At 64.3% G+C, this 54,208-nt stretch carries 55 protein-coding genes and 3 pseudogenes (2 of these 58 only partly in view); 33 read left to right on the forward strand and 25 right to left on the reverse strand.

From position 1 onward, the window contains the following. The 6 genes and pseudogenes from ACRQ5J_RS14975 to ACRQ5J_RS15000 all read left to right on the forward strand — a co-directional run. A pseudogene (locus ACRQ5J_RS14975) lies at positions 1–594 on the forward strand (acetyl-CoA C-acyltransferase) (it extends 584 nt beyond the left edge of the window). Between the two features lie 2 nt (positions 595–596). Continuing rightward, the gene (locus tag ACRQ5J_RS14980; RefSeq protein WP_432377683.1) at positions 597–2,438 is read left to right on the forward strand and encodes an acyl-CoA dehydrogenase; all 1,842 of its coding nucleotides are present in this window, start codon (positions 597–599) and stop codon (positions 2,436–2,438) included. Between the two features lie 97 nt (positions 2,439–2,535). Next, positions 2,536–3,315 carry an SDR family oxidoreductase gene (locus tag ACRQ5J_RS14985; protein WP_432377684.1) on the forward strand — a complete coding sequence of 260 codons (780 nt, stop codon included), beginning with the start codon at positions 2,536–2,538 and terminating at the stop codon, positions 3,313–3,315. Then, complete coding sequence (locus tag ACRQ5J_RS14990) at positions 3,312–4,316, forward strand: NADP-dependent oxidoreductase (protein WP_432377685.1); 1,005 nt, start codon at positions 3,312–3,314, stop codon at positions 4,314–4,316. Before ACRQ5J_RS14985 ends, ACRQ5J_RS14990 begins: the two co-directional genes overlap by 4 nt. Further along, on the forward strand, positions 4,313–5,233 hold the full coding sequence (locus ACRQ5J_RS14995) for an SDR family oxidoreductase (protein ID WP_432377686.1): 921 nt from the start codon (positions 4,313–4,315) through the stop codon (positions 5,231–5,233). The genes ACRQ5J_RS14990 and ACRQ5J_RS14995 overlap by 4 nt, the downstream gene beginning before the upstream one ends. A gap of 36 nt (positions 5,234–5,269) precedes the next feature. After that, complete coding sequence (locus ACRQ5J_RS15000) at positions 5,270–5,695, forward strand: GNAT family N-acetyltransferase (RefSeq protein WP_432377687.1); 426 nt, start codon at positions 5,270–5,272, stop codon at positions 5,693–5,695. Positions 5,696–5,703: 8 nt separating this feature from the next. Here the strand turns inward: ACRQ5J_RS15000 and ACRQ5J_RS15005 are convergent, their stop codons facing one another. Continuing rightward, a complete protein-coding gene (locus ACRQ5J_RS15005; protein ID WP_432377688.1) occupies positions 5,704–6,354 on the reverse strand; it encodes a flagellar protein FlaG in 651 nt (216 codons plus the stop codon). Between the two features lie 100 nt (positions 6,355–6,454). On the opposite strand from ACRQ5J_RS15005, the gene ACRQ5J_RS15010 reads away from it, so the two are divergent. Then, positions 6,455–7,678, forward strand: coding sequence for an ATP-grasp domain-containing protein (locus ACRQ5J_RS15010; protein WP_432377689.1), 1,224 nt, complete (start codon positions 6,455–6,457; stop codon positions 7,676–7,678). Between the two features lie 60 nt (positions 7,679–7,738). On the opposite strand, the gene ACRQ5J_RS15015 is transcribed toward ACRQ5J_RS15010, so the two are convergent. The 3 genes and pseudogenes from ACRQ5J_RS15015 to ACRQ5J_RS15025 all read right to left on the reverse strand — a co-directional run bounded on the left by ACRQ5J_RS15015 (position 7,739) and on the right by ACRQ5J_RS15025 (position 9,777). Further along, positions 7,739–8,482, reverse strand: coding sequence for an NRDE family protein (locus tag ACRQ5J_RS15015; protein WP_432377690.1), 744 nt, complete (start codon positions 8,480–8,482; stop codon positions 7,739–7,741). Further along, positions 8,473–8,760: a DUF4936 family protein gene (locus ACRQ5J_RS15020; protein WP_432377691.1), complete on the reverse strand. Its 288-nt coding sequence runs from the start codon at positions 8,758–8,760 to the stop codon at positions 8,473–8,475. The genes ACRQ5J_RS15015 and ACRQ5J_RS15020 overlap by 10 nt, the downstream gene beginning before the upstream one ends. Before the next feature lies 1 nt (position 8,761). After that, positions 8,762–9,777: pseudogene (locus ACRQ5J_RS15025) on the reverse strand (YgfZ/GcvT domain-containing protein). A 156-nt stretch (positions 9,778–9,933) separates the two neighbouring features. Here ACRQ5J_RS15025 and mltG point away from each other — a divergent pair. From mltG to ACRQ5J_RS15050, 5 genes are read left to right on the forward strand one after another with little or no spacing between them, the layout of a single operon-like run. Then, entirely contained in the window at positions 9,934–10,923 is a 990-nt protein-coding gene (gene mltG, locus ACRQ5J_RS15030; protein ID WP_432377692.1) for an endolytic transglycosylase MltG, read from the forward strand. A gap of 6 nt (positions 10,924–10,929) precedes the next feature. Next, positions 10,930–11,535, forward strand: a complete 606-nt coding sequence (gene tmk / locus ACRQ5J_RS15035; protein ID WP_432377693.1) for a dTMP kinase — start codon at positions 10,930–10,932, stop codon at positions 11,533–11,535. Between the two features lie 16 nt (positions 11,536–11,551). Beyond that, the gene (locus tag ACRQ5J_RS15040) at positions 11,552–12,577 is read left to right on the forward strand and encodes a DNA polymerase III subunit delta' (protein WP_432377694.1); all 1,026 of its coding nucleotides are present in this window, start codon (positions 11,552–11,554) and stop codon (positions 12,575–12,577) included. Positions 12,578–12,588: 11 nt separating this feature from the next. Next, the gene (locus ACRQ5J_RS15045) at positions 12,589–12,972 is read left to right on the forward strand and encodes a PilZ domain-containing protein (protein ID WP_432377695.1); all 384 of its coding nucleotides are present in this window, start codon (positions 12,589–12,591) and stop codon (positions 12,970–12,972) included. Between the two features lie 2 nt (positions 12,973–12,974). After that, positions 12,975–13,112, forward strand: a complete 138-nt coding sequence (locus ACRQ5J_RS15050) for a hypothetical protein (protein ID WP_432377696.1) — start codon at positions 12,975–12,977, stop codon at positions 13,110–13,112. Between the two features lie 73 nt (positions 13,113–13,185). On the opposite strand, the gene ACRQ5J_RS15055 is transcribed toward ACRQ5J_RS15050, so the two are convergent. Continuing rightward, positions 13,186–13,752, reverse strand: coding sequence for a DNA-binding protein (locus ACRQ5J_RS15055; protein WP_432377697.1), 567 nt, complete (start codon positions 13,750–13,752; stop codon positions 13,186–13,188). Between the two features lie 21 nt (positions 13,753–13,773). Further along, positions 13,774–14,979 (reverse strand): cation:proton antiporter, encoded by a 1,206-nt coding sequence (locus ACRQ5J_RS15060; protein WP_432377698.1) that lies wholly within the window; start codon positions 14,977–14,979, stop codon positions 13,774–13,776. A gap of 142 nt (positions 14,980–15,121) precedes the next feature. On the opposite strand from ACRQ5J_RS15060, the gene ACRQ5J_RS15065 reads away from it, so the two are divergent. Both ACRQ5J_RS15065 and ACRQ5J_RS15070 read left to right on the forward strand, forming a co-directional pair. Beyond that, positions 15,122–15,901 carry a TatD family hydrolase gene (locus tag ACRQ5J_RS15065; RefSeq protein ID WP_432377699.1) on the forward strand — a complete coding sequence of 260 codons (780 nt, stop codon included), beginning with the start codon at positions 15,122–15,124 and terminating at the stop codon, positions 15,899–15,901. Beyond that, positions 15,898–16,557, forward strand: coding sequence for an ankyrin repeat domain-containing protein (locus ACRQ5J_RS15070; RefSeq protein WP_432377700.1), 660 nt, complete (start codon positions 15,898–15,900; stop codon positions 16,555–16,557). Before ACRQ5J_RS15065 ends, ACRQ5J_RS15070 begins: the two co-directional genes overlap by 4 nt. Here ACRQ5J_RS15070 and ACRQ5J_RS15075 read toward each other — a convergent pair. Next, positions 16,544–17,350 (reverse strand): alpha/beta fold hydrolase, encoded by an 807-nt coding sequence (locus ACRQ5J_RS15075; protein ID WP_432377701.1) that lies wholly within the window; start codon positions 17,348–17,350, stop codon positions 16,544–16,546. The genes ACRQ5J_RS15070 and ACRQ5J_RS15075 overlap by 14 nt on opposite strands. A 111-nt stretch (positions 17,351–17,461) precedes the next feature. Here ACRQ5J_RS15075 and ACRQ5J_RS15080 point away from each other — a divergent pair, with 111 nt between their 5' ends. Both ACRQ5J_RS15080 and ACRQ5J_RS15085 read left to right on the forward strand, forming a co-directional pair. Continuing rightward, positions 17,462–18,385 (forward strand): methyltransferase domain-containing protein, encoded by a 924-nt coding sequence (locus ACRQ5J_RS15080; protein ID WP_432377702.1) that lies wholly within the window; start codon positions 17,462–17,464, stop codon positions 18,383–18,385. Positions 18,386–18,441: 56 nt separating this feature from the next. Next, entirely contained in the window at positions 18,442–18,690 is a 249-nt protein-coding gene (locus ACRQ5J_RS15085) for a hypothetical protein (RefSeq protein ID WP_432377703.1), read from the forward strand. Here ACRQ5J_RS15085 and ACRQ5J_RS15090 read toward each other — a convergent pair whose 3' ends face one another. After that, positions 18,691–20,451 (reverse strand): tetratricopeptide repeat protein, encoded by a 1,761-nt coding sequence (locus ACRQ5J_RS15090; protein WP_432377704.1) that lies wholly within the window; start codon positions 20,449–20,451, stop codon positions 18,691–18,693. 133 nt (positions 20,452–20,584) lie between these two features. Between ACRQ5J_RS15090 and ACRQ5J_RS15095 the strand changes: the two genes are divergently transcribed. Further along, on the forward strand, positions 20,585–20,782 hold the full coding sequence (locus ACRQ5J_RS15095) for a hypothetical protein (protein WP_432377705.1): 198 nt from the start codon (positions 20,585–20,587) through the stop codon (positions 20,780–20,782). On the opposite strand, the gene ACRQ5J_RS15100 is transcribed toward ACRQ5J_RS15095, so the two are convergent. Further along, entirely contained in the window at positions 20,779–21,840 is a 1,062-nt protein-coding gene (locus ACRQ5J_RS15100) for a phospholipase A (RefSeq protein WP_432377706.1), read from the reverse strand. The genes ACRQ5J_RS15095 and ACRQ5J_RS15100 overlap by 4 nt on opposite strands. A gap of 208 nt (positions 21,841–22,048) precedes the next feature. On the opposite strand from ACRQ5J_RS15100, the gene fusA reads away from it, so the two are divergent. Beyond that, complete coding sequence (gene fusA / locus ACRQ5J_RS15105; protein WP_432377707.1) at positions 22,049–24,160, forward strand: elongation factor G; 2,112 nt, start codon at positions 22,049–22,051, stop codon at positions 24,158–24,160. On the opposite strand, the gene ACRQ5J_RS15110 is transcribed toward fusA, so the two are convergent. Further along, complete coding sequence (locus ACRQ5J_RS15110; protein WP_432377708.1) at positions 24,157–24,645, reverse strand: hypothetical protein; 489 nt, start codon at positions 24,643–24,645, stop codon at positions 24,157–24,159. The two genes, fusA and ACRQ5J_RS15110, sit on opposite strands and share 4 nt — an antisense overlap. Positions 24,646–24,696: 51 nt before the next feature. Continuing rightward, on the reverse strand, positions 24,697–25,749 hold the full coding sequence (locus ACRQ5J_RS15115) for an acyltransferase family protein (RefSeq protein WP_432377709.1): 1,053 nt from the start codon (positions 25,747–25,749) through the stop codon (positions 24,697–24,699). A 217-nt stretch (positions 25,750–25,966) separates the two neighbouring features. Here ACRQ5J_RS15115 and ACRQ5J_RS15120 point away from each other — a divergent pair, with 217 nt between their 5' ends. From ACRQ5J_RS15120 to ACRQ5J_RS15160, 9 genes are all read left to right on the forward strand, one after another. Beyond that, complete coding sequence (locus ACRQ5J_RS15120; protein WP_432377710.1) at positions 25,967–26,371, forward strand: MCP four helix bundle domain-containing protein; 405 nt, start codon at positions 25,967–25,969, stop codon at positions 26,369–26,371. Further along, positions 26,362–27,627, forward strand: coding sequence for a methyl-accepting chemotaxis protein (locus ACRQ5J_RS15125; RefSeq protein ID WP_432377711.1), 1,266 nt, complete (start codon positions 26,362–26,364; stop codon positions 27,625–27,627). Before ACRQ5J_RS15120 ends, ACRQ5J_RS15125 begins: the two co-directional genes overlap by 10 nt. 70 nt (positions 27,628–27,697) lie before the next feature. Continuing rightward, positions 27,698–29,068: a DUF2799 domain-containing protein gene (locus ACRQ5J_RS15130; RefSeq protein WP_432377712.1), complete on the forward strand. Its 1,371-nt coding sequence runs from the start codon at positions 27,698–27,700 to the stop codon at positions 29,066–29,068. 70 nt (positions 29,069–29,138) lie between these two features. Then, on the forward strand, positions 29,139–30,320 hold the full coding sequence (locus tag ACRQ5J_RS15135) for a PepSY-associated TM helix domain-containing protein (RefSeq protein ID WP_432377713.1): 1,182 nt from the start codon (positions 29,139–29,141) through the stop codon (positions 30,318–30,320). Beyond that, a complete protein-coding gene (locus ACRQ5J_RS15140) occupies positions 30,317–30,493 on the forward strand; it encodes a hypothetical protein (protein WP_432377714.1) in 177 nt (58 codons plus the stop codon). Before ACRQ5J_RS15135 ends, ACRQ5J_RS15140 begins: the two co-directional genes overlap by 4 nt. 84 nt (positions 30,494–30,577) lie before the next feature. Then, positions 30,578–31,534 carry a phosphate acetyltransferase gene (locus ACRQ5J_RS15145; RefSeq protein ID WP_432377715.1) on the forward strand — a complete coding sequence of 319 codons (957 nt, stop codon included), beginning with the start codon at positions 30,578–30,580 and terminating at the stop codon, positions 31,532–31,534. Next, positions 31,524–32,717, forward strand: a complete 1,194-nt coding sequence (locus ACRQ5J_RS15150) for an acetate/propionate family kinase (protein ID WP_432377716.1) — start codon at positions 31,524–31,526, stop codon at positions 32,715–32,717. Before ACRQ5J_RS15145 ends, ACRQ5J_RS15150 begins: the two co-directional genes overlap by 11 nt. Further along, entirely contained in the window at positions 32,714–33,490 is a 777-nt protein-coding gene (gene fabI / locus ACRQ5J_RS15155; RefSeq protein WP_432377717.1) for an enoyl-ACP reductase FabI, read from the forward strand. The genes ACRQ5J_RS15150 and fabI overlap by 4 nt, the downstream gene beginning before the upstream one ends. A gap of 13 nt (positions 33,491–33,503) precedes the next feature. After that, positions 33,504–33,791, forward strand: coding sequence for an RNA-binding protein (locus tag ACRQ5J_RS15160; protein WP_432377718.1), 288 nt, complete (start codon positions 33,504–33,506; stop codon positions 33,789–33,791). Between the two features lie 3 nt (positions 33,792–33,794). Here the strand turns inward: ACRQ5J_RS15160 and ACRQ5J_RS15165 are convergent, their stop codons facing one another. The 3 genes and pseudogenes from ACRQ5J_RS15165 to ACRQ5J_RS15175 form a co-directional block, all read right to left on the reverse strand. Next, complete coding sequence (locus tag ACRQ5J_RS15165) at positions 33,795–35,453, reverse strand: FAD-dependent oxidoreductase (RefSeq protein WP_432383658.1); 1,659 nt, start codon at positions 35,451–35,453, stop codon at positions 33,795–33,797. A 174-nt stretch (positions 35,454–35,627) separates the two neighbouring features. Next, a pseudogene (gene rhaS / locus ACRQ5J_RS15170) lies at positions 35,628–36,634 on the reverse strand (rhamnose ABC transporter substrate-binding protein). Then, the gene (locus ACRQ5J_RS15175) at positions 36,631–37,500 is read right to left on the reverse strand and encodes a DeoR/GlpR family DNA-binding transcription regulator (protein ID WP_432377719.1); all 870 of its coding nucleotides are present in this window, start codon (positions 37,498–37,500) and stop codon (positions 36,631–36,633) included. Before ACRQ5J_RS15175 ends, rhaS begins: the two are co-directional and overlap by 4 nt. 381 nt (positions 37,501–37,881) lie before the next feature. On the opposite strand from ACRQ5J_RS15175, the gene rhaI reads away from it, so the two are divergent. Together rhaI and ACRQ5J_RS15185 are read left to right on the forward strand one after the other, a co-directional pair. After that, complete coding sequence (rhaI, locus tag ACRQ5J_RS15180; RefSeq protein ID WP_432377720.1) at positions 37,882–39,177, forward strand: L-rhamnose catabolism isomerase; 1,296 nt, start codon at positions 37,882–37,884, stop codon at positions 39,175–39,177. Continuing rightward, the gene (locus tag ACRQ5J_RS15185) at positions 39,174–39,494 is read left to right on the forward strand and encodes an L-rhamnose mutarotase (protein ID WP_432377721.1); all 321 of its coding nucleotides are present in this window, start codon (positions 39,174–39,176) and stop codon (positions 39,492–39,494) included. The genes rhaI and ACRQ5J_RS15185 overlap by 4 nt, the downstream gene beginning before the upstream one ends. Here the strand turns inward: ACRQ5J_RS15185 and ACRQ5J_RS15190 are convergent. Next, a complete protein-coding gene (locus ACRQ5J_RS15190; RefSeq protein ID WP_432377722.1) occupies positions 39,482–40,396 on the reverse strand; it encodes an alpha/beta hydrolase in 915 nt (304 codons plus the stop codon). The two genes, ACRQ5J_RS15185 and ACRQ5J_RS15190, sit on opposite strands and share 13 nt — an antisense overlap. A 12-nt stretch (positions 40,397–40,408) precedes the next feature. Between ACRQ5J_RS15190 and ACRQ5J_RS15195 the strand changes: the two genes are divergently transcribed. Further along, positions 40,409–41,038, forward strand: a complete 630-nt coding sequence (locus tag ACRQ5J_RS15195; protein WP_432377723.1) for a 3-keto-disaccharide hydrolase — start codon at positions 40,409–40,411, stop codon at positions 41,036–41,038. 107 nt (positions 41,039–41,145) lie between these two features. On the opposite strand, the gene ACRQ5J_RS15200 is transcribed toward ACRQ5J_RS15195, so the two are convergent. Further along, positions 41,146–41,298, reverse strand: a complete 153-nt coding sequence (locus tag ACRQ5J_RS15200; protein ID WP_432377724.1) for a hypothetical protein — start codon at positions 41,296–41,298, stop codon at positions 41,146–41,148. Positions 41,299–41,356: 58 nt separating this feature from the next. On the opposite strand from ACRQ5J_RS15200, the gene ACRQ5J_RS15205 reads away from it, so the two are divergent. Continuing rightward, entirely contained in the window at positions 41,357–41,611 is a 255-nt protein-coding gene (locus ACRQ5J_RS15205) for a hypothetical protein (protein ID WP_432377725.1), read from the forward strand. Here ACRQ5J_RS15205 and ACRQ5J_RS15210 read toward each other — a convergent pair. The 5 genes from ACRQ5J_RS15210 to ACRQ5J_RS15230 form a co-directional block, all read right to left on the reverse strand. Beyond that, positions 41,585–44,791, reverse strand: a complete 3,207-nt coding sequence (locus ACRQ5J_RS15210; RefSeq protein WP_432377726.1) for a di-heme oxidoredictase family protein — start codon at positions 44,789–44,791, stop codon at positions 41,585–41,587. The genes ACRQ5J_RS15205 and ACRQ5J_RS15210 overlap by 27 nt on opposite strands. Positions 44,792–45,087: 296 nt before the next feature. Then, on the reverse strand, positions 45,088–45,690 hold the full coding sequence (locus tag ACRQ5J_RS15215) for a hypothetical protein (RefSeq protein WP_432377727.1): 603 nt from the start codon (positions 45,688–45,690) through the stop codon (positions 45,088–45,090). A gap of 19 nt (positions 45,691–45,709) precedes the next feature. Next, complete coding sequence (locus ACRQ5J_RS15220; RefSeq protein WP_432377728.1) at positions 45,710–46,204, reverse strand: response regulator transcription factor; 495 nt, start codon at positions 46,202–46,204, stop codon at positions 45,710–45,712. Further along, the gene (locus ACRQ5J_RS15225; protein ID WP_432377729.1) at positions 46,192–46,341 is read right to left on the reverse strand and encodes a hypothetical protein; all 150 of its coding nucleotides are present in this window, start codon (positions 46,339–46,341) and stop codon (positions 46,192–46,194) included. Before ACRQ5J_RS15225 ends, ACRQ5J_RS15220 begins: the two co-directional genes overlap by 13 nt. A gap of 62 nt (positions 46,342–46,403) precedes the next feature. Continuing rightward, positions 46,404–48,374 (reverse strand): peptidase U32 family protein, encoded by a 1,971-nt coding sequence (locus ACRQ5J_RS15230; protein WP_432377730.1) that lies wholly within the window; start codon positions 48,372–48,374, stop codon positions 46,404–46,406. 200 nt (positions 48,375–48,574) lie between these two features. Here ACRQ5J_RS15230 and ACRQ5J_RS15235 point away from each other — a divergent pair, with 200 nt between their 5' ends. Next, the gene (locus ACRQ5J_RS15235) at positions 48,575–49,744 is read left to right on the forward strand and encodes a tyrosine-type recombinase/integrase (RefSeq protein ID WP_432377731.1); all 1,170 of its coding nucleotides are present in this window, start codon (positions 48,575–48,577) and stop codon (positions 49,742–49,744) included. Between the two features lie 120 nt (positions 49,745–49,864). Next, complete coding sequence (locus ACRQ5J_RS15240) at positions 49,865–50,443, forward strand: DUF2726 domain-containing protein (protein ID WP_432377732.1); 579 nt, start codon at positions 49,865–49,867, stop codon at positions 50,441–50,443. A gap of 129 nt (positions 50,444–50,572) precedes the next feature. On the opposite strand, the gene ACRQ5J_RS15245 is transcribed toward ACRQ5J_RS15240, so the two are convergent. The 4 genes from ACRQ5J_RS15245 to ACRQ5J_RS15260 all read right to left on the reverse strand — a co-directional run. Then, positions 50,573–51,181, reverse strand: a complete 609-nt coding sequence (locus tag ACRQ5J_RS15245) for a chemotaxis protein CheB (RefSeq protein WP_432377733.1) — start codon at positions 51,179–51,181, stop codon at positions 50,573–50,575. A gap of 147 nt (positions 51,182–51,328) precedes the next feature. Then, on the reverse strand, positions 51,329–52,330 hold the full coding sequence (locus ACRQ5J_RS15250; protein ID WP_432377734.1) for a polysaccharide deacetylase family protein: 1,002 nt from the start codon (positions 52,328–52,330) through the stop codon (positions 51,329–51,331). Then, complete coding sequence (locus ACRQ5J_RS15255) at positions 52,327–53,616, reverse strand: putative O-glycosylation ligase, exosortase A system-associated (protein WP_432377735.1); 1,290 nt, start codon at positions 53,614–53,616, stop codon at positions 52,327–52,329. The genes ACRQ5J_RS15250 and ACRQ5J_RS15255 overlap by 4 nt, the downstream gene beginning before the upstream one ends. Then, positions 53,613–54,208, reverse strand: partial view of a phenylacetate--CoA ligase family protein gene (locus ACRQ5J_RS15260; RefSeq protein ID WP_432377736.1) — the 3' portion only. 94 nt of this gene lie beyond the right edge of the window; 596 of the gene's 690 nt are visible here — the last part of the coding sequence; the start codon falls outside the window, past its right edge — the gene reads right to left on this strand; its stop codon occupies positions 53,613–53,615. The genes ACRQ5J_RS15255 and ACRQ5J_RS15260 overlap by 4 nt, the downstream gene beginning before the upstream one ends.

Here is a 54,208-nt window from a genome sequence, read left to right on the forward strand (position 1 = left end):
CGTGATGGGCGTGGCCGATAAGGCGTCCGGCCAGCTGCTGTCGCGCTTGGTGACGATCGCCGCCGACGAGGGCATCCGCGCCGATACCACCTATGAGGCCGTGGCCAAGATCCGTACCGCGCTGCCGGGCGGCGTGATCAGCGCCGGCAACGCCAGCCAGTTCTCCGACGGCGCCTCGATGGCCGTGGTGATGAACGCGCAGACTGCCGCCGCCAAGGGCTTGCAGCCGCTGGGCGTGTTCCGCGGCTTCGCGGTCGCCGGCTGCGAACCGGATGAGATGGGCATCGGCCCGGTATTCGCCGTGCCCAAGCTGCTGAAAAAGCCGGCCTCAAGGTCGAGGACATCGGCCTGTGGGAGCTGAACGAAGCGTTTGCCGTGCAGGTGCTGTACTGCGCAGACAAGCTGGGCATTCCGATGGACCGCCTCAACGTCAACGGCGGCGCCATCGCGGTCGGCCATCCTTACGGCGTGTCGGGCGCGCGCCTGGTTGGCCATGCGCTGATCGAGGGCAAGCGCCGTGGCGTCAAGTATGTGGTGGTCACCATGTGTATCGGTGGCGGCCAGGGAGCGGCAGGCCTGTTCGAAGTGGTGTAAGCATGCGCTCGACCATTCTGTCGCGCCGCGACCTGTCGTTCATGTTGTACGAATGGCTGGACGCGGAGGCGTTGACGCGCCGCGCCCGCTTCGAGGAACACAACCGCGAGACCTTCGACGCCGCGCTCGATACCGCCGAACGGCTCGCCACCGACCTGTTCGCCACCCACAACAAGAAGGCGGACGGCAACGAGCCGCATGTGGTCGACGGCAAGGTGCAGATCATTCCCGAGGTGAAAGCCGCGCTGGACGCGTTCTCGCTGGCCGGCCTGATGGCTGCCGGCCAGGACTATGAACGCGGCGGCATGCAGCTGCCGGTCGTGGTCGAGAAAGCGCTGGCCGCCTACTTTACCGCCGCCAACGTCAGCACTTCGGCCTATACCTTCCTGACGATGAGCAATGCCAACACCTTGCTCAAGTGCGCGACGCCGCAGCAGATCGAGACTTATGTGAAGCCGATGCTGGCCGGCCGCTTCTTCGGCACCATGTGCCTGTCCGAGCCGCAGGCCGGTTCCAGCCTGTCGGACATCACCACCCGCGCGGTGCCGGACGGCGAGGGCCGCTATCGCCTGAGCGGCAACAAGATGTGGATATCCGGCGGCGAGCACGAACTGGCCGAAAACATCATCCACCTGGTGCTGGCCAAGATACCCGGCGAAGATGGCAAGCTGATCGCCGGCGTCAAAGGCATTTCGCTGTTCATCGTGCCGAAGTACCTGGTCAACGCTGACGGCAGCCTCGGCGCGCGCAACGATATCGCGCTCGCCGGGCTGAACCACAAGATGGGCAATCGCGGCACCACCAACTGCCTGCTCAACTTTGGCGAAAACGGCGGCGCCATCGGCTACCTGGTCGGCAAGCCGCACCACGGCCTGGCCAATATGTTCCACATGATGAACGAGGCGCGCATCGGCGTCGGCCTTGGCGCGGCGGTGCTGGGCTATACCGGCTATCTGCATGCGCTGGAATATGCGCGCAACCGTCCGCAAGGCCGTCATCCGGCGCAGAAAGACCCGTCGCAGCCGCAGTTGCCGATCATTCAGCACACCGATGTCAAGCGCATGCTGCTGGCGCAGAAGGCGTATGTGGAAGGCGGCCTCGGCCTGGTGCTGTATAGCGCCCGCCTGGTCGACGAGCAGAACACCGCGGAAACGCCGGAAGCGCGCGAACACGCGGCGCGCCTGCTCGATTTCCTGACGCCGGTGACCAAATCCTGGCCATCGCAATGGTGCGTCGAGGCCAACAGCCTGGCGATCCAGGTGCACGGCGGCTACGGCTACACGCGCGAGTACAACGTCGAGCAGTTCTACCGCGATAACCGCCTGAACGCCATCCACGAGGGCACGCACGGCATCCACGGCCTCGATCTGCTGGGCCGCAAGGTGACGTTGCAGGACGGCGCCTTGTTCCGCGCCTTTGGCGCCGAGCTGCGCAAGACGGTGCGCAAGGTACGCGGTAGTGTCGGCGCGCCGGACGCCGTCGGTCCGGGCCTGGCCACCATCAGCGTCGAATTGCTGGCGCATGCGGACGCGCTGGAACAGGCCTGGCGGAACGTGGAAGAAGTGACGCAGAAGCTGTATGCTGTCGGCGATTTGAACAAGACGCTGGCTAACGCGAGCTTGTATCTGGAAGCCGTCGGGCATGTGGTGGTGGCGTGGATCTGGTTGCAGCAGGCCTTGCTGGCGGCGGCCTCGCTGGCCAGCGGCGATACGGATTTCTATCGCGGCAAGTTGCAGGCTTGCCTGTATTTCTTCCAGTGGGAGTTGCCGAAGGTCGGGCCGCAGCTGGCGTTGCTGGCCAGTGTAGATACCACCACGCTGGATATGAAGGATGCGTGGTTTTGACCGTCACTCCCGCGCAGGCGGGAGTCGATGGATCGCTTGCCCGGCATGGGTCCCCGCCTTCGCGGGGACGACGGCGGGCGTACAAGGAGACAATATAATGCGTACTACCCAAGAACTGTTTTCATTGGCCGGCAAAACCGCCCTGGTCACCGGCGGCTCGCGCGGCCTCGGCCTGCAGATGGCGCTGGCACTGGGCGAGCAGGGCGCCAAGGTCGTCATCTCGGCGCGCAAGCAGGCCGAACTCGATGAGGCCGTCGCCTTCCTGACCCAGCGCGGCATCAGCGCCCACGCGGTCGCCGCCGACCTGTCGCAAGAGCCGCAGGCCGAAGCGTTGGTCGAGGCCGCCATCGGCCACCTCGGCCACATCGACATCCTGATCAACAACGCCGGCGCCAGCTGGGGCGCGCCGGCCGAAGACCACCCGCTGGAAGCCTGGGACAAGGTGATGGACCTGAACATCCGCAGCATCTTCGTGGTGTCGCAGCTGGTCGGCAAGCGCTCGATGATACCGCGCCAGTCCGGCCGCATCATCAATATCGCCTCGATCGCCGGCCTGGCCGGCAACCCGCCGGGCACCATGCAGACTATCGCCTACAACACCTCGAAAGGCGCGCTGGTCAACTTCACCCGCACGCTGGCCGGGGAGTGGGGCCGCCACGGCATCACCGTCAACGCGCTGGCGCCGGGCTTCTTCCCGTCCAAGATGACCAAGGGCCTGCTGTCGGCGATGGGCGACCAGCTGACCGGCCATGCGCCGCTGAACCGGCTTGGCGACGATGAAGACCTGAAAGGCGCCACCGTCCTGTTCGCTTCTGACGCGGGCAAGCACATCACCGGCCAGATTCTGGCGGTGGACGGAGGCGTGTCGGCGGTATGAGCATTCCCCAGACTTACCAGCGCATCGTGCTGGCGGCGCGGCCGCGTGGCGCGGTTGCGCCGGAAAACTTCCGGCTGGAGACTGTGCCCGTGCCCGAGCTGGCCGATGGCCAGGTGCTGATCCGCAATCACTATCTGTCGCTGGACCCGTATATGCGCGGCCGCATGAGCAAGGCCGCCAGCTACGCCGCCTCGCAGGCGCTGGACGAAACCATGATCGGCGGCACGGTCGGCCAGGTGCTCGCCTCGCGCAACGCATTCTTTCAGGCCGGCGACTACGTCAGCGGCATGCTCGGCTGGGCCGAAATGGGGGTGTCGGACGGCGTGCTGCTGCGCAAGCTCGACACCACGCGCATTCCATTGTCCGCCTACCTTGGCGTGGTCGGCATGCCCGGCATGGCGGCGTGGTACGGCTTTAACCAGATCATGGAGGCGGCCGCCGGCGAAACGGTGGTGGTGTCGGCCGCCAGCGGCGCGGTCGGCAGCGTGGTCGGCCAGCTGGCGCGGCTGCGCGGCTGCCGCGTGGTCGGCATCGCCGGTGGGCCGGAGAAGTGCGAGTACGTGGTGAATGAACTGGGCTTCGACGCCTGCGTCGACTACAAGGCCGGCAATCTGGAGGCCGGGCTGGCCGCCGCCACGCCGGACGGCGTTGACGCCATTTTCGAAAACGTCGGCGGCGCCTGCCTGGACGCCTCGCTGGCGCGCACCAACGCCTTTGCCCGCGTCGCGCTGTGCGGGCTGATCGCCGGCTACAACGGCGCCGACATGCCGATCAAGAATGCGCGCGTGCTGCTGATTAACCGCCTGACGCTGCGCGGTTTCATCATCACCGAGCACATGGAGTTTTGGCAGCAGGGCTTGCAGGAGCTGGCCGTGCTGGTCGCCAATCGTCAGATCAAGTACCGCGAGACGGTGGCCGATGGCCTGGCCGCCGCGCCGCAAGCGTTCATGGGCCTGCTTCAAGGGCATAACTTTGGCAAACAACTGGTGAAGCTCATATGAAAACATTCCGAGACAAAGTCGTGGTGATTACCGGCGGTGCAAGCGGTCTGGGCCGTCAATTTGCGCAGGTCGCCGCGCGCGAAGGCATGAAGCTGGTGCTGGCCGATGTGCAGGCCGACGCGCTGGAACAGGCCACAGAAGAGCTGCGCGCGCAGGGCGCCAGTGTCATTTCACGCCTGTGCGATGTGCGCAAGGGCGAGCAGGTGCAGGCGCTGGCCGACGCTGCCGTGGCCGAGTTCGGCGTCGTGCATCTGGTGTTCAACAACGCCGGCGTCGGCTCGGCCGGGCTGATCTGGGAAAACACCGAGGCGGACTGGGAATGGGTGATGGGCGTCAACGTCTGGGGCGTGATCCATGGCGTGCGCATCTTCACCAGGCTGATGCTCGACGCCGCCGCGTGCGACAGCGCCTTTGAAGGCCACATCGTCAACACGGCCTCGATGGCCGGCCTGCTGAACGCACCGGCGATGGGCGTCTACAACGTTTCCAAGCACGCGGTGGTGTCGCTGTCGGAAACGCTGTACCACGACCTGCAACTGGTCGGCGCGCCGATAGGCGCCTCGGTGCTATGCCCGTACTTTGTGCCGACCGGCATCAGCCAGTCGCACCGCAACCGCCCGGACGACGTGCGGATGACGGCCGGCCCGACCGCCAGCCAGGTGGCGGCCCAGTTCATGACCGACAAGGCGGTGTCGTCTGGCAAGGTGTCGGCCGGGGAAGTGGCGGAACTCACCTTCAAGGCTATCGCCGACGGCAAGTTTTATATTTATTCGCATCCGGACGCGCTGGTCGGCGTGCGCGTCAACCTGGAGAGCGTGGTGGCGGGCGACAATCCGCCCGATCCCTATGCCGCCACGCCGCACATCCGCGACCTGTTGCGCGCCAAAATCCAGGGGGCTTCCAAGCCGGCGGGTTGACGTGCGACAATCGTATTTTCGTCGAAAGGAAATGCGATGAGCACGTACCAAATCACCCTGGGAGACTGGGGTACGCTGAGCGCCGACGCCAAGGCCATCCGCACCGAAGTCTTTGTCGAGGAGCAGGGCGTTCCTGCCGAGCTGGAAATGGACAGCATGGACGCGCTGTGCCTGCATGCGGTCGCCTATGATGCCGAAGGCACGCCGGTCGGCACTGGCCGCCTGCTGCCGGACGGTCATATCGGCCGCATGGCGGTGCGCCAGGTTGCGCGCGGCAGCGGCGTCGGCGGCGCCTTGTTGCAGGCGCTGATGCAGCAGGCCAAGGTGCGCGGCGACCACCATGTGGCGCTGAGCGCGCAGACGCATGCGGCGCCGTTCTACCAGCGCCACGGCTTTGCCATCGAAGGGGAAGAGTTTTACGAGGCGGGCATCGCCCACATCAATATGCAGCGCAACTTCTAAAACACGAATCAGGCCTCGCTGTCGATCAGCAGGCCTTTCGTCGTCAGATTCTTGCCGATTTCCAGCGATTGTTCGGAAGGGAATTGGCGCAAGACCTCCTTGGTTTCAGTATCGATGACCTTGATGACGGACACGCCGCTGTCGTCGTCGATGCTGAAATGCACCTCACTATTGTTCTCAAGAAAACGGTTGATCGCCTCAACCGAGTTTTTTAACTCAGTTTTACTCAGCGGGCGGGACGCGGGCGCTTCATTCGCGGCGACAATAGCCTTTGCGGATTCGGCGCCGGCGGTTCTCGCGGAGGCCGGCGCGGACGTTGCCACCGACGTGGCGGCGGTAGCGGGCAGCACGGCGAAACCGTAGATGTTGCTCGTGTCCATGATGGGTCGTTTTCCTTCCTGAAAGTGGGGCAGTTCATTGGTTGGGATTGCCCCGCTACAGGAGGTAACGGCAGGTCTGAGAAAAAGTTGAGTCAAATAGTGAAGAAAACGCAAGAAAATTTTGCCGGTCCATTGGACCCGGCGGATTGCCAGCAATTCCTCGAACTGGTGGGCTATGCGTCCGCAGGTGCGCACGGCCGCAGCCACTGGCGCCTTCAACGCCGGGCTGATCGCCGCGTCGCAGGTGTCCGGGATTGCCGCTCCCTCCGCAACAGCCATCGGGGGAGCTGGTGATCGTCAACCACCGCATCGGGCAGCAGGAGATCGACGCGCTGCTGCAAGCGGTGCTGACACTGGGTAACGCGCTTATGGAGTCCGGATGACATTTGATGCAAGCATTATCGGGCGCCACAACGCGCCGCTGATCGGCGTGGCGCCGCTGATGCGCCGCGCGTTTGCCGGCGAAGACCTGTCGCCGGTCGGGCAAACGCTGCTGGAGCGCGCCCAGGCCTATCCGAACGACGCCCATGCCTACATGGATTTCTCGACCGTGCTGCAACTGACCGGCGACCGCGACGACGCGCTGGCGGTACAGGCCGAGGCGATCATGTTGCAGCCGCATTACACCATCGCCGCGCGGCGCGCGCCGGCGCTGACCTTGCTCGTGTTGATGGGACCGGGCGATCTGATGGCTAATACGCCGGTTGAATTCCTGGTCGAAAACAGCGATGTCACGCTGGAGTTGCTGTACCTGCGCGGGGACGAGGATTTTCCCGATGAGGTGCCGGAACATGATGTGATGCTGGTGGCGGTGGCCGAATCGGAAGCCAACCAGCTGCTATTGCAGCGGCTGGTTGAATACACCAGCGACTGGCCACGGCCGGTCATCAACCGGCCGGAAAAGATCCGCGTGCTGTCGCGCGATGGCGTCTGCGCGGCGCTGCGCAATATGCCGGGCGTGGAAGTACCGGTGACGGTGCGCACCGGCTTGGGCGCGCTGAATTCGGTTGCCTCCGGCGCGCTGCCGATCGAAGCGCTGTTGCTGGATGGCGCTTTCCCGATCATTGTCCGGCCGCTGGCCTCGCATGCGGGCACGAATATGCAGAAGCTCGACACGCCTGCGGCGCTGGGCAGGTATTTGAAGGATGTGCATGGGCCGCAGTTTTACGTGTCGCGCTTTGTCGATTACCGTAGCGCGGACGGGCTGTTCCGCAAATACCGTATCGTGCTGATTGAAGGTCAGCCCTTCATCTGCGACTACGCCGTTTCGACGAACTGGAATCTCAACGCTGGCATGACCGATAGTGCGCAGAAACGCAACGAGGAGGCGGCCGCGATGGCCGCGTTCGACACCAGCTTCGCACAGCGCCACAGGGCGGCGCTGCAGGCCATCGATCAGCGCATGGGCTTGCCGTATCTGGGCATCGATTGCGCTGAGATGCCGAACGGCGAGTTGCTGATTTTCGAGCTCGACAACGCAATGATCGTCCATGCCATGGACCCGGAGCCGATCTTCCCCTACAAAATTCCGGCGCTGCAGAAGGTGTTTGCGGCCTTCCGGGCACTGTTGCAGCGTTCGAAGAAAGCCGGTTTGCTGGCGTAGCGTGGGCTGCGCCGGTTGTTAGCCGTGTTGAGCCGGGTAGGTTTATTGCGGCTAAGCGCGTCAGTGGATCAGCATTTCTTCCAGCGTGGCCGGAGCGTTGGCGTAGAGTTTGACAACGGTGGAGGTGCGGGTGCCGTAGCCAGGGCTTTCGATGCAGACGGCCGACAGCGCGCGCTCCAGGTCCAGCGGCACGCCGGTTTCCGGCAGGCGCAGGTCGGGGGCCTGGGCCGTGTCGGACAGCATCTCGAAGAAGGCTTCGTCCGGGGCGCCCAGGCAGAGCAGGCTGGCGAACTGGGCCTTGGTCTTCACCACTTTCGGCCATGGGGCATCCAGCAGCGCGTTCGACAGGCCGTAGACGCCGGGCGCGAGCGGCTTGCCGTTGCGCGGATCGTTGTCGCCCTTATTGGAGTACCAGATCAGCGTATCGCGGTCGCCCAGCACGAGGTTGAAGCCGTTGTATTGGTCGGCGCCCGGGCGAATCGCTTCGACGTAGGCTTCCGGCGTCATGCCGCCGGCCAGGTAGTCGGCCACCAGCTGGCCGCGCGACGGTGCATTGTCCTTGTGTTGGGCAGGCGCGCGAATGTTGGTAATGGCGGCAAAGCGCGACGGCCCGCCATCATCGCCGGGCCTGGTGATGCCCATCCAGCTGCCGCCGGCCTGCAAGTCGCGGCCGGCGTAGATGTGCGGATGCTCGGGCCATGGCGCGGCCGGGGCGGTGGCGCGCTGGTAGAACTCGTCGCGGTTGGCTGCGGCGATCAGCGGCACCGCCGGCACCACCTGCCAGGCAAAAACAATCAGGCACATGGGACGACATCCATAAACGCTTCAGTGTGGCGCAGGCCGGTGGTGTACTGGTCCACGCCAGCTTCGGCCACGGCTTGCTGCAAGGCTGCCGCGAATCCGTCCGGCGTGGCGGCGTACACTTCCATCCATGTCTGCAAGCCTTCCTTGGCGCCGGGACGGCGCTTGAGCTGGCAAGCGACGCCGTGGCGCTGCGCCAGTGCGGCCTGCATGCCGGCAACCGCCGCCAGCAAGCGGGCCACGTCGGCCTCCTTGACCTTGTAGTAGATATACAGGTCCATGTCAGAGGTCGAGCGGTTCAAGCACGTAAGGCATGTCGAGGAAGGTCAGCGCCGGTCCTTGCGCCGAACCCAGGCGCACCGAGCCGCCCTCGATGGCCGCCAGCTTCATTTCCACCAGCGCATCGACGCCGCCATGGCCGTTCGGCGCGGCGTTGACGATCATGCCGCACGGCTGCTCGGGATCGGCCGTGGCGAATACTTCTTGGCCGGCCGCTGCCGTGAGGTCGGGAATGCTGACCAGCGTGGTGCGCCGTTTGAGCTTGCCCAGATACTGGCTGCGCGCAACGATTTCCTGGCCCGGATAGCAGCCTTTCTTGAAATTGACTCCGCCCAGCAGCTCGAAATTGACCATCTGTGGCACGAACTGTTCCTGCGTGGCCTTGGCGATCACCGGAATGCCGGCGTGAATTTCCGACAGTTGCCAGGCCTCGTTGGTGCCGACGTTGAGCTTATCGGCCAGCTCTGCAACCACGTTCTGCGCCGTTTCGGCCGACAGCAGCCATTGATAGCGCGGCGCGCCGAACGCATCGGCAACGCGGATCAGCGTGCCCAGCGGGTGATCCAGCTTGGCGAACGGCGTGGCGGGCAGGGCGTCGAACCAGGTTTGCAGCGCGGCCTCGGCCAAGCCGCCGCCCAGGCCGAGCACCACGGCGTTGGCCGGCAGCGCGGTGGCGTCGCTCAGCTTGGTCTTGGCGCGCAGCACGAACATCGACAGGCGCTTTTGCACCGCCGCCTGGATGTCGCGTGGCAGTTGCAGGAAGATAGTGGTATCGCTGCGCCACATCAGGAAAGACGCCAGCAGGCGGCCCTTCGGCGAACAGTAACCGGCCAGCGCGCTTCGCGCTGGCCCAGGTGTTCAACGTCATTGGTCAGCTGGTTATGCAGGAAGCTGGCCGATTCTTCGCCGTCGAGCGCGATCAGGCCCAGGTCGGTAATCGGGGCAACAAAGCCTGCTGCCAGTTGCGTGGCGCCCAGGGGAGCGGCTTGCTGCGCTAAAAGTTCATTCCAAGAAGACATAATTTTCAATTATTTGACGGTGAAAGCATTATCATTACGGGCTCATTATAGTGATGTCGCGAAGATCGCGTCAGATGCCGCACAAAACGCGGCACTGGCGGACCCAGCCAAGAACTGGCAAGCTGTGCGACTTGATCCAACAATACGGCTTTCACAATGGCTTTTATCAAAAAAATAATAGGACTGTGTTTCGTGCTGGCGCTCGCCGGCGGTGCTTACTTTGCGTACTGGTCGCAAGCCCCGATCATTCCCGATGAAGCCGAGGCCATCGACTTCACCATTACCCCCGGCAGCGGCGCCCATGCCGCCGGCCAGCAGATCGCCGAGGCTGGCGTACCGATCCAGCCATTGCTGTTCAACCTGCTGGCGCGCGTGACCAACAAGAGCGCCAGGCTGAAAGCCGGTTCCTACGAACTGAAGCCCGGCTCGACGCCGCTGCGCCTGATCGACCAGCTGGCGCGCGGCGAATTCGCGCAGGAACAGCTGACCATCATCGAGGGCTGGACCTTCCGCCAGATGCGGGCGGCCATCGCCGCGCACAAGGGCCTCAAGCACGACACGGTGGCGATGTCGGACCAGGAAGTGTTGAGCGCCATCGCCTCCGACTACAAGCAGGCCGAAGGCTTGTTCTTCCCCGATACCTATCTGTTCGCCAAAGGCGCGAGCGATCTGCAAATCTACAAGCAGGCGCATGTGATGATGCTGACGCGGCTGAACGACGCCTGGGCCAAGCGCGACGCCGCGCTGCCCTACAAGTCGCCGTACGAGGCGCTGACGATGGCGTCCATCGTTGAAAAGGAAACCGGCCAGAAGTCCGAACGGGCGATGATCGCCGGCGTGTTCGTCAACCGCCTGCGCCTGGGCATGCTGCTGCAAACCGATCCGACCGTCATCTACGGCATGGGCCTGAAGTACGACGGCAAGATCCGCAAGAAGGACCTGGAAACCGACACCCCGTACAATACCTACACGCGCACCGGCCTGCCGCCGACGCCGATCGCCTTGCCGGGCGTGCAATCGCTGACGGCGGCGATGTCGCCGGCCAGGACGGCAGCGCTGTATTTCGTCTCGCGCGGCAATGGCACCAGCCAGTTCTCGGACAATCTGAACGACCATAACCGCGCAGTCAACCAGTATCAACGATAAGAAGCAATGAGCAAATTTATCACCTTTGAAGGCATCGATGGCGCCGGCAAGTCCACCCACATCGCCTTCGTCGCCGATTACATCAGGCAGCGCGGCATCGAGCTGGTCAGCTCGCGCGAGCCGGGCGGCACGCCGCTCGGCGAAAAACTGCGCGACCTCGTGCTGCACGAAAAAATGCATATTGAAACCGAGGCGCTGCTGGTGTTCGCCAGCCGCCGCGAGCACATCGCGCAGGTGATCGAGCCGGCGCTGCAGCGCGGCGCCTGCGTCATTTCCGACCGCTTCACCGATTCCAGCTTCGCCTACCAGGGCGGCGGCCGCGGCATGAGCCTGGCCAGGCTGGAGGCGCTGGAACAATGGGTGCATCCGGCGCTGCAACCGGATCTGACGCTGCTGTTCGACGTGCCGCTGGAAGTGGCGCGCGCCCGGCTCGACGCCACCCGCGAACTGGACAAGTTCGAGCAGGAACAGGCCGATTTCTTCGCCGCCACCCGCAACGAGTATCTGCGCCGCGCGGCCGAGTTCCCGCAGCGCTTCCGCGTGATCGATTCGACGCAGAGCATCGCCGCCATCCAGCAGCAGATCGCCGCCATCCTTGACGCGTTCTTTTGAAATAGAATACTGAATAATGAGTAATTCCATCTACCCGTGGCAGGAATCGTCGTGGCAGCAGCTGCAAACGCTGCGCCAGCGCATGCCGCACGCCATCTTGTTCCATGGCGCCGCCGGGATAGGCAAGTCCGATTTCATTGAAACCTTCGCGCAAGGCCTGCTGTGCGAGGCGGTGCTGGCGGACGGCCATGCCTGTGGCCAGTGCGCTTCCTGCGGCTGGTTCTCGCAGCAGAATCACCCGGACTACCGGCGCGTGCGGCCGGAGTCGATGGAAGACGAGCCGGTCGACGAAGAGGGCGACGGCGAAACCAGGAAGGCCGCCAAGTCCAAGACGCCATCCAAGGAAATCAAGATCGAGCAGATCCGCTCGCTGGCCGATTTCATGAATATTTCGACCCACCGCCAGGGCTTGCGCGTGGTGGTGCTGTACCCGGCCGAAGCGCTCAACAACGCCGCCTCCAACGCCTTGCTGAAGACGCTGGAAGAGCCGCCGCCGGGCACCGTATTCCTGCTGGCTTCCAACAGCCTGGACCGCTTGCTGCCGACCATCCTGTCGCGCTGCCGCAAGTTCGCGCTGCCGATGCCGGGTCACGACGAGGCGCTGGCCTGGCTCAAGGCGCAGGGCGTGGCCGACGCCGACAGCTGGCTGCGCGAGCAGGGCGGCGCGCCACTGGCGGCATTGCAGCAGGCCGAGGCCGGCAGCCGTGACGATCTGGAAACCTTGCTGCAACTGCTGGCCCATCCGAGCGTCGAAGCGGCCTTGAAAGTGGCCGACAAATTGCAGAAGGTGCCGCTGTCGGGCCCGGTTTCATGGTTGCAGCGCTGGCTTTACGATGTGTTTTCGTACAAACTGGCGGGCAACATCCGGTATTATCCGCGTTACCAGAAAGAGCTGGCCAGCCTGGCCGACAAGATCCACGTCAGCCGCCTGCTGGCCGCGATCAAGAGCGCGAACGAGCGGCGCGCAACCTCGGACCATCCGCTGTCGCCCAAGCTGTTCCTGGAGGATATGCTGCTAGACTATGCCAACTGCTGTGCCTGAAAGGTAAGCTCATGTCCGCTGCCAGCCCGCTCCCTCCGAACACCGCGTCGATGGCGCCGCGGCCGACGGTGTTGTCGCTGGCAATCAAGGAAAAGGCGGCGCTGTACGCCGCCTACATGCCTTTCCTCAGGAACGGCGGCATGTTCGTGCCAACGCAAAAGCCCTACAAGCTGGGCGACGAGGTTTATCTGATCCTGGCGCTGATGGACGATCCCAACAAATACCCGATCGCCGGCAAGGTGGCCTGGATCACGCCGCCCGGCGCGCACCACAACAAGGCGCAAGGCATCGGCGTGCATTTCCCTGACGACGAGAGCGGCCGCCGCGCCCGCCTGCGCATCGAAGAAATCCTCGGCGCAGCCTTGCGCTCATCGCGCGCTACCCACACGCTTTAATGATGATGTTGTTGTCTGAGCATAGCCGCTACCGTGGCGCGCTGGCTGGCTGGCCTGGCTTGGGCGACGCGGTCGGCGCCGTCGAATTCAAACCGCGCGGCAGCTTCGCACAGATGACCGGCTTCCGGCCGACTGGATGAGCAAGTTGGCGATGCGCGACGATATTCTCGCGCTGGCGGACCGCCTGCTGGCCGAGCGAGCGGGCAGGCCTGGCTAACCGTGCAGCGTGCGCGGCGCCAGCTGGATCGGACCGGCCGGCAGCGGCGTATCGACATCGAACACCGAGCTGCGGCCGCCGGACAGCACCATGCTGAACGGCGTGCTGTCATTGGTGCCGCAGCGGGTGCCGGCTTGCAGCTGGCTGAAGTCGCCGAAGCCGTGCTCGTGCGGCAGGCTGGCGTAAGCGTCGATTTCCAGTTCATCGATGCGCGCCGAGAGCTGCGCGACGGTCGCGCGCAACGCTGCAAGCTCGCGATCCTTGGCTTGCAGCGCCAGTTCCTGCCCGGCGCACAATTCGCGGAAGCGCCGCTCGGCGTCGTCGTGCAGGCGGGCGGCCAGCTGTTCGACCAGCGCGTTGAGGCTGCGTTCGGTGTCGTCGCGCTTGATGCCGCCGGCGTGGCTGTCTTCCTCGTGCAGCTCTTTCAGATGCTTGTGGATGGTGGACTTGGACCCGGTGCCCAGGTCCAGGCGGACCGCGTCAACGGAAGGGTAGCGCCCTCCGGCCAGCAGCCGGTCGCGGCTGGCCTTGACTTCTGCCTTGGTTAATCCGGTACGCGCCATGTCTCCATCCTTTGTTGTTTGCTAGCTGGCTTGTCCCACTAGCCCGCGATTCTGTGCACGATTGAGTTTAGGGTGCACCATTGGAATCGTCAACATGGTGCTGCCGACCGCCATCAGCAGCAGCGCGGTGAAGGTCTCGCTGGTGATGATCTGCTTGTCCAGCAGAATATTGGCAAACACGATTTCGATCAGGCCTTTCGATTGCAGCAGCCAGCCGATGATCGACGCCTCGCCATCCTTCCACTTCAGGATTTTGCCGGCCATGTGCGCCGCCGCCACCTTGCCCCCGACCGAGGCCAGCATCAGCAGGCCGGCGACGAAGAACACCGAATAGCCGCCCACATCCCACTTGGTGCGCAGGCCGGTGCTGAGGAAGAACACCGGCATCATGATCAGCAGCACGTTCTTGAACAGCGCGTCCAGCGCTTCCTGGCCGAACCATTCGGCGTCCATCACCACGCCGGCGAGGAAGGCGCCGACCATGTAATGCAGGCCGGCCCAGTCGGCGCCGAACGCGCACAGGATCAGCCAGATCAGGGCGATCGCCCAGCGGTCGTTCTGTTGCAGGCGCGCCATCAGGCGACGGAACAGGAAGGTCAGCACGCCGAACGCGACCAGGAAGCCGACCTGGCGGCCGACGCGTTCCCAGTCCAGCATCAGCAGCGCCAGCACGCCCCAGATGGCGACGTCGTCCAGGCTGGCGTAGCGCAGCAGGCGCTGGCCCATCGGCTGGCGCAGAATCTCCAGTTTTTCCAGCAGCATCACCAGCACCGGCAGCGCGGTGACGGCGCAGGCCATGCCGGTGCCAACCATGAATTGCCAGTCGGCCGCCTTGGCGCCTTTCCAGCCTTCGTAGTTCAGCAACAGCAGCGCGGCGGCGCAGCCGCAGATCAGCGGCACCGTCAGCGACAGGCCGGCGGTGGTGAAGCTTTCGCGGCGGTGCAGCCAGGTCTTGCGCAGGTCCAGTTCAACGCCGGCCAGCATGACAAACAGCATCACGCCCCATAGCGCGATGCCGTTGATGGTTTTCACCACGTCCGGCGTGAACACGAAGCGATGGTAGTCGGGGAAGGCGCTGCCCATGATGCCGGGCCCCATGATCAGGCCCATGACGATCTGCACCACCACCAGCGGCGCGAAGTAATCGGTCCTGCCGAGGCGCCAGACCAGATAAGGCACGGCGAAGATCAGCAGCATCGCCAGCAGGAAAATTTCGGTAGTGCTCATAAGTCTCCTTTTTTATGTAACGTAATTACATACCGTGCGCCGATACTAAAATGAAATTATTAAATTGCAAAGCGATTTCTTGATGTCAGTGGTATCGCTCCCACAAAATCGGGTGTATGGCGGTATCGGGTACAATCGCGGCATGTATATCGACTCCCATTGCCACATCAATTTCCCTGAGCTGGCCGCTCGCATGCCCGAAGTGCTCGCCAAGATGGCGGACAACAAGGTGACCCACGCGCTGTGCGTGTCGGTCGACTTGCCGGACTTCCCGCAGGTGCTGGCGCTGGCGCACCAGTATCCGCACATCTACGCCTCGGTCGGCGTGCATCCGGACTATGAAGACACGCCGGAACCGTCGGTCGAGCAGCTGGTGCAGCTGGCCGATGACCCGAAAATCCTCGCCATCGGCGAGACCGGGCTGGATTACTACCGGCTGGAAGGCGATCTGGAATGGCAGCGCGAGCGTTTCCGCACCCATATCAAGGCCTCGCGGATTACCCGCAAGCCGCTGATTATCCATACCCGCAGCGCCAGCGAAGACACCATCCGCATCATGCGCGAAGAGGGCGCCGGCACGGACGCCGGCGGCGTGGCCGGCGTGATGCACTGCTTTACCGAGTCGCTGGAGGTGGCGCAGGCGGCCATCGAGATGGGTTTCTACATTTCGTTTTCCGGCATCGTTACCTTCAAGAGCGCCAAGGAATTGCAGGCGGTGGCGCTGGCCCTGCCGCTGGAGCGCATCCTGATCGAAACCGATTCGCCCTACCTGGCGCCGGTGCCGTATCGCGGCAAGATGAACGAGCCGGGCTATGTCGCCCATGTGGCCGAATACATCGCCCAGCTCAAGGGCGTGCCGGTCGAGGAAGTGGCGGCGCAGACAAGCGCCAACTTCCGCAAACTGTTCAGCGTGCCGGCATGATGACGCGCCGCCGGGTGCTGCTGGGACTGGCCGCCGCGCTGGCGCTGCCATCGTTCGCTGCCGGGCAGAGCGACGCCGAGGTCGACTTCATCCGCGCGGCGCAGCTGGACGCGGTCAGCCGCGTGAAGACGGCGCTGGCGCGCGGCGTCAATCCGAACACGCGCGATGCCAACGGCGAAACCGGCCTGATTATCGCCATGCGCTACGAGGCGATGAAGGTTGCCCGGCTGCTGATGGCCACCCCCGGCATCGACCTCGAAGCCAAGGCGCCCAACGGCAACACGGCGCTGATGATGGCGGCTTTCCGCAAGAACCGGGAGGCGGTGGTGGAATTGCTGGAACGCGGCGCCCAGGTCAACCAGAAAGGCTGGACCGCGCTGCACTACGCGGCCGCTGCCGGCAGCATCGAGATCACCTCGCTGCTGCTGGAAAAACACGCCTATATCGACGCTGAAACGCCCACCGGCATGACGCCGCTGATGATCGCCGCCCGTGAAGGCCAGGAAGAGGTGGTCGGGCTGCTGCTGGTCGAAGGCGCCGACGCCACGCTGAAAGACGGCGGCTTCCACCTGAACGCGGCCGGATTCGCAACCAAGGCCGACAAACCCTGGATCGCCAGGCAGATCAACGCCTTCCTCGCCGCTAGGCAGCGCTGAGCGCGGCCAGATAGTCGTTGATGACGTCGGAGCTGGCCGACGGCGCGCTCAGGTGCGGACAGTGGCCGATGTTGTCGATCACGGCCAGCTGGCTGTTGGCCAGGTGCGCGTGCAGGTAGTCGCCGACTTCGCGCGGGGCGATCAGGTCGTCGCTGCATTGCAGGATCAGCGCCGGCACCGTGGACTGTTCGACGTCCGCGCGGTGGTCCGAGGTGAAGGTGACGCGCGCGAAGTGGCGCGCGATGTCCGGGTCGTTACGCTCGAAACGCGTCAGCAGCTCTTGCGATAGCGCCGGCTGCTTGGGCGCGCCCATGATGACCGGCGCCATGCGCTTGATCCAGCTGTCATAGTCGATTTCCATCAGTTTCAGCAGGCCGTCGATGTCCTCCGGGTTGTAGCCGCCGACATAATCGCCGTCGTTGATATAGCTGGCCGACGGCCCGACCATGATTTGCGCCTTGAATTTTTCCGGCGCGATGATGGACGCCAGCATGCCGATCATGGCGCTGACCGAGTGCCCGACAAACACCACCGGCGCTTTCGCATACAGGTCGATCACATCCAGCACATCCTCCGCGTGGCCGTGCAGCGTGCCGTACTTGTCGCGGTCGTAGGCGCTCAGGTCCGAGCCGCCGCTGCCGACCAGATCGAGCAGCACTACCCGGTAGCGGCCGAGGAACGAGGGATAGATGAAGCGCCACATTTGCTGGTCGCAGCCGTAGCCGTGCACGAACATGATGGTGGCCGGGCCGTCGCCGTGGCAGCGGACGTTGTTGCGAAACTGGACAGACATGCTGACTCCGTTGAGACATTGAGAATTGGAGGGTATTTTCTCCCTAGTTCCCGGGATGGCGCTTCAACAATCTTAACGATAATGGCCGAAGTGCATCAACCAAGGACCGTCATGCTGAACGAACGCGAAATCGAGAGCTGCTATCTGGGGCAGTTCATTCCTCTTCACTACCACCACAATATGCTGATGGATCAGAACCGCATGCACGGGTTCAAGTCCGCCATCGATTATGCCGTGAAACCGGGCGCCAAGGTGCTGGAGTTGGGCGGCGGCACCGGCGTGCTGTCGTGGTTCGCCGCCGCCAGGGCGTCCAAGGTGTATTGCGTCGAGTTCAATCCGGACATGGTGAAGGAGGCGCGCAAGTTCCTGTCGATGAATCCGAACGGCGAGAAGGTCGAGGTGGTGCACGCCGACGCCTTCGAATACCTGCCGCCGGAGCCGGTCGATGTCGTCATCTGCGAGATGATCCACGTCGCCATGCTGCGCGAAAAACAGGTGGAGGTGATCGAATCGTTCAAGCGCCGCTACCTGGAGCGTTTCGGCGGGCCGCTGCCGGTGTTCCTGCCGGAGGCGGTCATCATGGCGGTGCAGCCCTTGCAGCAGGAGTACGATTTTGAAGGCTTTTACGCGCCGATCGTGCAGTTCCAGGAAACCACGGTCATCTATCCGGGCACGGTGGAGATGGCGCAGCCGGCCGTGTACAGCATCATCGACTTCAATCAGCCGAACGAGTTGCTGTATGCGTGGCAGGGTAAGTTCGTGGTCGAGCGCAACGGCGAAATCAACGCGATGCGCTTCGTGACCAAGAATATTCTGGCCGTGGTGCAGGAGCGCTCGTCCACCATCGACTGGCTCAACCACTACATGACGCTGCCGCTGGCCACCCCGGTCAAGGCGCGCGAGGGGGATGTGCTGCAGGTGAGCTTCCAGTACCGCGCCGGCGGCGCCATTGCCTCGCTGCAAGCGACGCTGAAGGCCGAAGTGCTGTACGAAGCGGTGTTGCAAGCTGCGCAAGCGGTGCCTGCCTTCGCATAAAAGTCCCCACGGCGGTCGTTCTGGCGCGTATATTTCGTCTTTTACGAAAGATTTATATGAGCCAGACCGACCAACGCTACCTTATTCAGCAAAACAAGATCGCCGACGGCGAGACCAAGCCGCCCGTGTTCGCCAAAGTCATGCGCAGCAAGGACGGCGTGTTCGAGGGCGTGTCCTTCATCAAGTCGAAGGACAAGGCCTCGGTGCTGACCATCGAGCAGGCCAACGAGGCGGTCGCCTGGGCCACGCGCAAAAAGCCCAACGCCAAGGAATACGTCACCAAGATCATCTGCGTCGGCCAGTAGTCAGCGGACGCTTTCAAAGGTTGACTGCAAGGCCTGGTCCGGGGCGGCCGGGTTCACGCTTCTTTGGTAGAGATAGCTGCGCGCATCGTCCAGACCGGCCTTGCGCTCGATATCCTGCATCACCAGCGCGGTGGCAATCGTCCATTCCCTGAAGGCCGTGCCGGCCGCCGGCTGCACGCGCATCTCCGCCGCCAGCGCCTCCTTGCTGACGCCGGCAGACAGTTTCTCCAGCCATGTCCTGGCCCATGCCGATAGCGCCGGCTCGCGGATGTTATGCGACATCAGCTTCAGCGCATTGCGGGCGCGGGCGTTGTCGCCCGCATAGGCATACGCCAGCGCGGCCGAGCGGGCCAGCGTGTTGACTTCGTGCGCATTATTGAAAGCGACGATGGCGGCCGCCAGCGTCGTGTCGTCCGGCGGGCCGCCCGATTGCAGCCCCAGTTGGTATAGCGCGTTGGCCGCTTCGGCCGATTTCGGGTCCTGGTTCAGCGCGGTGGTCAGATGGCGGCGCGCCGGCTCGGGCTGCGACAGCTTCAAGTGCACCTGGCCCAGCAGGTAGAACACCTCGGCGCTGGCGTCCGGCTTCCGCGCGGCGGCGTTCAGGTAAGCCAGCGCGTCCTGTGGCTGGCCCCAGTCCACCTGCGCGCGGCTCAGCACCAGTTGCGCGTAGTCGTTGCCCGGGTAGCGGGCCGCCGCGCTGGCGGTCTGGCGCAGCAAGGCTTCGCCGGCGCGGCGGGTCGGGCAGGACTTCAGCGCCGCCTCGGCCAGCACGAATTCGCCCGACGACTGCGGCAGCGTTTTGAAATCCATCACCGCCGCCGGCAGTTCCGGCACATCGACTTGCAGCACCTTGACCGAGGTATTGCGGTAACGCCACAGGATGGCGCCGAGGTCGGCCGCTTTCACGCCATAGGCGGCCTCGAACGCCTGTGGAATCGGCGTGTCGCGGTAGACCGCCGCCAGATAGCCGGTCAGCTTGCCGCGCTGCTCGTCGCTCGACAACATGTAATGCGTGAGCAGCCAGGAGCGTGCGGCGAATTCCATCTTGACGCCGGCCTTGGACGCGTGATTGGCGCCGCGCGTGTCGTTCTGTTCCAGCACGTCCTGGTACTCCAGGTTGTAGCGGCGGCCCTGGTCGAGGAAATGCAGCAGGCGGTTGATGTTGACCGGCGCCCGGCCGACCAGCATTTGCGTGTCCGAAAAGCGCGCGCTGGCGAAATACAGGGCGAGGCCGTCGATGAACGAGATCGGCGCGCGGATATCCGTGTAGCGATAGAGAAAATGGCGGGTGTAGGCCTCGAACAGGTAGTTCAGGCCTTCGTCCGGGCGCGACTTGGGCAAGTCCTTGTTGTCCAGCCGCTCCAGATCGGACAGCTGCACGCCGTAACCCTGCACGCCCGCGCTGCAGCTGCTGTACAGGCCGATGGCGTTGGCCGGCTGCTGCTCGGCCAGCCGTCCGAGGTCGTCGGCGCGGCCGTGATAATAGAAGGTGAGCTTGGCTTCGCGGCCGCTGGTCTTGAGGAAGGGACGGGTGTAAATCCGCAGCACGTGGTCCAGCTTTTCCAGCTGGTTCAGCAGCACCGCGACGTCGTCATTGCTGGTGTCAGAATAGACAATGAAGTGCTGGCTTTCCACCCTGAACCAGGCCGACGCATCGCGCTGTCCGGCCACCACCACGCTCGACGCCGCCGGCTGCTGGGCGTAGGCACTCAACAGGCTTGCGCTGCCCAGCAGCGCGGCCATCAACCATGATGTTCGCATGTCCCCTCCGTTTGTCCCCTGAAACCGGCGTTTGATCGCCGGATTTTGCAGTTGGTCGCACGTCGATTGCCCGGGGCCAGCCACTCTATTAGAGTGACATTATAGACAACACATTAAGGAATGGGGGCTTGTTATGCTGAGTTTCGCGCTGTGGCTGGTGTTGCTGTTCCTGTGCTGGCCGCTGGCGCTGCTGGCGCTGGTGCTCTATCCGCTGGTCTGGCTGATTACCTTGCCGTTCCGCCTGATCGGCATCGGCGTCGAAGGCGTCTTCGCCTTGCTGCGCGCCGTGGTCATGCTGCCGGCGCGCATCCTCGGTGGCAATCCCCGTTAGAAATCGACCAGGAAACCGGCGCCGATGGATTTCTGCGCGTAGTTGTAGTCGATCAGGCTCTGGCCGTAGCCGCTGAAGCCCTGCACATAGCCTTTCAGGTTGGCCGCCACCGGGAAGGCCCAGCCCACTTGCAGCGCGCCGTGGTTGGTCGAGAAATTGCGCCGGCCCATCAGCGAAATCTCGTGGCCGTCCCAGCGATACGTGGCGCGCACGTCGCCGTGGCCCATGTAGTCGGTGATGTCGATGTTGTCGTTGTCAGAACGGGCGTTGTCGAGCCGCTTCCACAGGCGGAACGAGACGCCGAACTTGCCTTTTTCCGCCCCCACTTCCGCATACAGCCGGTTCCAGCTGCGCGACAGCGTCGACGTCTGGCCGTTCGACTGGTGGTTCAGGCCCAGGGTCACGCGGCGCACGTCGAGGATGCCCAGGTCCAGCGCCAGCGGCGTGGTCAGCATCAGCTCCGGCTGGTAGTTGGTTTCACGGAACGGGCTTGACGCCGCCCGGTTGTAGGCTTGCCAGAAGCTGTTCTGGGTGTAGCCGAACCACAGGTCCACCGGCGTGCTGAGCAGGTGTTCGATCATTTTCATCTTGAAGCTGATCTGGTAGGTCAGCTCGACGTGCTTGGATTTGATGCCGCCCGGCGTAAATTCCTCAAAAGGCGCATCATTGGAATTGGTGCTGTAATTGGCCAGCAATAAGTAGCTGGCATTATGGGGGCGGAAGTTGAACACGCCGCGCTTGGACGAGCGGTCCAGTTCCCATTCCTGCACCATGCGGGAGACCGCCTGCTCGGGCGGGATGGTGGTCAGTTCGGCGACCTTCGGCGGCACGTTTGGCTCCGGCGGCGGCGGCGCCGGCTGGGTGGCCAGCGGCGCGTCGGTGGCTTGCGCAACCTTGGCGTTGATGTCGGCCGCCGGCGCGACGATGGCGTTTTCGCCGGCTGCCTGGACCGTCGGCGCCACCTTGGCCAGGCCGTCGTAGCAGGCCAGGCGGGCGGAGGCGTCGCCAAGCACCGAGCAGCGCTCCAGCCGCAGTTCGAGTTCGGAAGGCTGGGCCAAAGCCAGAGCCGGGGCCATGCCTAAGGAGAGGAAAAGGGTAGTTTTTGGTCGCACACGCATGCAGTTTTTCCGTTTGAGAGGTAAGCTAAAGAATTAGGCGTAACACTACATTAATTGCCACTAGTCACGTCGCACGCTAACGGACTCTTGAATTCGGTGGCGAACGCCGCACTTGAGACTTCCGCAGCAGATCCCTAAGGAGATTGTAATGACCCGCAAGACCCCCATCGAGCGCTATCGCAATATCGGCATCAGCGCCCACATCGACGCCGGCAAGACGACGACCACGGAGCGCATCCTGTTTTATACCGGAGTCAACCATAAAATTGGTGAGGTACATAACGGTGCGGCCACGATGGACTGGATGGAGCAGGAGCAGGAGCGCGGCATCACCATCACCTCGGCCGCCACCACCGCCTTCTGGAAGGGCATGGCCGGCAATTTCCCCGAACACCGCATCAACATCATCGACACGCCGGGCCACGTCGACTTCACCATCGAGGTCGAGCGCTCGATGCGCGTGCTGGACGGCGCCGTCATGGTGTACGACGCCGTCGGCGGCGTGCAGCCGCAGTCGGAAACCGTGTGGCGCCAGGCGAATAAATACCATGTGCCGCGGATCGCCTTCATCAACAAGATGGACCGGGTCGGCGCCGACTTCTTCCGCGTGCGCGAGCAGATCGCCAACCGCCTGAAGGGCGCGGCCGTGCCGATCCAGGTGCCGCTGGGCGCCGAGGACAACTTCCATGGCGTGATCGACCTGGTCAAGATGCGCGCGATCAACTGGGATGACGAGACGCTGGGCGTCAAGTTCACCTACGAGGACATTCCGGCCGAGCTGCAGGCGGTGGCCGCCGAATGGCGCGAGAAAATGGTCGAAGCGGCCGCCGAGGCCACGCCCGAGCTGCTGGAAAAATACCTGGACGGCGGCGAGCTGAGCGAGGAGGAAATCAAGACCGGCCTGCGCCTGCGCACGATCCGCAACGAGATCGTGCCGATGCTGGCCGGCAGCGCCTTCAAGAACCGCGGCGTGCAGGCCATGCTGGACGCGGTGATCGAGTATCTGCCGTCGCCGGTCGATGTGCCCGCCATTGCCGGCACCGACGAACAGGACCAGCCGATCGAGCGCCATCCGACCGACACCGATCCGTTCTCGGCGCTGGCGTTCAAGATCATGACCGATCCGTTTGTCGGCCAGCTGACCTTCTTCCGCGTGTATTCGGGCGTGGTGAATTCCGGCGACACCGTCTATAACCCGACCAAGGCGCAGAAGGAGCGCCTGGGCCGCATCCTGCAGATGCACGCCAACGAGCGCAAGGAGATCAAGGAGGTGTACGCGGGCGACATCGCCGCCGCCGTCGGCCTGAAAGGCGTGACCACCGGCGACACGCTCAGCGCGCCCGATAACGTGATCGTGCTGGAAAAGATGATCTTCCCCGAGCCGGTGATTTCGCAGGCGGTGGAGCCGAAAACCAAGGCCGACCAGGAGAAGATGGGCATCGCGCTGAACCGCCTGGCGCAGGAAGACCCGTCGTTCCGCGTGCATACCGACGAGGAATCGGGCCAGACCATCATGTCCGGCATGGGCGAGCTGCACCTGGAAATCCTGGTGGACCGCATGCGGCGCGAATTCGGCGTCGAGGCGACCGTCGGCAAGCCGCAGGTGGCGTACCGCGAAACCATCACCCGCAACGCGGTCGATGTCGAAGGCAAGTTCGTCAAGCAGTCCGGCGGCCGCGGCCAGTACGGCCACGTGGTGCTGACGCTGGAGCCGCTGGAACCGGGCGGCAAGGGCTACGAGTTTGTCGACGCCATCAAGGGCGGCGTGGTGCCGCGCGAGTTCATCCCGGCGGTCGACAAGGGCATCCAGGAGACGCTGAAGCAGGGCGTGCTGGCCGGTTATCCGGTGGTGGACGTGCGCGCCACGCTGACCTTCGGCTCCTACCACGACGTCGACTCGAACGAAAATGCGTTCCGCATGGCTGGTTCGATGGCGTTCAAGGAAGGCATGAAGCGCGCCGGTCCGGTGCTGCTGGAGCCGGTGATGCAGGTGGAGGTGGAAACGCCGGAGGAGTTCATGGGCAACGCCATGGGCGACCTGACGTCACGGCGCGGCATGGTGCAGGGCATGGACGAGATTCCGGGCGGCGGCGGCAAGATCATCCGCGCCTCGGTGCCGCTGGCCGAGATGTTCGGCTACTCGACCACGCTGCGCTCGCTGACGCAGGGACGGGCGACCTACACGATGGAGTTCAAGAACTACGCGGAAGTGCCGAAGCACATCCTGGACCAGATCGCCGTGACCAAAGCGCGGGCTTAAAAGGCCCGCACTTTCAGCTGTACGGTGATGCCGCCGTACAGCCGGTCCTTATACGAAGGGATGATGCCGACGTTGACGCCCACCCGCTTGTACTCATAGCTCAGCGTCGGGATGGCGGCGGGAAACCAGCCGCCATTGCGCATTTTCGGATAGCCGTCGAACGCCCCGACCACCGCACCAATGCGCACCGGGCCGACTTTCCACGGCTGGTAGTAGACGCCCACGTAGTTGGAATAGGCGCGGTCGCTGTTATAGAAGCGGCCGGCCGTCGCCGACGCCACCGTCGAGAAACGCCACTCGGCGCCCAGGCCGCCGTTGGCGCCGTTCAGGTCTTTATCGCTCTGGAAGTGCCAGGTGTGGAAGCCGCCGTTGAGCCAGACTTCGTTCAGCGGCGCCGATTCGATGGTCTCGAAGGTGTCGGCCATGGCCGCGCCAGACATGCAGGCCAGCAGCGCCAGGCCGGCAATACGCAAAGGTTTGATCATCCGAAGCTTTCTTCGTCAGGGTTGAGGACGCTGGATTATAGCGAATGCCGGTCAGATCGTAACCCGCCAGCCGCGTTTATACGCATAGGCCATCGCCAGCCAGAACACGGCCGTGAAGGCGGCGGCGAACGCCGCTGACGCGAATTCCGGCCCGAACACCGGCGCCAGCGGCGCGCGGAAGCCATTTTCATACAACGGTCCCATCACCCCGCTGGCGGCCAGCGCGCACGACGCCAGCCACGAGCCCGCATAGGCGGCAATGGCGTTGACGCCCATCGCCCGGCCCAGCGGCGGCCAGCCGCGCACATCGAGCAGCTGGTAGGCGAGGGCGATGGCCAGCATGCCGAAGCCGCCCGTCCACAGCACGAACGACGAGGTCCACAGCTGTTTGTTCAGCGGCAGCGCCAGCGACCACAGGCCGCCGATCAGCATCGCCGCCGCGCCGGCCGCCGCCAGTGCGCCGATGCGGCCATGGCGCAGTAGCTCGGCGGCGCGCATGCCGAGGATGACCGTGGCCAGCGACGGCAGTGTGCTGAGGATGCCCTCGGGCTCATGCGCCAGCCCGGTGGCGGCGTCATATTGATACGACAGTGGGCCGAGCAAGGCCGTGTCGATGCGGTCGGCCAGGTTGAGGTTGGGTTCCACGTTGCCGTGCAACAGCGCCCAGTAGCCCAGCAGGGTCGCGGCCAGCACCGCCCACTGCGCCCGCGCGCCCGGCAGGTAAATGGCGATCAGGCCGGCGGCGGCAAAGCAGATGCCGGTGCGCTGCAACACACCCAGCAGCCGGAAGTGCGCGTCCATTGCCCACATCGACACCAGATTCAAGGCCACGCCCAGCAGCACGATGCGGGCGCCGCGCAGCAGCACCGCCCGCGCCAGCGGCGCGGATCGCGCGCCGGCGTCCAGCTGCCGTCCCAGCGCCAGCTGGAGCGAGACGCCGACAATCAGCATGAACACCGGGAAAATGAAATCGGCCGGCGTGCAGCCATGCCAGTGCGCGTGTTCCAGCCACGGATAGATATGGGACCAGTCGCCGGCGTCGTTCACCAGCAGCATGGCGGCCACGGTCAGGCCGCGTACAGCATCGACAGAGTTTATGCGCATATTGTTCTGATTGTTTTGACCAGCGCAGACATTACCACGTCATCCCTCGTCGGAGAGGCGTTCCGGACTGGCTGAGGTAGTAAAGTTTCAACCAAATTGCCAGTGCGCCATTGTTAATAGGAAATATCTATTGATTTAATCAAATTAATGAATTTAACTTAATTGCTGGGGCGCAATATGATGGCGATGTCTCGTATGCAGTCTAAGGAAGCTAGCAATGGAAACCAATAAAAACGAAATCACGGTCGCCGCCCGCCTGGGCATCGGCTTCGGCATCATTCTGGCAATGATGCTGGCGCTGTCGGTATTAAGCGTGTTCAAGGTGAACGCCATCGACAACAGCCTGCAGCACATCAGCGAGGTGAACAACGTCAAGCAGCGCTACGCCATCAACTTCCGGGGCAGCGTGCACGACCGGGCGATCGCGCTGCGCGATGTCACGCTGGTCAGCGATGCCGAACTGGCTGGCGTGGTGGCCGCGATCGACAGGCTGGACCGCGATTACCAGCAGTCGGCCAGGCCGCTGGAAGCTTTTTCAGCGACGCCAAGACCGGCATCACGCCGGAGGAACGCGCGTGGCTGGACAAGATCAAGCAGAGCGAGGCCCGGACCATGCCGCTGATCCGCAAGATCATCGAGGCACGCAGCGCCGGCAGTCTGGACGCGGCCCGCAGGATGATGCTGGACGAGGCCAAGCCGGCCTTCGTCGACTGGCTGGGCAATATCAACGGTTTCATCGATCAGGAAGAGAAGCTGACCGAGGCGCAATCGGCGCTGGCCCGCCATGGCGCGCATAACTTCCAGTCGCTGGCGTTGCTAGCCGTGGCGGTGGCCATCGCCATCGGCGTGGTGGTGGCGTGGCGCGTTACGCATTACCTGCTGCACGCGCTTGGCGCCGAACCGGCCGAGGTGAAGGCGCTGGCCAACGCGGTCGACCGCGGCGAACTGTATCACGACGTGACGTTGCGCGGCCGGGACAGCAACAGCATCATGGCGGTGCTGCTGAAAATGAGCCGCAACCTGCGCACCACGGTGACCGAGGTGCAGGAAGCGGCCGTCGCCGTGGGCAGCATCAGCGAACAGATCTCCGAGCAGAACCAGCACCTGTCCGGCCGCACCGAAGACCAGGCCAGCTCGCTGGAGGAAACCGCGTCGGCGATGGAGCAGCTGACCGCCACCGTCAGGCAGAACGCCGACAGCGCGCGCGATGCCAACCGGCTGGCGCGGAATGCCTCCGACATCGCCAGCAAGGGCGGCGACATCGTCGGCGAGGTGGTGCAGACCATGAACGCGATTGACGCGTCGTCGCGCAAGATCGAAGAGATCATCAGCGTTATCGACGGCATCGCTTTCCAGACCAATATCCTGGCGCTGAACGCCGCAGTGGAAGCGGCGCGCGCCGGTGAGCAGGGGCGCGGCTTTGCCGTGGTGGCAACCGAGGTGCGCAACCTGGCGCAGCGCAGCTCCAACGCCGCGCGCGAAGTGAAAACGCTGATCGATGAATCGGTGTCCAGGATCCATGCCGGCACCGCGCTGGTGGAGAACGCCGGCAGCACCATGCGCGATATCGTTCACAGCGTCAAGCAGGTGAGCGACATGGTTGGCGCCATCACGCTGGCCAGCAATGAGCAAAGCGCGGGCATCGAGGAAGTCAACCGCGCCATCGCGCAGATGGACCAGGTGACGCAGCAGAACGCGGCGCTGGTCGAGCATGCGGCCGGCGAGGTGGAAGTGCTGCAGGAGCAGGCCGCGCATCTGAATCATGCCGTCAGCGTGTTCAAGCTGCGGCGCGAGGGCGGGCAGCCGCAATCCGGTGGCGCTGCCGCAGGCGTGGGGCCGGCCGTCCGTGCCGCCGGCGGCCTGCTGGCGGCCTGCTAGCGGCGCCGACGGCAGGTGGGCGCCGCATAAAACCGGCCCGGATTGCCAATCTGGCACTATAATCCGGGCCATGAAAATCTCACTGCGCCTGATACCCCTTATTCTGCTGCTGGCCGGTTGCCAGTCCCACATGCAGCGCGTGGCCGACTGCAAGGTCGGCGACTGGCATGCCATCGGCCACAAGGATGGCGTCATGGGCGAACCAGCCAGCTACGCGCAGCGCAAGGACTTCTGCGACGACCACGCCGACAAGCCCGCCGCCGGCGATGCCGCCGCCCGTTACAACGCCGGCTGGGCGCAGGGAAACTGGGATGCGTGGCAGGCGCTGGGCAGCAATGACGGCGTGCAGGGCGCGCAGGCGCAGTTCGACAAGCACGCCAACAGCGAAGAAACGCGCAAGCACAAGACGCCACTGAACCGGCCGGCCTACGACGCCGGCTGGGCCGAGGGCAATTCGCGCTACTGGCAAAACATCGGCTCCAGGGATGGCGCCAGCGGTCTGCCGCTGACGCGCAAGGAGGCCAGCCGCGACAACGCCGCCGCCGCGCAGCTGCGCTTCGACGATGCCGCTTATACCGACGGCTGGCGCGCAGGCAACCGCACCTTCTGGGCGGACGCCGGCTACACCGACGCGCGCAACGGCACCCCCGACAGCGAGTTCCGCAACCGCGCGGCCGCCGCGCGCCGCGCCGGTGTCGATATACAGGAAGAATCGTACCGCACCGCCTGGAACGCGGAAATCGTCAACTACTGGCGCAATCTTGGCACGCAGGACGCCACCAGCGGCAAGGAGTTCGGCCAGCGCGGGCGCGAAGCCCGCGCCAGGGGACTGAAAATCCACGAGCAGGAATACCGCCAGGCGTGGGAAGCGCGCCTCACCGAATACTGGCGCCAGACCGGCGCCGAGGATGGCAATGGGCAGCCTTACCAGCTGGAACAGCGCATGGCCAACGCCAGCCGCGCCGGCGTATTCGTCATCGCGGCCACGCGCGACGCTTATACCAACGCCTGGCGGCAGGAGAACGCGCGCTACTGCACGCCGGACAACGCCTTCGAACGTGGCCGCACCAACGTCGGCATGGCGGTGGAGGTGTGCGCGCCGGCCATCCAGAATCAGCTGAAGCACGCTTACGTCAGCGGCCAGGATTTCGAGATCGCCGCCGCCAAATACCGCGATGCGGTGGTAGCTGCGAACGACCTCGCCAGCCGCCTGCGCGACGCGCGTGGCCGCCTGGCGCGGCTGGAACGCGAGATGCGCGCCGGCCAGGAGTCCAAGGACCAGCCGCGCGAAGAGGCGGCCAAACAATACCGCCGGCGCGAGCAGGAGCGGCGCGAGCTGCTCGACTATTTGCAAGGCCTGGAACGCCAGTTCGACGACGCCCGCCTGTGGGCCGACCGTCATGAACAGCAAATGCAAAGGCTGAGGCGCGAAATTTACTAGTCCAAAAATCTGTAAATGAGAGTAATTTGCATTATCATGGCAGTCTCAGTTCAGTAACCTGGATAATAAAATGACACCGAACAACGTCCGCCGCTGGGCATGGATACATAAATGGAGCAGCCTGGTCTGCACCATATTCATGCTGTTGCTTTGCATTACCGGCTTGCCGCTGATTTATCATCACGAGATCGATCACGCGCTGGGCAACGCCATCGAGGCGCCGGAAATGCCGGCCAGCACGCCTGCCGCCAGCATGGACGATGTGATTGCCGCCGGCAAGGCGCTGTATCCGAACAAGATGCCGATGTACTTGTCGCAGGAAGCGGACGAGCCGGCGATCTGGTACGTGACGCTCGGCGATCACCCGACCGACGAAAAATTCAAGTCCATCGCCGTGGATGCGCGCACCGCCAAGGTGCTAGGCGAGCCCAGCTTCGAGGGCACCTTCCTCGGCGTGATGTTCCACCTGCACGTGGACCTGTACGCCGGCCTGTGGGGCAAGCTGTTCCTCGGCTTGATGGGCCTGCTGCTGGTGATTGCGATTATCTCCGGCGTGGTGCTGTACGCGCCATTCATGCGCAAGCTGGACTTCGGCGAGGTACGGCGCGAGCGCGGTCCGCGCGTCAAGTGGCTGGACCTGCACAATATGCTGGGCATCGTCACGCTGACGTGGGCCCTGGTAGTCGGCGCCACCGGCATGATCAATACCTGGGCCGACCTGTTGCTGAAGTATTGGCAGTACACCGAGATGGCCGAAATGGTTGCGCCATACAAGGGCCTGCCGCCGCCGACCACGCTGGGATCGATGCAAAAGTCGCTGGATAATGCGGTGGCCGCCGAGCCGGGCATGAAGATCGGCTTTGTCGCCTTCCCGGGAACGCCGTTCACCAGCGCCCACCATTACGGCATCTTCATGCGCGGCAACGAGGCGTTCAGCTCGCGCCTGTACAAGCCGGTACTGGTCGATGCCCAGACCACCGAAATCACCGACCGCCGCAACCTGCCGTGGTATCTGACCGGTCTGCTGATCTCGCAGCCGCTGCACTTTGGCGACTACGGCGGCGCGTGGATGCAATTCCTGTGGGCGGCGCTCGATGTGATTACCATCTTCGTGCTGGGCAGCGGCGTGTACCTGTGGCTGAAGCGCGGCGCGCCAGCCCCGGCACGCACGGCGGCGACGGCGTCGACGGCGCCCGCGGCCAGCGATGAACTGGGCGCACCGGCGCTGGCTACCGAGGGAGATGCACGATGAACGGCCCATTCATGCGCATGTGGGGCGCGCCGATTGCGCTGGCCGTCCTGACCCTGATCGGCCTGATCTCCGCATTGCTGGGCGACGGCCTGTGGGACCACGTTTCCGCAGTGGCGCTGGGCGTGCCGGTGGTGCTGTGCCTGTGGTTCGGCTTGCGTCAGAAGAAACAATAAATTTCTTGATGCAACGCACAATTTCCGATTGCTTTATTTGACCCGGTTGTTATCATTTCCATGCCGTTTTACTGAGGAGTTCGCATGGAAAGATCGCACCCGCACTACGACAGACTGATCGCTGCAGCGCGTCATGCCGGCCCGGCCACCGTCGCTGTCGCGCACCCATGCGACCGCAGCGCGCTCGAAGGCGCGCTGGACGCGGCGCGCATGGGATTGATCAAACCGATCCTGGTCGGCCCGGTGGAGCGCATCCGCCAGGAGGCGGACGCCGCCCGGCTGGACATTTCGGCGCTGCCGATTGTCGATACCGAACACAGTCACGCGTCGGCCGCGCGCGCCGTCCAGCTGGTGCACGAAGGCGCTGCCACTGCGCTGATGAAAGGCAGCCTGCACACCGATGAACTGATGGGAGCCGTGGTGGCCACCGCCACCGGCCTGCGCACCTCGCGCCGCCTGAGCCACTGCTTTGTCATGGACGTGCCGGAGCGCGCCGAGCCGCTCATCATCACCGACGCCGCCGTCAACATCGTGCCGACGCTGGCCGACAAGGTCGACATCGTGCAAAACGCCATCGACCTGGCGCATGTGTTGCGCTTCAATCCCGTCAAAGTCGCCATCCTGGCGGCGGTGGAGACAGTCAGCGCCAAGATGCCGTCCACCATCGACGCCGCCGCGCTGTGCAAAATGGCCGACCGCGGCCAGATCACCGGCGCGCTGCTCGACGGCCCGCTGGCGATGGACAACGCCATCGATCCGCAGGCGGCCGCCATCAAGCACCTGGTGTCGCCGGTGGCGGGGCAGGCCAATGTGCTGCTGGCGCCGGACCTCGAAGCCGGCAATATGCTGGCCAAGAGCCTGAGCTTCATGGCCGGCGCCAGCGCGGCCGGCATCGTGCTGGGTGCGCGTGTACCGGTCATCCTTACCAGCCGTGCCGATACTGTACAGGCACGGCTGGCGTCGTGTGCGGTGGCTGTGCTGGTCGCGCACAGCAAACTGTCTGGTTCCCGTATTCTTGGAGGCTGGCCGCATGCAGGATAACGATAGCGTCATCGTCATCAATGCTGGTTCGTCCAGCATCAAATTCTCGATGTATAGCGGCCCCGCACTGGTTCTCACCATGCGCGGCAAGATCGAAAACCTGTACAGCGGCGTGGCCCACTTCATCGCCCAGGATGCGCGCGACGGCGTGGTTGGCGAACGCCATTGGCGCGAGGGCCCGCTGGACCATGAAGGCGGCATGCGCTTCCTGATCGATTTCGCGCAGTCGCACCTGGACGGCCACCGCGTGATCGCCGTCGGCCACCGCATTGTGCACGGCGGCGTCGCCCACAGCGGCCCGCAGCGGCTGGACGCGGCGCTGATCGACGAGCTGGAAAAGCTGGTGCCGCTGGCGCCGCTGCACCTGCCGCACAACCTGGCGCCGGTGCGCTCGGTCATGGCGCTGGCGCCGGAGGTGCCGCAGATCGGCTGCTTCGACACCGCCTTCCACGTCGGCCAGCCGGCCGAGGCGCAGGAATTCGCGCTGCCGTCCAATATCACCGGCCTGGGCGTGCGCCGTTACGGTTTCCATGGGCTGTCTTATGAATACATCGCCAGCGTGCTGCCGCAGGCGGAGCCCGGGCTGGCGCATGCGCGCGTGGTGGCCGCCCACCTCGGCAACGGCGCCAGCATGTGCGCCATGGACGCCGGCCGCAGCGTGGCCAGCACCATGGGCTTTACCGCTGTCGACGGGCTGCCGATGGGCACCCGCTGCGGCGCGCTCGATCCCGGCGTGGTCCTGTACCTGATGCAGGAACTGGGCATGGACGTGGCAGCGGTGCAGAAACTGATGTACCAGCAATCCGGCCTGCTCGGCGTATCCGGCATTTCGTCCGACATGCGCACGCTGGAGCAGAGCGACGATCCGCGCGCCAAAGTCGCCATCGACCTGATGGTGTATCGCATCGGCCGCGAACTCGGTTCGCTGGCGGCGGCGCTGGGCGGGCTGGACGCGCTGGTGTTCTCCGGCGGCATAGGCGAAAACAGCGTGGCGCTGCGCGCCGCCGTCTGCCGCGACGCCGCCTGGCTGGGCGTGCAGCTCGACGCCGCCGCCAATGCCGCCAACCCGCGCGGCATCGCCCGCATCAGCAAGGCGGACAGCAAGGTGGCCGTGTGGGTGGTGCCGGCCAACGAAGAACTGATGATCGCGCGGCATGCGCTGGACGTCGTGGAGGCGGCATGAACACGGAAACCATTTATCCCATTTTGACCGGCAAGCGCGCGCTGGTGGTCGGCGTCGCCAATGAGCACTCGATCGCCTGGGGCTGCGCGCTGGCCTTCCGCAAGCTGGGCGCGGACGTGGTGCTGACGTATCTGAACGAGAAGGCGCTGCCGCATGTGGCGCCGCTGGCGCAGCAGATCGACGCGCAACTGCTGCCGCTGGATGTGATGCAGCCCGGCCAGCTGGAGGCGGTATTCGCCACGCTGGCGGGACAGGGCAAGCTGGATATCCTCGTGCATTCGATCGCCTTCGCGCCGAAGGCCGACCTGCAAGGCGGGCTTTTGGATTGCTCGCTGGACGGCTTCCTGCAAGCGATGGACGTGTCCTGCCACTCGTTCGTGCGCATGGCGAAACTGGCCACGCCCCTGATGACGGAAGGCGGCAGCATGTTCGCCATGAGCTACCACGGCGCCGATAAGGTGGTCCCCAACTACAATGTCATGGGGCCGGTGAAGGCGGCGCTGGAAGCATCCTGCCGCTACCTGGCTTATGAACTTGGCCCGCGCGACATCCGCGTTCATGCGATTTCTCCCGGTCCGCTGCAAACCCGCGCGGCGTCCGGCCTGAAGGACTTCGACCATTTGCTGAGCGAGGCCGTTAGCCGTGCGCCGCTGGGAGAGCTGGTCGACATCATCGATGTCGGCAACACCTGCGCCTACCTGGCGTCGCCGTATGCGAAGCGGCTGACCGGCAGCACAGTCTATGTGGACGGCGGCCTGAATATCATCGCTTGAGAGGAGCGGAAAAATGCAAGTTATCTTATCCGGCCTGCACGGCGATGCCTGCGAAGTCAGCATCGCCGAGGACCTGGCGCTGTATTTTCACGTGAAGAACGTCAGCATGATCCGCCAGGGCGAGGATGATAATCCCTGGGCGCTAATCGAGGTGGCCGATTCGTATGAGCGGGTATGGAACGTGTGCAACCAGCTACGCGGCGTTTTTCATCGCGGGAAAAAGCTGCATCTGTATATCCCGCTGCACCAGGAAGATGTGTTTCACGACATCGAGCCGCATCACCGCATCAACTTCCGCTAGACCCTAGCCGCGCGACGCCAGGAAGCCGTGGATCTGCGACACCACGGCCGCACCTTCACCCACGGCAGCCGCCACGCGCTTGGTCGAGCGCGCGCGCACATCGCCAATGGCGAACACGCCGGGAACGCTGGTTTCCAGTCCTGCGCGCGATGCGGCCGGCCCGGGCGCATCGTAGCCGGTGAGGATGAAGCCCTTGTCGTCCACCTCCACGCCGCAGTCGCCCAGCCAGCCGGTGTTCGGATCGGCGCCGATGAACAGGAAGACGCGGCAGATATCGTAGTCTTTCTCGACGCCGCTGCGGTTGTCGCGCACGCGCACCTGCTGCAAGCCTTCCTCCGGACAGCCTTCCAGCGCCACGATCTCGGTTTCCACATGCAGTTCGATATTGGGCGTGGCGGCGATGCGTTCGATCAGGTAGCTGGACATGGTGGACGCCAGGCTGTCCTTGCGGATCAGGATGTGCACCTTGGCGGCGTGGCTGGACAGGTACACCGCCGCCTGTCCGGCCGAATTGCCGCCGCCGACCAGTATCACTTCCTGGCTGCCGCACAGGCCCGCCTCGATCGGCGATGCCCAGTAATACACGCCTTTGCCCTCGAACTGCCTGAGATTCGCCAGCGACGGCCGGCGATAGCGTGCGCCGCACGATAGCACCACCGTGCGGCCCTGTAGCCGCGTGAGGCTGCCGCACATTTCCACTTGCAGCGGATAGGTATCGCACAGCAGCCGTCCGGCCGGCGCCGGAATCGCCATCTTGACGCCGAACTTCTGCGACTGCACGAACGCACGTCCGGCCAGCGCGCCGCCCGAGATGCCGGTCGGGAAGCCGAGGTAGTTCTCGATGCGCGCGCTGGCCGCCGCCTGGCCGCCATAGGCGCGCGTTTCCAGCACCAGCACCGACAAGCCTTCCGATGCCGCATACACCGCCGTTGCCAGGCCGGCGGGGCCGGCGCCGACCACGATCACGTCCCAGATATCGTCCGGGCTTAGCTCGGGCAGGGTGCCGAGGCAGCGGCCAAGGTCCACCACCGTCGGATTCATTTTGACGCCGCCATCCGGGCACACGGCCAGCGGCCAGTCGTGGGCCTCGGGCTTGAAGCGCTCGACCAGTGCGCGCGCCTGTTCGTCGGTACGCGGGTCCAGCACGCGGTGCGGCAGGCCGTTACTGTTCAACCATCCCTGCAGCGCGTGCATGCGCGCGTGGCCGGGCGTGGCCACCAGCACCACGCCGCCGTCCTTGTTATCGAGCTGCTCGACCCGGCGCAGGATGAAGGCGCGGACTATGCGCTCGCCCAGCTCCGCCTCGGCGATCAACAGTGCGCGCAGCGATTCGGTGGTCAGCGCCAGCACCTCGACCGCGCCGACCGCATGGCCGTTGACCAGCGATGGCGCACCGGCCAGCTGGCTGATTTCGCCGGCGAATTCGCCTTCGGTGTGCTCGGTGATGACGGAGGTGTTGCCCAGGCCATCATGGCGGCTGATGCGGATGCGGCCCTTCAGCACGACGTACATGCCGAAGCTGCTGTGGCCCGCTTCGAACAGGCGTTCGCCGTCGCGGTAGCAAACCAGGTTGGCAAAGCGCTGCACGCGCCTGATCTCGGCCGCCGTCAGTTTGGGGAGCGCCTGCGCGGTGCGGGTTTTGAAGGTGTCGTAGATGGCCATGGCCATAGTCTAGCGCGATTGTTTCAACTTCCGCCAGATTCTAAAGTAAGACATTCAGCCACTGTTGTTTGTATTCGTGCCGTGCGACCGCGTTATCTTTCCGGGGCGCGCGGCAGCCGTGGCAGGGCGGGGGACGCCAGCAGCAGGCCGCCGAGCGGTCATGGGGCGCCCGGCTTAGAAGATCTTGGAGAATTTGTCGACGTTCCCCTTGTTGTAGGTGAACGGCGGCGCCATCGCGCCTTCGCCATTGGCGTCGATGGCGATCGTGCCCATGCGGCCGGCGTTGATGCTGCCGCCGGCATGCGCTGCCGGCTGCTTTTTCACGAAATCGTAAGCCGCGTAGGTTGCAGCGTAGCCCAGATCGATCGGATTCCAGATGGCGAACTCGCGCACCGCGCCGCTCTTGACGTGGCCCGCCATTTCGGACGGCAGCCCAAGGCCGGTGACGAACACCTTGCCCACCAGGTGCTCATCCACCACCGCCTTGCTGGCGGCGTTGATGCCCACGGTGGTCGGGGCGATGATGGCCTTCAGTTGCGGATAGCTGCGCAGCAGGCCGATGGCCTCGCGGTAGCTCTTGTCCGACTGGTCGTCGCCATAGGCCACCGACACCAGCTTCATCTTGTTGAATTCCGGCTGCTCCAGCACCTTCTTCATCACGCCGATCCAGATATTCTGGTTGGTCGCCTGCGCCGATGCAGACAGGATGGCGATGTCGCCCGCGCCGCCGATGGCGTCGGCCGCCATCTGGATCTGCTTCAAGCCAATCAGGTCGGCGTTGGAGGGATTCAGCTGCATCAGCCGTCCCTCCTTGGCCAGGCCGCTGTCGAAGGACACCACCTTGATGCCGCGCCCCATGGCTTTTTTGCGATCGGCACCAGCGCGTTGGGATCGTTGGCCGAGATGACGATGGCGTCGACCTTCTGGCTGATCAGCGAGTTGATGATCTCGATCTGGCCTTCGGCGCTGGGCGTGGTCGGGCCGGTGTAGATGATCTCGACGTTCTTCAGCTCCTTGGCGGCGTCCTTGGCGCCGGTGTGGGCGGCGTCAAAAAAGCCATTGCCCAGGCTTTTCACCACCATCGCGATGCGGATGTGATCCGGCGCCTTTTCCTTGCAGCCGGCGATGGCCGCGAGCAGGCCGGCGGCAACGGCCGCCAGTACGAGCTTCTGCAGTTTCAATGGGCCGCCTCCAGCTGGTACGCACCCATCGCCGTCTCGTAGCCATACGGCGCGCTGAATACCGATGGCGCGGTTTGCTGCGGCAGCGACTCCGGTTTAACCGTGACCACCCGCACCCCGGACTGTTCCAGCAGCTGCACCGCCGAATCGGAGGCGTCGGTGTCGGTGATGACGGTGGATACGCGGTTCAAGCCGCACAGGATCAGGCCCGCCTTCTTGGTGAACTTGGAGCTGTCGGCCAGCACGATCAGTTCCTCGGCCTGCGATATCAGTCGCTTCTCGGCCTGGATCAGCAGCGGGTCGGCCTCCATCAGGCCAAGCAGCGACAGGCCGTTGACGCTCATGAACATCTTAGCGGCGTAGTGGTGCTGGGTGATGTCGTTGTCGAAGGGGCTGAGGATGACGTTCTGTTCGCGGTACACGCGGCCGCCGGGGACAATGATCTCGTTCTCGCTGGAGATCAGCAGGCGCTCGGCCATCAGGAAGGAATTGGTGAGGATCTTGAGGTGATGGTCGGTGAGGAATTCGGCCATCATGAAGGTGGTGGTGCCGCCGTTGATGATGATGGTTTCGCCGTCGTTGCACATGCCGGCCGCGTAGCGGGCGATGGCGCGTTTATGCTCGGCGCGGCATTGGATGTTGTTCTGGAAGGTTTCGCTGGAAAGCGGGAAGCCGCGCTTTTTCTGCTCAAGGTTGGCGGCGCCGCCACGGGTCCGGGTGAGCAGGCTGCGCGAGGCGAGCCAGCTGATATCGCGCCGCACGGTGGCGGGGGAGGCGTTCAGCCAGTCGACCAGTTGCGGCACACTGGCCGTATTATGTTCGGCAAGCAGTTTCAGCAAACGCTTGCGACGCTTGTGATTCACCATTTCAGTCTCCTTTTATATCGGTCTACTACCGTCATTGCTGCGGTGTGCCTGTTTATTAACGATAGAGGCTAAACACTTCTAAATCGCACGTCAATCATCTCGCGATCAAATAGTTGATTGTTTTGTTATGCCTGGCGTTTTCTGCTCATAGATTAATCATTGGTGTGATTATTTCGCACTTGGTCAGCATGTTGATCGCTTCCGCATTGACACTCGCCAGCCGCTGTTTTCTACTGCGTGGACTAAAGCATGCTGAAACTGAACGTGCTGCCGGAAGATATCGCGGAGGCGGTGCACCTCCTGGCCAGCGACAACGCGGCCAGGAGCACCGGTAGTATCCTCAACAGCGACGCATTTACACGATAAAAACAAGGGGACAATATGAGCACCATCATCGACAACGGCCGCGTGGCCGAACATAACGCGCAGCTGCGCGCCAGCCTGCATGCGGACTACGAAGCGCTGGGCGGCATACTGGCGCGCCGAGGCCTGGACATCGAACGCCTGACGGCGCAGGCGCAAACCTTTGCCGTGGCCTTGCCCAGTTGGGGCGTCGGCACCGGCGGCACGCGCTTCGCACGCTTTCCGGGGCGCGGCGAACCGCGCAACGTCTTCGAAAAGCTGGACGACTGCGCTGTCATTCACCAGCTGACGCGCGCCACGCCGGGCGTCTCGCTGCACTTCCCGTGGGATAAAACCACCGACACGGCGGCGCTGCGCCAGCAGGCGGAGAGTCATGGCCTGTACTTCGACGCCGTCAATTCCAATACTTTCCAGGACCAGGCCGGCCAGCAGCACAGCTACAAGCACGGCAGTCTGACCGCCAATGACACCGCCACGCGCGCGCAGGCGGTGGCGCACAACGTCGAATGCATAGAGCTGGGCAGGGCGCTGGGCTCGAAGGCGCTGACGGTGTGGGTGGGCGACGGCGCCAACTTCCCCGGCCAGCACAATCTGCGCGGCGCGCTGGAGCGCTACCTGGACAGCATGCGGGACATCTACGCCGCGCTGCCGGCGGACTGGCTGCTGTTCATCGAACACAAACTGTTCGAGCCGGCCTTCTACGCCACCACCATCGCCGACTGGGGCACCAGCTTCGCCTGCGCGCAGGCGCTCGGCGAAAAGGCGCGCTGCCTGGTGGACCTGGGCCATCATGCGCCGAATACGAACATCGAAATGATCGTGGCGCGGCTGGCGCAATTCGGCAAGCTGGGTGGGTTCCACTTCAACGACAGCAAATATGGCGACGACGATCTGGATTCGGGCAGCATCAATCCGTTCCAGCTGTTCCTGGTGTTTAACGAACTGGCCGACGCGGCGGAGCGCGAGGGCGCGGCCTTCAAGCCAGCCTACATGCTGGACCAGTCGCATAACGTGACCGACCCGATCGAAAGCCTGATGAGCAGCGCGGTCGAGGTGCAGCGCGCTTTCGTGCAATCGCAGCTGGTGGACCGCGTGGCGCTGCGCCAGCACCAGCAGGCCAATGACGCGCTGCAATCGGCGCAGACGCTGAAGCAGGCCTTCCGCACCGATGTCGGCGCGATCCTGGCGATGGCCCGGCTGCGCGCCGGCGGCGCCATCGATCCGGTGGCGTGCTACCGCGCCAGCGGCTATCGTGCGCATGTGGCGGAGGCGCGTCCGGCCAGGGCGGGCGTCAGCGGGAGCGGCATCGTATGAGCCCCGATATCCGTGCTTTCCGCATGCAGCTCAAGCCCGGCGTGGTCGATGAGTACAAGCGCCGCCACGATGAACTGTGGCCGGAGCTGGGCCAGGCGCTGAGCGACGCCGGCATCTACGACTATTCGATTTTTCTGGACGAGGAAACGCTGTCGCTGTTTGCGGTGCTCAAGCTGCGCCCCGATCACAAGATCGGGCAGCTGCCGATGCAGCCCGTCATGCAGCGCTGGTGGGACAGCATGGCGGAGCTGATGCTGGTGGAGCCGGGCAACCGGCCCCGCGAGTGGCCGCTAAAGCAGGTGTTTCATTTCGCCTGAGCCGAAGCCGCCGTGAGCAGGCCGCGGCCGCGCAGCCATTCCTCCGCGCGGCGCGGCCACAGCGACGAGGTGCCGAGGCCTTCGCGCATGCCCATGCCATGACCGCCATGCTCGAACAAATACATCTCGGCCGGCACCTTGGCCTTGGTCAGCGCCTGGTAGAACAGGATGCTGTTCTCGACCGGCACCGCCGTGTCCTCCTGCGTGTGGATCAGCAGCGTGGGCGGCGTGGCGGCGCTGACCTGCTTTTCCAGCGACATCAGAGCCAGATTCTCCGCCGAGGGCGCGGCGCCCAGCAGCGCCTTGCGCGAGCCGGCGTGGGCGGCCGGGTCCTGCATGGTGATGACCGGGTACATCAGCATCAGGAAGTCCGGTCGCGCGCTGACGCTATCGATTTGCGCGCCGGTGCGGCCCAGCGGGCTGTCGAACAGCGTGCCGGCGCTGGCCGCGAGATGGCCGCCGGCCGAGCTGCCCATGACGCCGATGCGGTCCGGGCGGATGCCGAATTCCGCCGCGCGCGAGCGCAGCGTGCGCACCGCGCGCAGCACGTCCTGCAACGGCGCGGGATGGCCGTATTCCTGCATGCGATACTTGAGTACAAACGCCGTCACCCCCAGAGTGCCGAGCCAGTTGGCATACTGGTCGCCTTCGCGGGCGGTGGACATGCGCACGTAGCCGCCGCCGGGGCAGATGATGACGGCGGTGCCGTTGGGATGATCGACCGCCGGCGCCACCATGGTCAGCGTGGCTTCGCTGACGTTGGAAGTGTAGCCGCCGCCGACGTTTTCCGGGCCGATGTTGCGCTTGCCCGGCACGCCCTCGGGCCACAGCGGGATGACATTGTTGGCGGCGGAGGCCAGTCCGGCGGCGCCGAGCATCAAAACGATAAGCAGTTTTTTCATGGAGGAGGCCTGGTGAACAAGTTGTTGAGTGCTGCGATATTAACCTTGTGCGCGCAATCGGCGTACGCGGTTGAGCTGTTTAATGGCCGCGATTTCAGCGGCTGGACGCTGCAAACCACACCGTCTGCGGCGGCGGGCGATGCCTTCCGCGTGCTGCCGGGCGGCGTTGTCGCCTCGGACGGCGCGCCATCCGGCTTCCTGGCGACTACCGAAAACTACCGCAACTACAAGCTGCACGTGGAGTGGCGTTGGAGCGGCAAGCCGGGTAACGGCGGTGTGCTGCTGCATATCAGTCCCGGTACGTTCGACCGTGTCTGGCCCGTCAGCCTGCAAGTGCAGACCAAGAACGGCAGCGCGGGCGACCTGCTGCCGATGGCGGCCGCGGGTTTCGCCGAGCCGCTGACCAGCGCGCCCGGTGCAGCCACGCGCATCAAGGCCCGCGTCGGCGCGGATAGCGAACGGGCGGTCGGTGAGTGGAATGAATGCGACATCGTCAGCCGCGATGGCACGGTGGAGGTGACGGTGAACGGCGTGCCGCAGAATCGGGTGACGCATGTAACTCCTGCCTCAGGGCGGATCGGCTTCCAGCTCGAAGGCACGCCCTATGAATTGCGCAACGTGGTACTGACTCCGCTGGACTAGCAAGAAAAGACTGCCGGCCAATTAGACGAGGGAAGAATTGGCCGGCAGGGAAGGAGTGCAGGACTAGTATCTGGAATCGCTACCACTCTGTCAACGGCCGCCGCGATCTAATCATTTTTATGATCAATCGCCGCCACTGCCGCAGCCTCCACCACAGCCTCCGCCACATCCATCACCGCCACCGATGCCATCGCTGCCGCATGCGCCACTGCAGCCAGCGCCGCCACAACCGCTGGCGGTGCTGCCGAGATGCGCAGCACAGTATGGAAAGCTTTGCGCGGCGCCGGAGGCTGCGATTGCGCCGCAGTCGGTTGTGTAATGGAACCCATTGACGATATTGAGGCGCGCGTCCAGCGCGAAGAGCAGCGGCAGTCGCGCGGGTTGCCTGGGATCGATGTCCTCTTGCTTGCAGGCGTAGTGCCAGGTCCTGCGGATTCCGGCATTTCCCCGATTGTCTTCATTGATCCGCGTTGCCGGGACATGGTGCAGAAAGCCGCCGAACGCGCGCCTGCAAAAAAACCGGGCGCTTTGGGCGTCCGGTGTGCCTTACAGGGATCGGAGGAAGGCGAGTAACGCTTCGCGGTCGGTTTTGCTCAAGGCCTCGAAGCGCTGGCGCGATTTGGCTGCCTCGCCATCGTGCCACATGATCGCCTCGGTCAGGTTGCGCGCCCGGCCGTCGTGCAGGTAGCCGACTTTGGCCGCGCTGCCCATGACTTTTTCCGTGTAGCCGATGCCCCACAGCGGCGCGGTGCGCCACATATTGCCCTTGGCCTGTCCTTCGACGAACTTGTCGGCCAAGCCATCGCCCATATCATGCAGCAGCAGGTCCGAATACGGCCGGATGGTCTGGTTGCGCAGCTCCGCGAACAGATGGCCCGAACCGGTCTTCATCTCCACCGTGTGGCAGGCGGCGCAGCGCATGCCCTGGAATACCTTGGCGCCGGCGGCAACTTTGGCCGGGTCCACGTTCAGGTCATCGATCGGCGCCACGCCTTTCGGGAAGCCGCTCGACAGGCTGCGTTGCGCCGGCACCGCCACCAGCGCCAGGTAGCGCGACAGCGATTGCAGGTCGTCCTCCGATATGCCTTTTTGCGCGGCGGCCGACGCGCAACCGGCGGGGTCGGCGTTGCACGAGCGATTGCGGTACACCGGCGACGTCACCGCCATGTCCAGCAGCAGCGCCGACGCGGTCTGCTGGCGCAGCGTCGCCTTCGACGCCTTCCAGCCGAAACGGCCCAGACGTACCGCGCCCGATTCCGGATCGTAGACATAGTTGGCCACACCTTTGACGCCGTCGACGTCCGGCGTGCCGCTGGCGCGCGCCAGAATGTCGGCTTCGGCCACCGCTTCCAGCAGGCCTGCGCCGATGATCGGCTGCGCGGCGCGCAGCGAAACGGTATCCGGGGTCGGCCCTTCAAACGCCAGTTTCGGCTTGCGCAGTTCGACCGCGGTACCATCGGCCAGTTTCCGGGTAACGCTTTCGAAACCGGCAACGCGCACGCCGGTGCCCCAGTTCTGCGGCGCGCCGCTGGCCGAGATGGCGTTCATCTGCACTGCGGTGCCGTAGGCCGGATGCGGCAGCTGCTGGCCGGCGGCGTTGGTGACCGCCACCCGCACCGACATGCTGTCGAGCTTCTGGTTGACGGCAACCGGCGCCACGCTGCGCCCATTGTTGACGTGGCAGGCGAAGCACGACGACTGGTTGAAGCGCTGGCCTTGCAGGCCGACGGCCGCGTCGTAACGGTCGTTGCCCGCCTCGTTATGGTCGCCGGTGGTGAAATTGGTGTGGAACAGGCGCCGGCCTTCGACAAAGCGCTGCATGTTCTGCATGCCGATATGGGTATGCGGCTGCTGGAACATGAACAACGCGTTGTCGGCGTAGTTGTAGCTGACCGAACCCTGGCCGCCGGACAGCGTCTCGGCCGGCAGCGGCACGGAGTTCAGGCGCGGCTGCACGCCGTACCACGGTTTCAGGCCCTGGCCGACGACATACACCCACTCATACGAGTAGTAGCGGATGCCGCCGTTGTCGCCCTTGGCCTGCATCGACTCGGTGGTCGAGAACATCGAAGGCGATACTTCGATCACGTCGCCCTGCACCAGCGGCCGCGCGTCGATGTTCTTGCCGGCGATAGGGAAGCCATTGGCGTCCAGCGCCGTCATGCCCGGATAGTTCTTCACTTGCAGCGTGCAGGCGCTGTTGATGCCATTCGCGGCGGCCAGCTTGTAATTGGCCGGGTACGCGACCGGCTTGCACACCTTGACGCTGTCGTCGACCAACTGCCCCGGCGCCATCCAGCCGTAGCCGGTCACGCCCGGCCGGTCGATGGCGCGGAAGAAGGCGATGCCGCCGCTGAGAAAGTCCACCGTGGTGTACTGGTTCACGGTCAGCGTCGGCTTGGTCACGCCGGCAACGCGGCTGTTGTCGATGATCTCCACGCCCCAGGTGCGGTTCTTGAAGTATTGCGGCACGAAGGTCAGGTAATTGCCCGGGCCTTTATCGACCGCCAGGCCGGTCACCGGATCGACGGTTTCGTTCGGGCCGTAGCCGATTTCGTTCCATTCCTCGCCCCGTTCGCGGCCATGGCGGGCCAGGCCGCGCGCGCCGAAGCGCGTCACCAGTGTGCCGTCGGCCAGCGTGAATTGCAGCGACTCGATCGGCTCGGCCGACGCCGGCAACGGCGCCCAGCCGGCGCCGCTGGCCGGGAACTTCAGGGCCGACGTGGTGGCGCTGGCCAGCGAGTTGTCGCTGCCCGGCGTCTTGAACTCGACCTCGAACAGCGAGTAGCCATACTGCGTCGCGCGCGCCACGCCTTGCAGGCGGATGAAGCGGGCATTGACGCCGAGATTGAAGAATTCCTCCGTGCCGCCTTTGCCGTCGGTGACGGCGCGGATCTGCGTCCAGTCCTGGCCGTTGTCGGACACCAGCAGGTTGTACTGCTTGCCGTGCGAGTTTTCCCACAGCAGTTTCATGTAGCCGATCTGGGTCTTGGCGCCGAAGTCGTACTGAATCCACGCGCCGTCCTCGAAGGCGCTGGCCCAGCGCGTGCTGGTCTTGCCGTCGACGGTGTTGGCGGCCGACTGGCCGGGATTTTCCAGCTTGGACGAGGTCGCCTGCACGGGCTTGATCGCCACGCCCGGCTTGCTCGGGTCGACAATGACCGGATCGGTGGCGGGCGGCGTGCCCGGATCGGCAGGGGAGGCGGCCGAGCCGCCGGAATAGGCCTGGATTTCGAAGATCGAATAGCCGTAGTTGGTCGAGCGCTTGACGCCCTGCACGCGCAGATAGCGACCTTGCGCGCCCAGTCCGCTCCAGTCTTCGATGCCGCCGGCGCTGTTGTCGACGGTCTTGATGGTGGTCCAGTTGGCGTTGTCGTCGGACACTTGCAGCAGGTATTGCAGCGCGTGCGCGTTTTCCCACTCGATGTGGACGCGGTTGATCGGCTGTGGGCTGCCGAAGTCCAGCGTCAGGTACTGGTCATCGGTGAACAGGCTGCCCCAACGGGTATTCTGGTTGTGGTCGACAGCGGCTGCGGCCGACAGGTCGCCGCGCTCGGAGCCGCTGGACGTGGCCGCCACCGGCGTCAGCGCCACTTCCGGCTCTGCGGCGGAAACGCTGACACTGCCGAGCAGCCTCGCCGTGCTGGCGGATGCTGCGTTATTGTCCGCTCCGCCGCCACCGCCACACGCAGCCAGAGCCAGGCTCAGTGCGAGTGGCAGGGCGGTAAGCCTCAATCTGTGAAACGTTTCCATCGATTCTCGTTGAGACGGCCGTTTTTTCATCGCTTTCCCCTTGGCTTTTGGCTGGTCTGAGTGCTTGCCCCACGGTCATGCCGCGAGCGCCGCGCATTTTCCTACAGAAAAAATTTTCACCGCGCACGCCTCGACCGGCAGACGTGGTCATAGAAATATTTCCACACGGAAATCTCGACGATAGCGTTAGCCGTGTTGCCTGTCAAGCCAGTTAGGCAAATATGCAACCAAAAACATACAATTGGATGAATGCCGCGCGTGGCTGCCGCGCGGCGGATGAAAGCCGTTCAAGTGGGCTATGCGGCCACCGCCAGCGCCGGCGCGGCAGCCGGTTTTTCCGGGACGATTTCCACCAGATACTGACGCTCGGCCACGATGGAGCAGGTGACCTGGATGATGCCCTGTTCATCGTCGTCATTGCCGACCATATTATATGGATGCGCGACGACGCGGCGCGGCCGCGCCCCGGCGTCGGGGTCGCGAATCCAGTCCAGCTCGTAGCTTTGCAGACCTGGGCCGCCGATCACTTCGGTGCGCACCACCTTGCGCGTATCGTAGCGCAGGTAGTAGTCCTGATCCGCCACGAAGACCGCATCGGTCGAGATCCGATTCCGCTCATTGCTGCTGTACCCGCCGGCGCCGCAAGTGAAGGTGGCGCTCAGTTCCTTTTGGGTTGTGCGGATTTCAAAGTGCCGCTCGCGTTCCAGTTCAACGATGGTACTGCCCATTTCCTTGCTGCTGTCGCCGATGGCGTTAAACGCGACCAGGAAGTGCTGGCCGGGATCGTAGTCGAAGGCCAGCGTCTGCGTGCCGCCGCCGACCAGCTTGTCTCCACCGGCCAGCGGTTTGCCGCCGATCACCGTGTAGCTGACGTCCAGTATCGTGCCGCCACGTGTCACTGAAAAGGATGCAAATGCATCATGCGTACAGCATCACTGCCAGTGCGGCTTTGTCATGCACGTCCAGCTTGAGGTAGATTTTCTGCAATGTATTGCGCGCGGTCGCGGGCGTGATCCCCAGCAACCGGGCAACTTCTTTCGCGCCCAGGCCTTGCGCGTACAAGCGGGCCACCTGAAGCTCGCGGCGCGACAGCGACGACAAGGCCGAGCGCGCCGCCACGCGCAGGAACAGCAAGGTTTTCTGTGGCTGGCAGCGGATCACGATGCGCTTTCCGCTGTATCCGCCGTCAGCCCTGGCGCGCAAGACGGCCAGCAGCGCCGGCGGCAGACGCAGCGGGCGCCAATCCGGCCACTCGCCGGTCATCAGTTGGTGAGCGGCGGCGCTGCAGTGCTGCACCGCGCCGTCGGTTTGCGCGATCAGCAGCGCGCCGTGCGCCGGCGGCCGGGGCGAGGGCGCAGCCAGCTGGCGGCTGATTTTCAGCGCCTCCTGCACATGCGGCATCAGCGCCTGCAACAGCTGCTGCTGGCGCGGCCGAAATCAAACTCGACCGCAGCGCTCAGAAGCGTCATCAGGACAGCGGGAAACTCGTCGGCCGGCAATACCCGGGCGGCGTGATAGAGATCGAGCAGCAGTTTGTTGTACGCGTCCATGGCCTGGGTATTTTCCTGCCATGGACGCGCGCGCGATGCCGTTCAGCGCAAACTTGCGCGGCTTAAGCGCGCGGACGCTGGCGGTGGAACACCAGCGGGCTGTAAGGAATGTTGGACGGCGGCAGCGACTTCAGGATGCCCGGCTTCATCGCGCCCACCACGTGCATTTCGCATGGCTTGCAATCGAAGCGCAGCGTGTAGGTTTCGTCGCCGCTCACCAGCGTCATCGGCTCGGCACGTACCTGGCCTTGCACGCCTTGCACGCCCTTGGCCTGCTTCGGACACAGGTTGAAGGAGAAGCGCAGGCAGTGCTTGGTGATCATCAGCGGCACCTCGCCCGGTTCCTCGTGCGCCTCGTAAGCGGCGGCGATCAGCTGCACGCCATGCTTGTGATAGAAGGCGCGCGCCTTTTCGTTGTAGACGTTGGCCAGGTAGCTGAGCTGGGTTTCCGGGTACACGGCCGGCGGTTCGGCCGCCGCCTTGCGGGTCGGGCGGTCCCAGTGGGCCAGGCGTATCGCCTCGTGCGCCTCGATCGCCTCGCGGCGCAGCGCGTTGATGGCGGCCGATGGCACAAACCATGGCTGCGACAGCCTGAGTTCAACGCTGTCGGCGACGAACATGGTGTTGCCCAGCTTGGCCAGGCTGCCGCGCAGCGAGGCGTCCGCCTGTTCGGCGTTTTGCGCCGGCTGCAGGGCGATGGCGGCGTCGGTGTCGCTGACAAAGCCGTCTTCGTCGCACAGCGACAGGCGCAGGCCGCCTTGCTGTTCGCTCAGCGTCAGGTGCACGCCCACCTTGCGTTCGGACGACTTCTTGTTCAACGCCGCTTCCCATTGGTGGTCGCGGTTGCGGTTGATCGACGAGCCGACCTTGAGGCCGGGTAGGGCGGTCATCAGCTCATTCGGGAATACGCGCCATACCTGGCCGTCTTCATGCTCGTCGAGCTTTTTGACCACATTGGCCTGGATGCCGTGCACCTCGCGCTTGTGCATATAGTTCAGGCCGTCGCCATTGGCCATGGCGCTGTTGGTCACCACGTCGAAGTGGTCGGCGCCGAGGCGGCTCACCGTGCCCAGTTCGACGCCGACGTATTTCGGGCTGTCGAAGGCGCCGATATTGTCGAGCCGGCCGTTGGCGAAGTAATCGGTGTGGCCACGGTGGAAGGTCTTGTCGACGTCCGGCGTGAACAGAATGTCGGTGCGGCCGCTGGCGGCGCGCGTGAACTCGGTGCGGCGCTCCAGGATCTCGTCCAGCAGCAGGCGGTAGTGGGCGGTGATGTTCTTCACATAGCCCATGTCCTTGTAGCGGCCCTCGATCTTGAACGAGCGGATGCCGGCATCGACCAGCGCTTCCAGGTTGGCGCTCTGGTCGTTGTCCTTCATCGACAGCAGGTGTTTTTCATAGGCGACCACGCCGCCCTTGCTGTCGCTCAGCGTGTAGGGCAGGCGGCAGGCCTGCGAGCAGTCGCCGCGGTTGGCGCTGCGGCCGGTGTCGGCGTGCGAGATGTAGCACTGGCCGGAGTAGGCCACGCACAGCGCGCCGTGGATGAAGTATTCCAGCGGCGTATCGACTGCGGCGTGGATCTTCTTGATCTGCTCGACGGTCAGCTCGCGCGCCAGCACCAGCTGCGAGAAGCCGACGTTGCCCAGGAAGCTGGCTTTTTCCGCGGTGCGGATGTCGCACTGGGTACTGGCGTGCAGCTGAATCGGCGGCAAGTCCATTTCCAGCAGGCCCATGTCCTGCACGATGAGGGCATCGACGCCGGCGTTGTACAGGTCCCAGATCTGCTTGCGCGCGGCGTCCAGCTCGGTGTCGTGCAGGATGGTGTTGAGCGTGACGAAGATGCGCGAGCGGTAGCGGTGCGCGAATTCCACCAGGCGCGAGATTTCCTCGATTGAATTGCTGGCGTTATGGCGCGCGCCAAACGCCGGGCCGCCGATGTAGACGGCGTCGGCGCCGTGCAAAATCGCCTCGCGGCCGATTTCGGCGGTCTTGGCGGGCGACAGCAGTTCAAGCTGGTGGGCTAGCAGAGTCATGACGACATTCCTTACATATGAAGGCGGGAATTATAGCGAAATCAGCGTCTTAAGTCATTTTTAGCTATGCTTTCCGTTACGCGTAACGCTAAATAATCAGCGCCAATTTAATCGACATTACTATCTATATTGTCGAGTAAAAGACTGTATGAAATACTGTATAATTGCCTGATTATTTATACAAGTTTGCGTCATCCATAATGCCGGAAAAGAAATTTGAGATCATCAATCTGGACCCGTTTCCTGCCCAGGCCGGCGGCGCTGACGCGCGCCGTTGGCGCGATCCGGACGCCCTGCGCAGTATCGCCGAGGACGCCATTACCGACGCCCGCACGGACAGTGAAATCGCCCGCGAATTCATCAGCCACGGCGAACTTGGCCCCAAATCGATGGCCAATACTCAAAAAGAGCTGTTCCGGTTTTTAACCTGGTGCCGGGAGGAGGCCGGTAAAACGCTGCGCCAACTCAATGTCGCCGACCTCAACGGCTACAAGGAATTCCTCAAAGCGCCGCCGCCGGACTGGGTGTCGGCCACCAAATGGCCGCGCAACGATCCGCGTTACCGGCCGTTCACCGGGCCGTTGTCGGACGCCAGCCGCCGGCAGGCGATGATCGCCGTCAAGGGCCTGTTTGCCTACGCGGCGCAGACCGGCTATCTGCGGCGCGATCCGGCGGCGCTGGTCAAGCACGTCAAAACCGCCAGCGCCAGCCGCATTACGCGCTACCTGACGCACGACGCGCTCAGACTCGCGCTCGACACGGTCACGGCGCGCGCGGCGCCGACGCCAGCGGCCATACGGCGCCGCGAGCGCGATCGTTTCTTGTTAAGCGCGTATATTCACACCGGCGCGCGGCTGAACGAAATCGTCAGCGCCAACATGGGCGCGTTCTACACCGAAGGCAATGGGCGCTGGTGGCTGGACGTGCTCGGCAAAGGCAACAAGCCGCGCCGTTTGCCGGTGCCGCCGGACATGCTGGCCGCGTTCCGCCAATACCGCGCCGCGTACGGCTTGCTGCCACACACGGTGCGCAGCGACGACACGCCGCTGGTGTTGTCGAGCCGTGGCAAGGCGCTGGCGCGCATCACGGACGAAGCGGCGTCGGACGCGCTCAAGGCGATCTTTGCCGCCGCAGCGATGGCGGCCGACGGCATGGGCGACGCCGACACGGCATCGACATTGCGGCAGGCGTCGGCGCACTGGCTGCGTCACAGCATGCTGACCAACCACGCGAATAACGGTGTGCAGCTCAAAACGCTGCAAGAGACAGCGGGCCACGCCAGCATCGCCACAACAGCGGCATATCTGCACAAGACGGACAACGAGCGGCACGATGAAATCCTGGCCTCCGCTGGCGCTGCAAAGGAATAAGCATAATTTCGCATAATTTATATTATGTAAAATTGAGTATTGGAGCGATGGCCTTCTTTTCGCATTTCTTTTGGGAAATCGTAATAAAATCGGCCATACCGTTTTCATAGACCCTGCCCGATGCCGTTTCCAGATGCAGACATCATCTTCCAGACCATGTTGGCGGAAGCCTTTAAGTACGCACCGCCGATTTTTATTGCCGCTGCGGTGTTCGCCTTCATCAATGCCAGACTGAATCGCTATTTCAAGTCTGCGCGCCGGCGGCGGCCTCGCTCGCCACCCATGTCATTTCCCAAGCTGAACACGCCAGCTCCGCTTGCCGAACTAAAGCTGACTGCGCGACGGCCGCTAACCGCGCGCGAGGAACAAATGTATTTATTGCTGACCGAGGCGCTGCCGGAATGCACGGTGTTGAGCCAGGTATCGTTTCAGTCGCTGCTCGATACGCCGGTGTTCGCCGACCGCAATCGTTTTGACCGGAAATACGCCGATTTCGTCATTTGTTCCAGGCGCCTGACGCCGATTGCGATTATCGAACTGGACGACGACAGCCACGCCCTGCGCGGACGGCAGGATGCCGACCGCGACGCCATGCTGCGCAACGCCGGCTACAGCACGCTGCGCTACCGCGACATTCCGCCTGCCAGCCAGGTTCAGGCCGATATCGAAGCCGTATTGCGCGCCCTCACCTCTGCTTAGTATTTAGCGTAACGCGTTACTTAAAACAAACGCTTGCGGACGGGCAGCAGCATCAGCGCGGCATCGGCAGCGACGACGCATTGCCGAACCGCGCAGTGCTGGAATAAAAACGTAACGCGTTATGGTAAATCAGGTTTGCAATGCGGCGTCGCAAGCTGGCGCCTCGTGGCGCGCGCCGGCCAGCGCAATCAGGGCGGGGGCGATCGAATCGCTGCGGAGTATGGAATTGGGTGTGGTGCCGCGAATGGCGTTGGCTGGCATGTCCGGCACCTGGGCGTCGCTCGGATCCTGCACGATGATGACACCACCGCGCGCCTGGATGTGGCGCAGTCCTTCCACGCCGTCATCGAGGAAGCCAGACAGCAAAACGCCGATGACGTCCTTGCCGAACGCCTCGGCGGCAGAATGGAATAGCGGATTGATGGCTGGCGGGCGAAGATATGGATGCGGCTCATCAACCAGGCGCAGCCCGGCGTTGACGCCCTCGCGCACCACGGTCAAGTGCCGCCCCGGGGCGGCGATCACGATTTCAGAGGGCTTGGCCAATTGGCCGTGTTCGCCGTAGCGGACCGGCAGGACGCAGCGCTGCGCCAGCACCTCGTGCAAGGCGTTGCCCTCTGGTCCAACGTGGGTCACGATGAGAACCGGCGCTGGAAAATCAACGGGCAGGTCAGCGCATATGGTCGCCAGTGCGTCGATGCCGCCGGCGGATGCCCCTATCACTACCAATTTATCCATGCTTACCCCTCCAGCTCGCGGCTCTCTGTTACGCATTTTCAATAATGCCACAGCGAAATGTTAAGCCACTTACTTGCTTACTGCAACACATTAAGTATAGCAGTTCAGGCAAACCGCCTCTGTGCGTTGGCGCACCGTGAAAAGCAGTTATTCGCGCTGAGCCTTCAGCAGGAGGTTGCTCGCCAGCCGCAGCTGGAAGCGCGGCAATGTGCGGTCCCAGGGCGTGAAACGGGGCAATTGCAGCAGGTCGGTGCAGCGCCCTCCCCATGCGGTGGACACCGCGCCCTCGAAGCCTAGTTCGCGCACAATGTCGACGTGTTCGGCCCGGTAGTCAGTACCGGGTTTGCCGTTGGGATAGGCAAATAGCGCGAGTTTCTCGCCCAGCAGGGTTTCCAGCGTGTGCTTGCCGCTGGCGATTTCGTCGGCGGCCTCGTGCGCCGGCAGCGCCGCCAGGATCGGGTGATTGGCGGTGTGCGCGCCAATGTGCATGCCGGCGCGGCTTAGTTGCACCACCTGCTCGCTGCGCATCATCAGGTCGTCCGCCAGCGGATAGGCGGCGCGGGCCGCCAGTGCAGCGACCTGGTCGAGGCGCTGCGTCATCGGCACATACTTCAGCTTGCCAATCAGCGCGGAGATGGCCGCGCGGCGCTGCTCCAGCGTATCCAGCGGCAGGACCGGCAATCCCAGGGAAGCCGCGGCTAGCGGCTGGCCGGCGGGCGCTTTGCGCACCAGTTCGATGATGGTGTCATTCCACATGCGGCCGCCATCGAGAAAGCCGGTGGCGACGAAAAAGGTGGCGTGCAGGCCGTGGCGCAGCAGCAAGGGCAGCGCCTCGGTGGCGTTGTCGGCGTAGCCGTCGTCAAAGGTGATGCAGGCCGCGCGCGGCGGCAACCGCCCTTCCCTCAGCAGCCGTACCGCGTCCAGCAGCGGCAGCACATTGCAGCTTGATTTGAGCAGGTCCAGCTGGTGGCTGAACGAGGCGCGGTCGGTTTCGCCGGGAAACAGCGGATCGGGCGCGGCCAGCACGCGGTGGTAGATCATGATGCTGAGGCCGCGCGTGCCGCCCGGCGAGGCCAGGCGCAGCACCGCCCTGCCCAGCGCGCCGCCCGGCAAAGCCGGCGGCGCCGTCAGTTGGCGCGCCGCCCTCATGACGCCACCGCCACCGGGCCGGTATGCCAGGCCGGCTGGCGCGGCAGCGCGGCGGCCAGTTCACGGGCCACCAGCAGGCGCGTCGCCACCATTGCCGCCATGATGAAATATGGCACGTCGAAGTAGGCCAGGCTGAGAAAGGCGCCGCCGACCGCGAAGCCGCACAGGCTGACCTGTAGCATATTGGCCAGCCGCACCGCCCAGTCCAGCTGCGGCTGGCCGCGCGCCTGGCGCACCACCCAGCTGCCGCTGCGCCAGGTGAGCACGCCGAGCAGCAGGTACAGCGTCAGGCCGACCCAGCCATGTTCGCCCAGCACCTGGAAATAAATGCTGTGGGCGGCGTGCACGGCCAGCGGATCGGGGGCGTACAGCGCGAACACCTCGGGATCGTAGATTTCAAAGCCGCCGCCGAACGGCCGGTGGTTGGCCAGGTTGAAGGCCATGTGCCAGGCGTTGATGCGGCCCATGGCCGATGTGTCTTCCTTGTAATCGTTGATGGTGTCGATGCGTGCGTGCCACGCTTCCGGCATCAGCAGCACCATGAACGGGATGCACAGCGCCAGCAGCAGCCCGAGCGACAGCTTGTTGCGGCTCTTGAGCCATAGCACCGCCGTCATCGCGCCGATGGCCAGCGCGGCGCCGCGCGAGTACGAGCCCAGCGCCGCCAGCGCACACAGCAGCATGGACAGCAGCAGCGCCGCCTTCGCCCAGCGCGGCCGCACCAGGCCGCTGGTGTAATACATCAGCGGAATCACCATCACCAGCGCCAGCGCGATTTCGTTGTTGCCGTCGATGAAAGTGCCTTCCGGCCCCCAGACGCGGAAAGCGCCGCCGGTGGCCAGCGTGAAGATGCCGCCCTTGACGCCGTAAAAGCCCAGCGACACCACCACGGTCCAGATCAGCCATTCGATTTCCTGGCGTGTGCGGATCAGCATCATGACCACCACCGTCATGCCGAAGATCTTGTTGACCTTGACCCACTGCGGACCGAAGATGTCCGGATGGATGGCGAACACGGCCGTGACGCTCATCCAGCCCAGGAAGGCCAGGAACACCCACGTCACCGGATGCTGCGGCAGCCGGTAGCGGTCCTTGTGGACCAGCATCGACACCACCATCACGGCGGCGATGACGGCGGCGAACGGAAAGGTACGGGCGAAGCCCCAGCCCTGCGAGTGCGGATTCATGACGCTGATCCAGATCCACATCACCACGCCGAACGGCGGCCGCTTGAAAATCAGCGGCAGCGATAAAAACACCATCAGCGTGACCAGCAAGTCCCTCATGGCGCGCCTCCGTACAGGCGCGCCGCGTCGACCTTGCTGACCACGTAGCGGAATTTGCCGGAGGCTTCGGCGGCGATGGCGTCCACCTGCGCCACCTGCACCGTGACCGCCGCGCCCAGCCGCGCCCGCACGCCGTGTTCGATGTGGCTGCGCAAGGCCGCCGTCAGCGGCGTTTCCAGCACCACCTGCACGGCTGTCAGCGCCAGGCTTTCCTGCACGATTTTGAACGCCTTCACGCCCGGCAGGTCGCGCAGGATGTAGATCAGCGCCAGGCCGTGCATGACGGTGCCGTCGGCCGCGACCAGGAAATCGGTGCTGCGGCCCTGGATGTCCTGCAACACCGGCAGGCCGCGGCCGCAGGCGCAGGCCTTGGCCGACAGCGTGCCGACATCGCCGGTGCGGTAGCGGATGAAGGGGAAATCGCCGGTCGCCATATGGGTGACGACGATCTCGCCGGTGGCGCCGGCCGGCAGCGGCTGGCCGTGGGCGTCGACGATTTCGACGATGATGTCCTCGGCGGTGATGTGCATGCCGCCCTGCGGGCACTGGTGGGCGATGAAGCCGGCGTCGCGCCCGCCGTAGCCGTTGGCCA

Source organism: Duganella sp. P38 (genome assembly GCF_050859475.1).
Lineage (GTDB): Bacteria > Pseudomonadota > Gammaproteobacteria > Burkholderiales > Burkholderiaceae_D > Rugamonas.

What these genes read in the sequence shown, in the direction of transcription:
- ACRQ5J_RS15250 (WP_432377734.1), bottom strand. Translation starts at nt 52,330, where the DNA reads ATGAGGGCGGCGCGCCAACTGACGGCGCCGCCGGCTTTGCCGGGCGGC.
- ACRQ5J_RS15175 (WP_432377719.1), bottom strand. Translation starts at nt 37,500, where the DNA reads ATGGTGAATCACAAGCGTCGCAAGCGTTTGCTGAAACTGCTTGCCGAA.
- ACRQ5J_RS15080 (WP_432377702.1), top strand. Translation starts at nt 17,462, where the DNA reads ATGCTGAACGAACGCGAAATCGAGAGCTGCTATCTGGGGCAGTTCATT.
- rhaI (WP_432377720.1), top strand. Translation starts at nt 37,882, where the DNA reads ATGAGCACCATCATCGACAACGGCCGCGTGGCCGAACATAACGCGCAG.
- ACRQ5J_RS14980 (WP_432377683.1), top strand. Translation starts at nt 597, where the DNA reads ATGCGCTCGACCATTCTGTCGCGCCGCGACCTGTCGTTCATGTTGTAC.
- ACRQ5J_RS15145 (WP_432377715.1), top strand. Translation starts at nt 30,578, where the DNA reads ATGGAAAGATCGCACCCGCACTACGACAGACTGATCGCTGCAGCGCGT.
- ACRQ5J_RS15230 (WP_432377730.1), bottom strand. Translation starts at nt 48,374, where the DNA reads ATGACTCTGCTAGCCCACCAGCTTGAACTGCTGTCGCCCGCCAAGACC.
- ACRQ5J_RS15075 (WP_432377701.1), bottom strand. Translation starts at nt 17,350, where the DNA reads ATGTCTGTCCAGTTTCGCAACAACGTCCGCTGCCACGGCGACGGCCCG.
- mltG (WP_432377692.1), top strand. Translation starts at nt 9,934, where the DNA reads ATGGCTTTTATCAAAAAAATAATAGGACTGTGTTTCGTGCTGGCGCTC.
- ACRQ5J_RS15000 (WP_432377687.1), top strand. Translation starts at nt 5,270, where the DNA reads ATGAGCACGTACCAAATCACCCTGGGAGACTGGGGTACGCTGAGCGCC.
- ACRQ5J_RS15090 (WP_432377704.1), bottom strand. Translation starts at nt 20,451, where the DNA reads ATGCGAACATCATGGTTGATGGCCGCGCTGCTGGGCAGCGCAAGCCTG.
- ACRQ5J_RS14985 (WP_432377684.1), top strand. Translation starts at nt 2,536, where the DNA reads ATGCGTACTACCCAAGAACTGTTTTCATTGGCCGGCAAAACCGCCCTG.
- ACRQ5J_RS15060 (WP_432377698.1), bottom strand. Translation starts at nt 14,979, where the DNA reads ATGAGCACTACCGAAATTTTCCTGCTGGCGATGCTGCTGATCTTCGCC.
- ACRQ5J_RS15120 (WP_432377710.1), top strand. Translation starts at nt 25,967, where the DNA reads ATGGAAACCAATAAAAACGAAATCACGGTCGCCGCCCGCCTGGGCATC.
- ACRQ5J_RS15070 (WP_432377700.1), top strand. Translation starts at nt 15,898, where the DNA reads ATGATGACGCGCCGCCGGGTGCTGCTGGGACTGGCCGCCGCGCTGGCG.
- ACRQ5J_RS15205 (WP_432377725.1), top strand. Translation starts at nt 41,357, where the DNA reads ATGGAACCCATTGACGATATTGAGGCGCGCGTCCAGCGCGAAGAGCAG.
- ACRQ5J_RS14995 (WP_432377686.1), top strand. Translation starts at nt 4,313, where the DNA reads ATGAAAACATTCCGAGACAAAGTCGTGGTGATTACCGGCGGTGCAAGC.
- ACRQ5J_RS15015 (WP_432377690.1), bottom strand. Translation starts at nt 8,482, where the DNA reads ATGTGCCTGATTGTTTTTGCCTGGCAGGTGGTGCCGGCGGTGCCGCTG.
- ACRQ5J_RS15140 (WP_432377714.1), top strand. Translation starts at nt 30,317, where the DNA reads ATGAACGGCCCATTCATGCGCATGTGGGGCGCGCCGATTGCGCTGGCC.
- ACRQ5J_RS15165 (WP_432383658.1), bottom strand. Translation starts at nt 35,453, where the DNA reads ATGGCCATCTACGACACCTTCAAAACCCGCACCGCGCAGGCGCTCCCC.
- ACRQ5J_RS15040 (WP_432377694.1), top strand. Translation starts at nt 11,552, where the DNA reads ATGAGTAATTCCATCTACCCGTGGCAGGAATCGTCGTGGCAGCAGCTG.
- ACRQ5J_RS15150 (WP_432377716.1), top strand. Translation starts at nt 31,524, where the DNA reads ATGCAGGATAACGATAGCGTCATCGTCATCAATGCTGGTTCGTCCAGC.
- ACRQ5J_RS15185 (WP_432377721.1), top strand. Translation starts at nt 39,174, where the DNA reads ATGAGCCCCGATATCCGTGCTTTCCGCATGCAGCTCAAGCCCGGCGTG.
- ACRQ5J_RS15125 (WP_432377711.1), top strand. Translation starts at nt 26,362, where the DNA reads ATGCCGCTGATCCGCAAGATCATCGAGGCACGCAGCGCCGGCAGTCTG.
- ACRQ5J_RS15010 (WP_432377689.1), top strand. Translation starts at nt 6,455, where the DNA reads ATGACATTTGATGCAAGCATTATCGGGCGCCACAACGCGCCGCTGATC.
- ACRQ5J_RS15160 (WP_432377718.1), top strand. Translation starts at nt 33,504, where the DNA reads ATGCAAGTTATCTTATCCGGCCTGCACGGCGATGCCTGCGAAGTCAGC.
- fusA (WP_432377707.1), top strand. Translation starts at nt 22,049, where the DNA reads ATGACCCGCAAGACCCCCATCGAGCGCTATCGCAATATCGGCATCAGC.
- ACRQ5J_RS15225 (WP_432377729.1), bottom strand. Translation starts at nt 46,341, where the DNA reads ATGGACGCGTACAACAAACTGCTGCTCGATCTCTATCACGCCGCCCGG.
- ACRQ5J_RS15055 (WP_432377697.1), bottom strand. Translation starts at nt 13,752, where the DNA reads ATGGCGCGTACCGGATTAACCAAGGCAGAAGTCAAGGCCAGCCGCGAC.
- ACRQ5J_RS15130 (WP_432377712.1), top strand. Translation starts at nt 27,698, where the DNA reads ATGAAAATCTCACTGCGCCTGATACCCCTTATTCTGCTGCTGGCCGGT.
- ACRQ5J_RS15240 (WP_432377732.1), top strand. Translation starts at nt 49,865, where the DNA reads ATGCCGTTTCCAGATGCAGACATCATCTTCCAGACCATGTTGGCGGAA.
- ACRQ5J_RS15235 (WP_432377731.1), top strand. Translation starts at nt 48,575, where the DNA reads ATGCCGGAAAAGAAATTTGAGATCATCAATCTGGACCCGTTTCCTGCC.
- ACRQ5J_RS15115 (WP_432377709.1), bottom strand. Translation starts at nt 25,749, where the DNA reads ATGCGCATAAACTCTGTCGATGCTGTACGCGGCCTGACCGTGGCCGCC.
- ACRQ5J_RS15045 (WP_432377695.1), top strand. Translation starts at nt 12,589, where the DNA reads ATGTCCGCTGCCAGCCCGCTCCCTCCGAACACCGCGTCGATGGCGCCG.
- tmk (WP_432377693.1), top strand. Translation starts at nt 10,930, where the DNA reads ATGAGCAAATTTATCACCTTTGAAGGCATCGATGGCGCCGGCAAGTCC.
- ACRQ5J_RS15210 (WP_432377726.1), bottom strand. Translation starts at nt 44,791, where the DNA reads ATGGAAACGTTTCACAGATTGAGGCTTACCGCCCTGCCACTCGCACTG.
- ACRQ5J_RS15085 (WP_432377703.1), top strand. Translation starts at nt 18,442, where the DNA reads ATGAGCCAGACCGACCAACGCTACCTTATTCAGCAAAACAAGATCGCC.
- ACRQ5J_RS15065 (WP_432377699.1), top strand. Translation starts at nt 15,122, where the DNA reads ATGTATATCGACTCCCATTGCCACATCAATTTCCCTGAGCTGGCCGCT.
- fabI (WP_432377717.1), top strand. Translation starts at nt 32,714, where the DNA reads ATGAACACGGAAACCATTTATCCCATTTTGACCGGCAAGCGCGCGCTG.
- ACRQ5J_RS14990 (WP_432377685.1), top strand. Translation starts at nt 3,312, where the DNA reads ATGAGCATTCCCCAGACTTACCAGCGCATCGTGCTGGCGGCGCGGCCG.
- ACRQ5J_RS15135 (WP_432377713.1), top strand. Translation starts at nt 29,139, where the DNA reads ATGACACCGAACAACGTCCGCCGCTGGGCATGGATACATAAATGGAGC.
- ACRQ5J_RS15050 (WP_432377696.1), top strand. Translation starts at nt 12,975, where the DNA reads ATGATGTTGTTGTCTGAGCATAGCCGCTACCGTGGCGCGCTGGCTGGC.
- ACRQ5J_RS15245 (WP_432377733.1), bottom strand. Translation starts at nt 51,181, where the DNA reads ATGGATAAATTGGTAGTGATAGGGGCATCCGCCGGCGGCATCGACGCA.
- ACRQ5J_RS15110 (WP_432377708.1), bottom strand. Translation starts at nt 24,645, where the DNA reads ATGATCAAACCTTTGCGTATTGCCGGCCTGGCGCTGCTGGCCTGCATG.
- ACRQ5J_RS15095 (WP_432377705.1), top strand. Translation starts at nt 20,585, where the DNA reads ATGCTGAGTTTCGCGCTGTGGCTGGTGTTGCTGTTCCTGTGCTGGCCG.
- ACRQ5J_RS15190 (WP_432377722.1), bottom strand. Translation starts at nt 40,396, where the DNA reads ATGAAAAAACTGCTTATCGTTTTGATGCTCGGCGCCGCCGGACTGGCC.
- ACRQ5J_RS15255 (WP_432377735.1), bottom strand. Translation starts at nt 53,616, where the DNA reads ATGAGGGACTTGCTGGTCACGCTGATGGTGTTTTTATCGCTGCCGCTG.
- ACRQ5J_RS15005 (WP_432377688.1), bottom strand. Translation starts at nt 6,354, where the DNA reads ATGGCTGTTGCGGAGGGAGCGGCAATCCCGGACACCTGCGACGCGGCG.
- ACRQ5J_RS15020 (WP_432377691.1), bottom strand. Translation starts at nt 8,760, where the DNA reads ATGGACCTGTATATCTACTACAAGGTCAAGGAGGCCGACGTGGCCCGC.